Raw genomic sequence first — 55,667 nt, forward strand, 5'->3', positions numbered from 1 at the left:
GACCGCGACCGCGCCCACCAGCGCAGACCGCCCCAGGAACGACCGCCGCCCCACACCCGAGGACAACGACACCAACCCCGACCCCGCCTCGCAGCTGGGGCACTCGGGCTGGCGCGGGGAGGTCTGCATATCGTTCCGATGCTCGGTGGTGCTCATGGCGCGACTCCTTCGTCTGTGGACGAGCTCTGAGGGTTGAAGACTCCCGGACTATGGCATAGGCCCGACCACTGAGGCAAGCACTGCAGGTGCGGCGAGGTCTGATCGTTACCGGGCCGACCGTGCGCAGATCGTGGCCGACGGCCTCGTTGCCAGGTCAAAGCGCATTAGTCCCAGGATCTCGGGGGAGCTCCTTGCCTGGGTCTCCATCCTCCAGTACTGTCTGGAAACATCCGAGGTCTCCCGGCGACAGTGAGTTCGGCGCGGGAGACCATGACCCCTGCGAGGAAGCCTTCGATGCCCACGTTCACGTCCCTCGATGTCACCGATGTCCGCTTCCCGACCTCGCGGTCGCTCGACGGCTCCGATGCGATGAACAAGGACCCCGACTACTCGGCCGCCTATCTCGAGCTGAGGACCTCGGACGGCGAGAGCGGCGCGAGCCTCGTGTTCACGATCGGGCGCGGCAACGACGTGCAGGGGGAGGCGATCCGGGCGCTGTCCCACCATGTGATCGGCCGTGACGTCGAGGAGGTGCTCGCGGACATCGGCCGTGCCGGGGCCGCGATGATCGAGGACTCGCAGCTGCGCTGGCTCGGCCCGGAGAAGGGCGTCATGCAGATGGCGATCGGCGCCGTCGTCAACGCGCTGTGGGACCTGCGCTGCATGCGCGAGGGCAAGCCGCTGTGGCTGCTGCTGGCCGAGCTCAGCCCCGAGGAGCTCGTGGACCTCGTCGACTTCCGCTACCTCGAGGACGCGCTGACCCGGGAGGAGGCCCTCGAGATCCTCGAGCGCGCGCTGCCGGGCCGGGCGGCACGGATCGCACAGATCCAGGACCGGGGGTACCCCGCGTACACGACCACCCCGGGCTGGCTGGGCTACAGCGACGAGAAGATGGAGCGCCTGCTGCGCGAGGCTCGGGACCAGGGCTTCGAGATGGTCAAGCTCAAGGTGGGCGGCGACCTCGCGGATGATCTGCGCCGCTTCGAGATCACGCGTCGCATCCTGGGCGAGGACTTCCTCGTGGCGGCCGATGCCAACCAGCGCTGGGGCGTCGCGGAGGCGGTCGCCGCGATGGAGGCGCTCGCCCCCGCCCACCCGTACTGGATCGAGGAGCCCACCAGCCCGGACGACGTCCTTGCCCACGCCGAGATCCGCAGGCGCATCTCCCCGATCAAGGTGGCCACGGGCGAGCACGTCCACAACCGGATCATGTTCAAGCAGCTGCTGCAGGCCGGCGCCGTCGACGTGGTCCAGATCGATGCCACCCGGGTGGGCGGCGTCCACGAGAACCTCGCGATCCTCCTGCTCGCCGCGAAGTACGGCGTGCCGGTGTGCCCGCACGCCGGCGGCGTGGGACTGTGCGAGATGGTCCAGCACCTGTCCATGCTGGACTTCATCGCGATCAGCGGCACCATGGACGACCGCCGCATCGAGTACGTCGACCATCTGCACGAGCACTTCGTCGAACCCGCGATCATCCAGGAAGGCCACTACCTCGCCCCCCAGCTGCCGGGCGCCGGAGCCCGCATGCTCCCCGCCTCGATCGAGACCCATCGATTCCCTGACGGACCCGTCTGGAAGGAGCTCACCCGATGAGCACCACCGCCCCCGCCCCCACCACTGCGCAGGACGTCGCTGATCCGCAGGCCTGGTTCGACCTGGCCCGGTTCGGGATGTTCATCCACTTCGGCGCCTACGCCATCCCCGCGCGCCACGAATGGGTGATGTCCCGGGAGCTGATCGCCCCCGAGGACTACGAGAGGTACGCCGAGCTCTTCGACCCCGACCGCTTCGACGCCCGTCTCATCGCGCGCACCGCCCGCGAGGCCGGGATGCGCTATGCCGTGCTGACCACGAAGCACCACGAGGGCTTCTGCCTGTGGGACAGCGCCCTGACCGACTACACCTCCGTCACCTCGTGCGGACGGGACCTCGTCGCGGAGTTCGTCGAGGCGCTGCGCGAGGAGGGGCTGAAGGTCGGCTTCTACCATTCGCTCATCGACTGGCACCATCCCGACTTCACCATCGACCGGATCCATCCGCTGCGCGAGGCCCCGGACCGCGCCGAGCGCAACGCCGGCCGCGACATGGCCCGCTATCGCGAGTACCTGCACGGGCAGGTGCGCGAGCTGCTCACCGGCTACGGAGAGGTCTCCTACCTCTTCTTCGACTTCACCTACCCGGGCGAGGATGGCAAGGGACCCGAGGACTGGGACAGCGAGCGGCTGCTCGCGATGGTCCGCGAGCTCCAGCCCGGCATCATCGTCAACGACCGCCTCGGCCTGCCCGGCGACCTGCGGACCCCGGAGCAGTACCAGCCGGTCGCCCCGATGGTCGACGCGGACGGCCAGGAGGTGCGCTGGGAGTCCTGCCAGACGACCAACGGGTCGTGGGGATACGACCGCGACAACCTCGACTTCAAGAGCGCGGATCTGCTGCTGCGCATGGTCGTGGACTCCGTGGGCAAGAACGGGAACCTGCTGCTGAACGTCGGCCCCGACGGGCGGGGCGGTCTGCGCCGCGAGGACGTCGAGGTGCTCGCGGAGATCGGAGCGTGGATGGACCTGCACGGCGACTCCGTGCACGGCGCGGGGCCCGCCCGCGGGATCGCAGCCCCGCAGGGCACGATCCTCACCCAGCGCGGCGACCGCCTGTACGTGCACGTGACCGCGTGGCCGATGCAGAGCCTGCACCTCCAGGGCCTGCCCCGGGGGGTCCGCGCCGCGCGGATGCTCCACGACGGCTCCGAGGTCCGCTTCCGCGTGTCGGAGCAGCCGGAGTCGAACGTGCACTCGCACATGAGCATCAACGGGCTCGAGCCCGGCACGGTCACCTTCACCCTGCCGATCCGTCGGCCCGAGGTGCTGCTGCCCGTGCTGGAGATCCGTCTCGAGCCGGAGGAGGCCTCGCACGCATGACGCAGACGATCGCCCTGCACACCCGGATCGCCGAGGGCTGCGAGGAGGACTACGAGCGCGAGCATGCCGTCATCCCGGCGGACCTCGACGCCGCCCTGCGGCGCGCCGGGGTCTCCTCCTGGCGGATCTGGCGCGATGGCCGGGATCTCTTCCACCTCGTCGAGGTCGAGGACTACCGGGCCATGCGGCGCCGGCTCGCCGAGGACCCGGCGAACATCGCCTGGCAGGAGCACATCAACGCCTTCCTCGAGGTCGCCGACTCCTACGACGGGGACGACGAGGGCATCGGGCAGGTCTGGGAGCTGCCCGCGGAGCGCCCCGCATGAGCGCGGCGGGCGCGCTCGAGCTCCCGCGGCTCGGCTTCGGCGCGGCGCAGATGGGCTCGCTCTACCGGGAGACGACGCAGGAGGTCGCCCGGACGGCGCTCGAGGCCGCCTGGGAGGGCGGGCTGCGGTACTACGACACGGCCCCGCACTACGGGATGGGCCTGTCGGAGCGGCGTCTGGGCGCGATGCTCGCCGCCCGCCCGCGCGAGGAGTTCCTGCTGTCCTCCAAGGTGGGGCGGTTGATCCGGGACAACCCCGGCGGCGGTGGGGGCGACGACCTCGCCCACGGCTTCGCGGTGAGCGATGCGACCCGCCGCGTCTGGGACATGAGCGCAGGCGGGATCCGTCGCAGCATCGAGGAGTCCTTGGCGCGCATGGGCCTGGACCGGCTGGACATCGCCCTGCTCCATGATCCCGAGGAGGGACCCGAGGAGCAGGCCTTCGACGAGGCGCTGCCGGCTCTGGTCGCGCTGCGCGAGGAGGGCGTGGTGCGCGCCATCGGGGTGGGCTCGAAGTCCGACCGGGCGCTCGCGCGCTTCGCCGGGACCGGAGCCCTGGACCTGGTCATGATCTCGGGCCGCTACACGCTGCTCGAGCAGCCTGCCGCCCGCGAGCTGCTCCCGCTGTGCGCGCGGCACGGGACCCGTGCGATCGCCGTCAGCGTCTACAACTCGGGGATCCTCTCGACCGAGGCGCCGTCGAAGGACGCGACCTACGAGTACGGAGCGGCGCCCGGCGCGGTCCTCGAGCGCGCCGAGCTGCTCGCGCGGCTGTGCCGCGAGCACGGCACGAGCCTTCCCGTGGCGGCCACGCAGTTCCCGCTGCGCCATCCCGTGGTCGCGAACGTGACCCTGGGCATGCGCACCGCCGAACAGGTCGCCTCCAACATCGCCCGGATGCAGGAGCCGATCCCCGAGGAGCTGTGGGAGGCCGTCGAGGCGCTCCCGCCGCTGGAGCCGGCCGATGCGCACTGACGCGCACATCCACCTGTGGGATCCCGCCGCGAGCGGGTATGCCTGGCTCGAAGGCGCGCCGCAGCCGTTGCGGCGCGCCTTCGCGCCAGAGGAGCTGCTGTCGGCTCTGCGGGAGCGGGGAATCGAGCGGATCATCCTGGTGCAGGCCGATGACACGCGCGAGGACACCGCTCATATGCAGGACCTGGCGGTGCGCATCCCGCAGCTGGATCCGTCGATCCGGCAGGTGGGCGTCGTCGCCTGGCTGCCGCTCGCGCGGCCCGCGGAGGTCGCGCGGCTGCTGTCGGATCCGGCGGCGCGGGCGCACGTGGCCGGGGTCCGGCATCTCACGCACGATGACCCCGATCCGTTCCTCCTGCGCCGGGCCGAGGTGGGGGAGTCCCTCGCCCTGCTCGCCGACGCCGCTCTGCCGCTGGACGTGCCCGACGCCTTCCCCGCCCAGATGGCGTACCTCCCCGAGCTCGCCGCCGATCATCCGCGACTGCTCCTGGTCCTGGACCACCTGGGCAAGCCGCCCCTGGGCGGGCACGGCGGCGCATGGCGGACCTGGGAGCAGATGCTCGAGCGGATCGCCGCGCAGCCGAATGTCGTGGCGAAGGTCAGCGGTCTCGCCACCAGCGGGGACGGCAGGGGCGAGGGGATCGCGGCAGCCCTCGCGACGGCGCGGCGCGTCTTCGGGGCCGAACGGCTCCTGTTCGGCTCCGACTGGCCCATCGCCCCGCAGGTCGGGGACTACACCTCCGGGACCGATGCGGTCCTCCGAGAGCTGGAGTCCTGGTCCCGGGACGAGCAGGAACAGGTCCTGGGAGCGGTCGCCGAGCGCGTCTACCGCGCCTGACCCGCGATCGGACCGGGACGGCGTCCCGATCAGGGCATCGCCTCGGTGCTCGCGCGCAGCGGCACGTCCTCGTTGCCGGTGAGCGCTGCATGCGTCAGCCACATCTCCGCGCCCGAGACGTGCACCATCGCCCAGGACCGGGCGAGGTCCCGCCGCCGTGCCCGGAGCGCGTCGAGGATCGCCCGATGCTCGTCGAGGGTCTTGGCGACGGCGCCCGTCTCCGTGATGCCGCGCCAGACCCGGCCGCGGACGGTCGCATGCGCGATGCCGTCCAGCAGCGAGGACATGTAGGCGTTCCCGCAGGCCGCGTTGATGATGCGATGGAAGGCGATGTCCGCCGAGACGAGCGTCTCCACATCGGTGCTCTCGTCCAGCCCCGCCATGATGCGGTCCAGCTCGTCGAGGGTCGCCGCATCCAGCCGGTCGCAGGCGAGCTCGACCGCCTGCGGCTCGAGCACGCGGCGCACCGCGAACAGCTCGAGCACGGAGCTGTCCCGATGCAGCTCGACGACGAAGCCGAGCGCCTCGAGCAGCACCGAGGGCTCGAGGGAGGTCACGTAGGTCCCGTCGCCCTGGCGCACGTCCAGCACCCGGATCAGCTCGAGCGCCTTCACCGCCTCCCGCAGCGAGTTCCGGGACAGGCCCAGCGACTCGGAGAGCTCCTTCTCCGGGGGGAGCCGGTCCCCGGGGCCGATGCTCCCGTCGACGATCATCTGCTTGATCGCGGTGATCGCCTTGTCGGTGACTGCCATGGATCCTCCTCGCGGTGCGGTCACCGCATCGTACTCGGCGGGCACGCGCGGTCCGCGGACCTCCGCGGGGTCCCGGCGCCGGGCAGGGGCCGCTTTCACGCCAGGGGCGAACAGGGCGGACACCCGCCCCGCGGCCGCGTAGTCTCGATCCATCTACCACCACCGGATGGGGGAGGAACATGTTCGAGCGCTTCACCGATCGCGCCCGCCGCGTCGTCGTCCTGGCACAGGACGAGGCCCGGCTTCTCAATCACAACTACATCGGGACCGAGCACATCCTGCTGGGCCTGATCCATGAGGCCGAGGGCGTCGGCGCCAAGGCGCTCGAGGCCCTCGGGGTCACCCTCGACGCCGCGCGCGAGCAGGTGCGCGACATCATCGGCGAGGGCAACCAGGCCCCCACGGGCCACATCCCCTTCACCCCGCGCGCCAAGAAGGTGCTCGAGCTGAGCCTGCGCGAGGCCCTGCAGCTGGGCCACAACTACATCGGCACCGAGCACATCCTGCTGGGCCTGCTGCGCGAGGGCGAGGGCACGGCCGTCAAGGTCCTCTCGCGCCTGAAGGCGGAGCCCGCGGCGGTGCGCCAGGAGGTCATCGAGCGCCTGTCCGGCTACCAGGGCAAGGAGCCCGCGACCGCGGGCGGCCCCGCGGAGGGCCAGCCCGCCGGCTCCCTCGTCCTCGACCAGTTCGGCCGCAACCTCACCCAGGCCGCGCGCGACGGCAAGCTCGACCCGGTGATCGGGCGCGAGCACGAGGCCGAGCGCGTCATGCAGGTGCTCAGCCGCCGCACCAAGAACAACCCGGTGCTGATCGGCGAGCCCGGCGTCGGCAAGAGCGCGGTCGTCGAGGGCCTGGCCCAGTCGATCGTGCGCGGCGACGTGCCGGAGACCCTCAAGGACAAGCAGCTCTACACGCTGGATCTGGGGTCGCTCGTGGCCGGCTCCCGCTACCGCGGCGACTTCGAGGAGCGCCTGAAGAAGGTCCTCAAGGAGATCCGCACCCGCGGCGACATCATCCTGTTCATCGACGAGATCCACACCCTCGTCGGGGCGGGGGCCGCGGAGGGCGCGATCGACGCCGCCAGCATCCTCAAGCCGATGCTCGCCCGCGGCGAGCTGCAGACCATCGGCGCGACCACGCTCGAGGAGTACCGCAAGCACATCGAGAAGGACGCCGCCCTCGAGCGCCGCTTCCAGCCGATCCAGGTCGACGAGCCGAGCGTCACCCACACGATCGAGATCCTCAAGGGCCTGCGCGACCGCTACGAGGCGCACCACAAGGTGACCATCACCGACGGTGCCCTGGTGGCCGCCGCGAACCTCGCCGACCGCTACGTCAACGACCGGTTCCTCCCGGACAAGGCGATCGACCTGATCGACGAGGCCGGCGCGCGCCTGCGGATCCGCCGCCTCACCGCGCCGCCGGAGCTCAAGGAGTTCGACGCCCGCATCGAGGAGACGCGCAAGCGCAAGGAGGAGGCGATCGACGGCCAGGACTTCGAGAAGGCCGCCGCGCTCCGCGACGAGGAGCAGCGCCTCAAGGCCGAGCGGGACGAGAAGGACACCGCCTGGCGTCACGGCGAGAACGACGCGGTCACCACCGTGTCGGAGGAGGTCATCGCCGAGGTCCTCGCCGCCTCGACCGGCATCCCGATCGTGAAGCTCACGGAGGAGGAGTCCTCCCGCCTGCTGCACATGGAGGCGGAGCTGCACAAGCGCGTCATCGGCCAGAACGAGGCCATCAAGGCGCTCTCGCAGGCGATCCGCCGCACCCGCGCGGGGCTCAAGGACCCCAAGCGTCCCGGCGGCTCGTTCATCTTCGCCGGCTCCACGGGCGTGGGCAAGACGCTGCTCGCCAAGGCGCTCGCGGAGTTCCTCTTCGGCGACGAGGACTCCCTCATCCAGCTGGACATGTCGGAGTTCGGCGAGAAGCACACCGCTTCGCGCCTGTTCGGCTCGCCCCCCGGCTACGTCGGCTACGACGAGGGCGGCCAGCTGACCGAGAAGGTGCGCCGCAAGCCGTTCAGCGTCGTCCTGTTCGACGAGGTGGAGAAGGCCCATGTGGACATCTTCAACTCCCTGCTGCAGATCCTCGAGGACGGTCGCCTGACCGACTCGCAGGGCCGCGTCGTCGACTTCAAGAACACCGTGATCATCATGACCACCAACCTGGGCACCCGCGACATCGCCAAGGGCGTGTCCGTCGGCTTCCAGGCCGGCGGCGACCTGTCCACGGACTACGAGCGGATGAAGGCGAAGGTCCATGAGGAGCTCAAGCAGCACTTCCGACCCGAGTTCCTCAACCGCGTCGACGACGTGGTGGTGTTCCCGCAGCTCTCCCACGAGGAGATCGTGCAGATCGTGGACCTCGAGGTCGGCAAGCTCGACCGGCGCCTGCGCGACAAGGACATGGCGCTCGAGCTGACCGACGCCGCCAAGAACCTGCTCGCGGACAAGGGCTTCGACCCGGTCCTCGGCGCCCGGCCGCTGCGTCGCACGATCCAGCGCGACATCGAGGACTCCCTCAGCGAGAAGATCCTCTTCGGCCAGGTCCACGCCGGCGATGCGATCGTCGTCGATGCGGTCGGCGAGGGGCTGCTGGGCGAGTTCGTGTTCTCCCGCCGCGACGGGTCCGGGACCCTCACAGCGATCTCGGATACTGTCAACCTCGACGCGATCACCCCGGCCCGGGACGAGGACGTCGCGACCCCGGACGCCGGCTCCTCCCAGGAGACCGACGCCAGCGCGAGTCGTTCCGCCTGAGCCGTCACGAGCGCCGTGACCCCGCAGCGGGTCACGGCGCTCGCGCCGTTCCACCTGCACTTCCCGAGGAAGGGGAGCACCCGGAGTGAACATCATCGAGGACTGGATCCTCACCATCACCGACGCGTGGTGGCTGCACCTGGTGGTGTACCTTCTCGCGGCCTTCGACGGCTTCTTCCCCGCTGTGCCCAGCGAATCGGTGATCGTCACCCTGTCCTCGCTCTGGTCCTCCTCCGGCCGCCCCATGATCGTGCTGGTCGCCCTCGCCGCCTGGGCGGGGGCCTTCACCGGCGACAACGTCGGGTATCTGATCGGCCGCACCGTCGGTGCGCAGCGGTTCCGCTTCCTGCGCGAGGGCAAGGGGCGCACCGCTGTGGCAGCCGCGGAGAAGGGGCTCGAGAAGCGGGCGCTGCTGTTCCTCATGACCGCCCGCTACATCCCCTTCGGCCGCACCGCCGTGAACCTCGTCGCCGGGGCCGTGCGCTACCCGCATCGCAAGTTCTGGCACCGGTCCCTCGCCTCGACCTTCGTCTGGGCGGTCTACTCCTGCGCCATCGGGGCGGTCGCAGGCTCATGGTTCGAGCACAATCATCTGCTCGCGATCACCGTCGCCGTGGTCCTCGCGGTCGCGATCGCCCTGATCGTCGAGCGGCTCGTGACGGCTCTGCACCGCGTGCTGGACCGCCGCGCCGAGCGCCGCGGCGCCGTCCCGGCGGATCCGGCGAGCACCGACAGCCCCTCCGATCCTGCTTCCGTCGACGAGGAGATCGCCCCGTGAGCATCACCCTGCGCCCCGCGCGCCCCGCAGACGTCCGCGCCATCGACGCCCTGGTCCTGCCGCTCGCCGAACGGAAGATCCTGCTCGCCAAGGAGCTCGTGGTCTACTACGAGTCGATCCAGGAGTTCACCGTCGCCGTCGACGAGGACGGGACCGTGGTGGGCTGCGGCGCCCTGCACGTCATGTGGGAGGACCTCGCCGAGGTCCGCACCCTCGCTGTCTCCGATGCCGTGCGGGGCACGGGCGTGGGCCACCTGATCCTCGCCGAGCTGCTGCGCCGCGCCGCAGAGATGGGTCTGGCGCGCGTGTTCTGCCTGACCTTCGAGGTCGACTTCTTCGCGCGGCACGGATTCACGGCCATGGGCGACGGCGGCGTGGACCCCGAGGTCTACATGCAGCTGCTGCGCTCCCATGACGAGGGCATCGCCGAGTTCCTGGACCTCGCCCGGGTCAAGCCCAACACCCTCGGCAACACCCGCATGATCCTGCACCTTCCCGCCTGATCGGGCACGGCGCTCAGGAGGGGAGGCTGACCAGGTCGCCGTCGCGTTCGGCGAGGCCGTCGGCGAGGAGGGTCCCCAGGCACCGGCGCACCCGGGCCGGATCCGCGGGGTCGAGCTCGAGCAGCATCGTGATCGGGACCTGCGGGGCCGATCGCAGCCGCGCCATGATCCTGCCGCGCATCTGCCGGTCGGTCCCCTCGAAGCGCTGCACGCGGCGGGGGGTCTCCGCAGATGCGGCGGGACGGCCCGCCCGGTTCCAGGCACAGGCGGACGCGAGCGGGCAGCTCCCGCACTGCGGGGAGCGCGCCGTGCACACGAGCGCCCCGAGCTCCATCACCGCCTGGTTCCACAGCACGCTCCGGCTCGTGTCCTCGGGCAGGGTCGCGGCGACGACGGCGCGCTCGCGGGCGGTGTAGGAGGGCGCCGGTCGCTCCTGCCCGAGCACGGCCCGGACCAGCACCCGGCGGATGTTCGTGTCCGCGACGGCGGCGCGCCCGCCGAAGGCGAAGGCCGTCACCGCCGCGGCCGTGTACTCGCCGATCCCCGGCAGCGCCCGCAGCTCCTCGAGCGTCGCGGGCACCTCGCCGCCGTGCTCGTCCCGGATGACGCGGGCGCACTCCTGCAGCCGCAGCGCGCGGCGCGGGTAGCCCAGGCGGTCCCAGGCGCGCAGGACCTCGGCGGTGGGAGCGGCGGCGAGGTCGGCCGGTCGCGGCCAGCGGCGCATCCAGTCCTGCCAGCGGGGGAGCACCCGGACCACAGGGGTCTGCTGGAGCATGATCTCGGAGACCAGGATCCCCCAGGGGGTCGCCGTGTCCTCGCGCCACGGCAGCTCGCGGGCATGGACGGCGAACCAGTCGCAGACCCGCAGGACGGCGGCGGAGGTCAGGGACGGTGCGGGGGAGGAGAGGGACACCTGGTGACGGTAGCGCATGCAGGGGCGGGGCGAGACTTTCCGGTCCCGCCCCGCCCCTGTGGGATGCGCCCGCAGATCCGTCCGCGGTCAGTTCTGGGTCTTCTGCGCCTGCAGCAGGTCGCGGATCTCCGTGAGGAGGACGACGTCCTCCGGTGCGGAGGCCTCCTCCTCGACGGGCAGGCCGCGGCGCGCGCGGTCGAAGGCGCGGGCCTTCTGGATCGGCATGACGAAGACGAAGTAGACCACGGCCGCCGTGATGAGGAAGGCGATGATCGCGGAGAGGATCGCGTCCACTCCGATGGTCGTGGCTTCGTTGTCCTGGATGATCCGGAAGGACAGGCCGGAGACGTTGGTGCCGCCGGCGACGTTGATGACGGGCTGGATGAGGTTCTCGACGATCGCCGTGATGAGGGCGGTGAAGGCGGAGCCGATCACGACGCCGACCGCGAGGTCGATGACGCTGCCCTGCATGACGAAGTCCTTGAAACCCTTCATGGGTGGTGATCCTTACCTGGGGTGGGGATGCGACGGGCCGGGAGGCCGCCGTCACCGCGATCGCGGCACGTCCTGGGACATTAGCCGATGACCGCGGTGCTGGCCCAGCCCTCTCGCAGGGCCTGCGCCACATCCGGCGCCTGCGACGGATCGAGCACCACCACGACCGGGACGAGAGCCTGGTCCGGGCGAGCGGCGTCCTCCTGCGCGGAAGGCGCCGCGAGCACCTGGCCCTCGACGGCACGCGGACCCTCCGCCCCGGGGAGCGCGAAGATGATCTGCACCTGGGAGCCGCGGCGCAGCTGGGGCAGCAGCGCGGCATCCACCGGGAGCACGAGGCGGGCGCGGCCCGCCACGTCGACCGCCTCCCCGGGGCCGGCCAGATGCCCGGCGATGATGGCGGCGCCTGCGGGGACGTCGTATTCCAGGGTGCGGCCGTTCACGGACGCGGGCTCCACGAGGGCGTCCTCGGGGACGAGGGACGCGGCGACCCGCTGACGGCGGAGGTCGGCGGGCCCGAGCACCGTGCCGACCGGCAGGGCATGGGCGGCGACGAGCACGTCGACTCCGCGCGCCGAGGGCGGCAGCATCCCCGGGAGGACAGCGGCGAGGAGCGCGGCGACCGTCAGCGCGGTCAGGACGCGTCGACGGCGGCGCAGGGCGCGGCGCCAGATCGGGGCATGGGTGCGAAGTCGCTCGAGCATGCTCCGACGCTAGGCCGGGGGAGCGTTCCCCCGCTCGGTCCTGTGGACGAGGGGCGCATGGGGAGGAGCGGCGCCTCCCCGGATGTCAGGACGCGGCGGCCGCGGGCGCCGCGGTCGCCGGCGCCGGAGACGCCGGAGCAGCCGGGGCGGAGATCTTCCCGCCGGCATCGGGCGTCGAGGACGAGGCCCCCGCCTCGCTCGCGGCAGATGCCGTCGAGGATCCCGCGGAGGAGTCGGTCGAGTAGAAGCCGGATCCCTTGAACACGATCCCGACGCTGTTGAACACCTTGCGCAGGGCATCGGTGGAGCATTCGGGGCAGGTCACGAGGGAGTCCTCGCTGAAGCTCTGGTACTTCTCGAACTGATGGCCGCAGCTCTTGCAGGCATAGACGTAGGTGGGCACGATTCCTCCGGGTTCCGGCTCAGACACCGCCCGCCATCATATCGCCCAGCAGCGGATGCGGCCGCAGCAGCCGCAGACCGTGGGACGTGAGAACGGCATGGACGGGCACGTCGCCCGGTGCCACGGGCACCGCACCCGCAGGCAGCACCTCCTGCGGGTGCACGACGGCGACGACGAGCACCTCGCGTCCCGCGCGGGCGAGGGCCCGGTCGTAGTAGCCGGCGCCGTGCCCGATCCGGGCGCCGCCCTCGTCGACGGCCACCGCCGGTGCGAGCACGAACAGGGCGGAGGACAGCGCGCCGGGGCCCAGGGGCGGTCCGGGCGGCTCCGCGCCGAAGCCCGCCGCCGGAGAGGGGACCATCTCGCCCGCGCCGTCCCAGGCGGCCCAGTCCAGCTCCTGCGGATGCGCCGAGCCCGCGACCGGCATCACCACCTCCGCCCCCTCTGCGAGCAGGGCGCGGACCAGGGGGAGGGGATCCGCCTCCCGCGGCGTCGCCCGGTATGCGGCCACACGCGGGGAGCCGCTCGCCGCGACCGCCGCCCTCACGAGCGCGAGGAGACCGCGGCCGTGAGCGAGGATCCGGCCGCCTTCGGCAGGATCAGGAGGGCCGCTGCGACGACGCGCGCCCCGGACCCGGCGCCGCAGCGCCGCTTTGAGATCGACCCGCGAGGCATCCATGGGGCAAGCCTGCCACGGCCGCGGATACGATGTGCCGATGCCGCATGTCTGGCCTCTGCATCTGCGCGACGGCGCTCTCCTCCTGCGTCCTCTGCGCCGCCGTGACCGGCGTGAATACCTCGCTCTGCGGCTGCGCAACCAGGAATGGCTCGCCCCCTGGGATGCGACAGATCCCCTCCGGGGCGCCCAGCGGCCCAGCTTCCCGGTGCTGGTCCGCTGGAACGACCGGCAGAGCCGCCTGCTGCTGGGGCTGCATCTGGCGATCGAATGGGACGGGCAGCTGGCCGGTCAGATTTCCCTGGGCCCGATCCAGCAGGGCGCCCAGTCCACGGCGACGCTGGGGTACTGGGTCGACCGGGACCATGCGGGGCAGGGGATCGCGCCGCTGGCCTGCGCGCTGCTGATCGACCACGCCTTCGCGGAGCTCGGGCTGCACCGGGTCGATGCGGCGATCCGCCCGGAGAACGCGGCGAGCCGCCGGGTCGTGGAGAAGCTGCATCTGCGCGAGGAGGGCCTGCATCGGCGCTTCATCCACGTCGACGGGCAGTGGCGGGACCATCTGCTGTTCGCGCTCACGGCGGAGGAGGTCCCGGCGCATCTGCTCGACGACACCGGGCGCGGGGTCGTGCGACGGCTCCGTCTGGAGCATCGAATCCCTCCGCCTCGTGGGCGCGTCGCGACCAGCTGAAACACAGCCCTGTCATTAGGCTGAGCCGGTGGAGTCGTTCAACCTCGGGGCAGTCCTGCTCGCCCTTCTCATCGTGCTGTGGCTGGCGTACGTGGTGCCGCGCACCGCGCAGCGCCGCGCCGAGATGGGAAAGGCGATGACCGCGCGCACCCGCCGCGCGTCCAGTCCGGCCGCCCGGGACCTGTCCGATGCCGCGCACCGACACCGGACCCCTCCGGAGGAGACGATCGCCATGGCCCAGCCCCGCCCCCTGCTCCGCCCCGCCGACCCGACGCGCCGCCCGCGCTTCGAGGACGAGCCGGGCTCCCGCATCGACACCCGGCTCGAGCAGGACCGGCAGCGCGGGGCTCTGCGCGCCGCCCTGATCGTGCTCGGGCTCCTGACCGCGGCGGTCATCGCCCTGGTCGTCCTCGGCGCCATCCCGTGGTGGAGCATCGCCCTGGTCGGCCTCGCGGATGTGGCCTACGTGGGCGGCCTGCGCCGGGCCGAGCTGCAACGTCGTCAGCGTCGCGCCGCCCTGGCCCGCCGCATCGCCGGATCCGCGGGCGCCCCGGTCTCCGATCCCTCGCGCACCCTCGCCCCGGAGGCCCCGCTCAGCACGCCGCCGGCCCCGGCCCTCCCGCAGGAGCCCGATCTCGACGAGCGCATCGTCGAGGCCGCGGACGCCGTCTCCCGCGCCGGCGAGTGGACCCCGGTCCCGGTGCCGCGCCCCGCCTATGCCCTGCGCGGGGACGTCGAGGACCTCGCGACCCGGCATGCGGTGCACCGTGAGACCGTGATCGGCCGCTCCGTCCCCCTCGAGCGCGAGCAGGATGCACCGGACGAGGCGCTCACCGAGAACCCGGCCCGCCGCGAGCCGGCCGGCCTCGACCTGCGCCTGGACGAGATCCTCGAGCGCCGCCGCGCCTGACGGTCCCGCGTCCCGGGGGTGAACAGCGCGTGCTGCTGCGCGGTCCGGCATCCCGCACCGTCTACGCTGGTCATGATGAACACGACCATGCCCTCCTCCCGTACCCCCTCCGAGCTCCTGGAGGCCGCGATCGCTGCGGCCCATGAGGCCGCCGAGTACCTCCGCGCGATCGACCGCAGCGCGATCGGTCGCGAGTACAAGACCTCCAGCCAGGACATCGTCACGATCCACGACAAGGCGAGCGAGGACATCATCGTCCGCTCCCTGCTGCGGGCGGTTCCCGAGGCGCGCATCGTCGGCGAGGAGGGCGGGGAGCGTCCCGCGGGCGGCGGTGCGGCGGACGGCCCGCAGGTCACCTTCTTCGTCGACCCCATCGATGGGACCAGCAACTTCGCGGCGGGGCTGCCCCTGTTCTGCATCTCCATCGGCGTCGCGATCGGCGAGGAGCTGGTCGCCGGGGTGATCGACGCCCCCATCCTGGGCCAGGTCTTCGCGGCGGCGGACGGGCCCGCCACCCTGAACGGGGAGCCGATCCTCCCGCGATCCACGCGGCCCCAGGCCGATGCGCTGATCATCAGCGGCTTCCCCGGTCCGTGGATCCTGCGCGAGCGCCGCGACCTCGCGGCCGCGGCCGGGCCCCGGCTGGACCTCGGGGTCTCCGCGGTGCGGCACCTGGGCTCGGCGGCGCTCGAGCTGGCCTACGTCGCCGCCGGCTTCGCGGACGCGACGGGCCTCGGGAGCATCAACGCCTGGGACGTCGCGGCCGGATTCCATCTGGTCCGCCAGGCTGGTGGCAGCCTGCGCACCTGGCCCGGAGCCGGTCCTGCGGACGCCCCCGAGCATGAGCGGCCCTCCTACGTCGCGTGCACCGGTCCCGAGCGGATCGAGCTGTTCGACGAGCTCATGGAGGAGCTGCAGGCCGCCCGCGACGCCGGAGCCTGAACGGGGCCGGGCCTGTCGGTGTGATCCTCGTCAAGAGACGGCCGCGCGGGCCCGGAGCACCGGCACCACGGTGCTAATCTGTACAGGTACCTGGGGCTATGGCGCAGTTGGTAGCGCGTCTCGTTCGCAATGAGAAGGTCGGGGGTTCGAATCCCCCTAGCTCCACCCAGTGCTTCATGTTCAAACCCCTGCCCGCTTGATTGCGGGTGGGGGTTTGTGCTGTCTCCGGGTCGCGTAGTGACGGCCGTACGGTGTCGGGCGTTGTGCTGTGCGGCGGGGTCGAGGAGCGCAGCGAACGGGCGTTCGGGACCCTCCTGCCTGACGAACTGGATGCGCCAGGCCGATATCGAGGACGGTGCCCGACCTGGGAGGACTCGGCGGAGCTGCGCCGACGCAACCGGCTGCTCGAGCAGGAGAACGAGGTCCTGCGCCGCGCTGCCGCCTACCTCTCCCAGGCGAACCTGCCGGGAAAAGGCTCTACCCGCTCGTGAGCGAGCTCGCCGCCGACGGCATCCCCGTCGCGGTGTCCCTGCGGGGCCTGAAGCTCTCCCGCCAGCCCTACTACCGCTGGCGCAAGCAGCAGGTCACCCGCCCCGAGCTGGTCGAGGCCCATCGAGCCAATGCCGTGTTCGACGCCCACTGGGAGGATCCCGAGTTCGGATCGAGGCTCCTGCTGGACGAAGCCATCGCGGCAGGCGAACCGATGAGTGCACGGACTGCCTGGAAGATCTGCCGGGACAACCAGTGGTGGTCCATGTTCGGGACGACGCGAGGCAAGAACGGGAAGCGCCCGGACCCGCCCGTCCACGACGACCTGCTCCTGCGGGACTTCACCGCTGATGACGTGAACGACGTCTGGCTCACCGATATCACCGAGCACTGGACCGACGAGGGGAAGCTCTATCTCTGCACGGTCAAGGACGTGTTCTCCGGCCGGATCGTGGGCTATTCCATGGACTCCCGGATGAAGGCCCGCCTGACCGTGAAGGCACTGGCCAGCGCGGCCTCTCGGCGCGGTGACGTGGCCGGGTGCATCGTCCACTCCGACCGCGGATCCCAGTTCCGGTCCCGCTCGTTCCTGCGGACGCTGGCGGAGCACCACCTGATCGGATCGATGGGCCAGGTCGGCGCCGCCGGGGACAACGCGGCCATGGAATCGTTCTTCGCCCTGCTGCAGAAGAACGTCCTGGACCGCCGCCGATGGACGACACGAAGCGAGCTCCGGATCGCGATCATCACCTGGATCGAGAAGACCTACCACCGGCGCCGCCGACAAGACCGCCTGGGCCGCTTGACCCCCATCGAATACGGGACCATCATGAACCCCACCGTGGACCTCGCGGCCTGACACCTATCCGTGCAGCAGTCCCCTGGTCTTCAACGACCGAACCGCCGCCGCAACGAGGAGCCACGAGTCATGACGCAGAACGAAACCCATGAAGCGCGCGCAGACGCCGCGCCAGAGTCGCCCAACGCGCTCGATGACCAGGGCCGCAAGACCGGTCAGTGGAGTGAGTCAGACCCCCACGGTGGCGTGATTGTCGGCGATTACCTCGAGGGCGAGCGTCACGGAATCTGGCGGCACTACTCCCTCGACGGGCGGCTCCGTTCCGAAGGCCCCTACGAACACGGCGTCCTGCACGGGACGTGGACCTGGTACCGCGCAAATGGTGCGCTCATGCAGCGTGGCGAGATCGACCACGACGTCAAGCACGGGCGATGGGAGCGATGGGATGCCCAGGGACGCCCGCTCGACGCCGGAGACTACGACCAGGGCCGCAGGGCGGGCGAATGAACCACATTCAACCCCGACGGAACCGTCAAGGCGGTGAAACGGCACAGAGCCAAGTAATGAGGCTGCCCGGCGGCCAGCGAGCCCCAGGGATCAACGTTGCAACTTTTGTCCGACGGGAAGCGTCGCGGGCTGACACTGAGCCCAAGCTACTCGCGTGCCGCTGCTGTTCCTCACCGCGCCTTCGCCCACACCGTGCCCCGGTGAACCCCGAACCGACGCGCCAGCGCGTTCACGCCCGCCCCGTGCGCGCGGGCTGTTCGCATAGCGTCCACTTCCTCGTCCGTGAGCCGTGTTCGAGGTCGTTTCTTTGGTTCCGCCGACGCACCGATCAACGGGTCATCCGGCTCCCCGGTGAGGTCGGTGTCCCCACGAATGACTTGATTCCACGCGGAAGCCGGCCGCTCAATCCGTGGTCGCCTGTTCCCGCAACGCTCCATTGCTTCCACCGATGAAAGGACCCCGGCCGTGGCCGGGGTCCTTCTGCATGGTCGGGAGTACGGGTCAGCGGGCGTCGGTGGGGCGGGAGGCGCCGGCACCGCTGCTGCGAGGCTCGGCAGCCCCGGCATCATCCAATCGGCTGCCGCCGCCCGGAAGGCCGATGCGCCGAGCCCCGTCGAGCCGCTTTTCGTGGAAGGCCTTCGGAGCCCGAGCCCGCCGGCGCCGTGTCTGTGGTCCGCGGCGCGTCATCGGTGCGGGCCGCGGCCCATCGGGCCTCAGATCCCGAGCACGGCGCGAGCGATGACGAAGTAGACCACCAGCCCGGTCGCATCCACGAAGGTCGAGATGAACGGGTTGGAGAACACCGCCGGGTCGACCCTCACCGCTCGGGCCACCAGCGGCATCACCCCGCCGATCGTCGCTGCGACCGCGCAGATGCCCACGAGGGTCAGCCCGATCACGAGGCCGATGCCGGGCGAGTACAGGAGACCGGCGATCACGGCGCCGAGGACTCCGAGCAGGAGCCCCATCAGCAGGCCCACCCGCAGCTCCCGGGCGAGGACACGCAGCACGTCGCGCGGACCCACGTCGCCGAGGGCGAGAGCACGGGTGACGGTGGTCGCGGCCTGGTTCCCGGTGTTCCCGCCGGTGCCGATCAGCAACGGCACGAACAGCGCGAGCACGGTCACCTGCTCGAGGGTCGCCTCGAAGGCGTCGAGCACCTGCACGGTGAGCGTCGCCCCGACGGCGAGGACCAGCAGCCAGACGATCCGGGAACGGACCAGGGAGCGCACCGGGGTGGCGAGATAGGGGCGGCGCAGGGGCTCGACGCCGCCCTGGCGGGCGGAGTCCTCGTCCTCCTCGCGCTCGAGGATCCGCACCGCATCGTCGAGGGTGAGGATGCCGACCAGACGCTGCTCCGCGTCGACCACTGGGAGGGCGGGCATGCGCAGCTCGGCGCAGCGTCGGGCCGCGAGCTCGGCGTCCTCGGTCGCCAGGGCGCTGTGCGGATCGACCATGAGCTGCTCGAGCGCGGTCGAGGACTCGGCCCGCAGCACATCCCGCAGGCTGATGATGCCCACCAGGTGCCGTGTCGCATCCAGCACCGGGATGGTGTAGATCGTCTCCGCGTCGTCGATGCGCGCCCGGACCCGCTCGAGCGTCTGCCCTGCGGTGTGCTCGGGCCTGGCGGAGACGTAGGCGGGGCTCATGCGCCGGCCCACCGAGTGCTGGGGGTAGCCGAGCACCGAGGCCGTCAGCGCCCGCTCATGGTCGGGGAGACCGCGCAGCAGGCGGGTGGCCAGGGCTGCCGGGAGCTCGTCCAGCAGCCAGACCCGGTCATCGGGCTCGAGCGCTGCGAAGAGCTCGGCGACCTCGCCGCCCTGCAGGTCGTGCACCAGCTCGCGCTGGAGGGCCGGGTCGAGGCGCTCGAACACCTCGAGTGCCCGGTCCTTGGGCAGGAGGCGGAACATGACGGCGCGCTGGCGGTCCTCGAGCCGCCCGCCGATGTCGAGGATCTGGGAGAGATCGAGGGTGCCGAGCTGGCGGGCGAGGCCGGTGAGATCGCGCTCGGCGATCGCGCGGCTGATGGTCTGGGCGGTGACGTCGAGGTCGACGGCGGGGTCCTGGAAGGTCATCGGAGGCTCTTTTCCTGAGCAGCGCGCGGCCGGGCCGCGGCGCGAGGGGATCCGCGCCCACCGCGAGTCGTCACGGCTCAGCTGCGAGGTGAGCCGTCAGGACCGGTGCGCGGTGCGTGAGGATCTGCGGGGCGCCGGGCGGGGCCGGGCAGGGGCGGGGCTGTCGACGCCGGATGCCGCGCTGGAGCACGGGCCGCCGAGCCAGGGTGCCGATCAGGCGCGGGGCGCGGCGGAGCACCGCGAGGCGGCGTCCGGCGGGGGAGTGCAACTGTCACTGTCCATGGATCGCTCACCTCGCTCTCGCTGCGCTGGGGCGCTGGCCGCGCCGTGGCCACCGTAGACCGGGGCGGAGGCGGAGGCAAGGAGCGCAGAGGCGGGTTGTGGCATGTGCCGCGCCCCGTCGACGTTCTGGTAGCGTTGTCCTCCGGCTCCCCGCCGCAGGACGGTGGAGGGTCACCCGCCCGGGGCTATGGCGCAGTTGGTAGCGCGTCTCGTTCGCAATGAGAAGGTCGGGGGTTCGAATCCCCCTAGCTCCACGTAAAGGTGAACGTTCGAACCTTGCCCCGTGTGATCGCGGGGCAAGGTTCTTTCGTTGTGTGACCTGGGGTTGGTGGCGAGGATCGTTTGGATGACCTCGCATGGTTCGAGGGTGGCTTGGTCCTCGTCATCGATGGTGATGCGGTCGAACAGTGCCCGGTTGAGCATCCGCCGCTCGGCGGGTTCGGCCTTGGCGTAGACGTCGCTGATGTCGGTGAGGAGCCCGAGGATCGCGTCGAGACCGACCTTGGCCTTGTCGTAGGTCGTCTCCAACGTGTCGAGCCGGCCGGTGATCGCTTGCAGGCTCGCGCGGATGGGATCCTGTTCGGTCTTGAGCAGGTCGAGCGGGATCGCGTCGGCGGGTGTGCGGCCCGGGGGAACGCATAGGGTACGAAGCGAGTGGCTCTCGCTCTCCGGTGCCGACGACCGGGCTGAATCGTCGGCAGGGTGCGGCATCCCTGACCCAAGCCGCCCGATCGGCGCGGAGAAGGGGCCAGGCGATGCACCGTCCGCCGTCCCACGCCGAGGGTATGCAGCCACCCCGAGTGCGAGGGCTGCCGGGGACACGGGCCATAGCCGGGCCCGCCCCGTCATGGTGATGTGGCCGAAGGGCGAGGCACCGGCCTGCAAAGTCGGTCATGCGGGTTCGAGTCCCGTCGTCACCTCGATGCCATCCCCCTCCGGGGCGGGTGGCCGTTGGATCCCGGGTCGTACCCCTTCCCGATCGCCGGTGGCACGCCCGTCGGTGCAGGTAGGCAGGACAGGATCATCGCGTGCAGGCATGCCCGCCTGGCGGAATCTGGGAGACGCGCACGGTTGAGGGCCGTGTTGCCCGCGAGGGTCGTGCCGGTTCGATCCCGACGGCGGGCACAGGGGCGAGGAGCAGCCCCGAGCAGGACGGCGACCGGTGTTCAGGCCGGGGACCGAAGAGCTCGAATCGCCCTCGGTACGACTCATCCGAGGGCCCGGCGGAGAACCGGAGCCACGGAGACCATCGCGCCCAGCGGCGCGACCCCGTTCGAGGATCCTGAACGGGGTCGCGCCGGTCACGCTTCGGTGGCGCAGTGGTAGCGCACCGTCCTGGTACGACGGAGGCCGCGGGTTCGAGCCCCGCTCGAAGCTCTCAGAGCCCGATCCCAGGCCCCCTGGGGGCGGGTCCTGTCGAGGGGCCGATGGGTGGCATCGCCATGGCCGGCCCATGATCGCGCTTCCACCGTGCGAGAGCGGCTTCCAGCTGGCCCCGGGTGAAGGTTCCCGGGAACGTGCTGCAAATCCATCTGGCGGCCCATCCGGAGCCCTTTCCGGTGACGGCCATGACGCGACGGACCGCCTCCTCGGCGGTGAACTTCTCTCCCATGTTGAGCGCCTCCCGTGTCCGTGTCTCCAGCGAACACGACGAGCCCGTGAGCAAGCAAGGCCTCAGGCGGAGGGGAGGATCCATGGAGAAGGTTGGCAGAGCGGTAATGCAGCGGCTTGCTAGGCCGTCGTCCTCCGGGGCGCGTGGGTTCGACCCCCACACCTTCCGCGAGCGGCCGTCGGTGGGTCGCGCCGCCGGGCAGTCCGATCGACGCTCCCGGGCCAAGACCAGTCGATCAACGCGGGGCCCGAGGTGGTGCTCGGGCTTCGTCCGCCCCGTCGTAGCGCATGCCGCGACGGGTGCCGGGATGTGGCGCAGGTGGTAGCGCGCACGGCTGGGGGCCGTGAGGTCGCGGGTTCGAGCCCCGCCATCCCGACTTCCTCCCGACGGGAGGATCATTCCCCTGTAGCTCAGCGGCACGAGCAGGCGCCTGTTAAGCGCAAGGCCGGAGGTTCGATCCCTCCCAGGGGAGCTCAACGCGTTCGGGTCACGTCCCTCGGGCTGAGCCCGCAGAGCCCAACACGTCTCGTAGTTCAGCGGCAGTGCGCCCGCCCGTTAGGCGGGTGGCCCCTGGTTCGATCCCGCACAGGGGCCAATTTACTGCCGGCACGATGCCGCTAGCCCGCCTGAGGACGACATGGCTAAATTGATTTATCTCGGAAGCTCCTGCGTCGATCGAATTGCTTCACACGGGAGAAAACAGCCGCAATTCGAAGCAAAGCACCAAAAGGGCCAATACTGCCAACCCAAGCCTCACGTCAGAGGCACTGGGGATCGCCGACGGAGACTTTGCCGTCGATGCTGGACGGAAGCTTCAGCTCAAGGGAGGCTCCATCTTGATCGAGGAGCTCAATCACGCCATCACCCTGTAGCGGATTCTCGATCGCAATGATGTTGTTCGCGGCGACACAATCAACACCTCCGACACTCGCAAAAACATAGGCGTCCGAGACTACAATGTAGGCAACATCGCCAGTTCCGTCAGGAGTTTCGCTCACCATCGATAGTGGCGTCGATACCGACAGTTGACTGCAGGCCTGGGTTCCAACTTCAGACTTAATGACCAGCAGACAGTACGTGGCGGAGGTAGCGCCGACGAACACCTCCAAGTTCTGACCTGTCTTCGCGAGGCGCCAAGACTCATCCTCGATCCCCAATTGCGGATCCGCATATTCAGCCGGTGGCGTATCGATCACCTACTTATGGCGAGCAAGGACTTCCATTGTCACATTTGTCTGACTAGAAGGCTCCATCGGTCCTGCTGTCGGAGTGGTGCATCCGGAGAGCACGACCCCGATCGCCAGAGTCACGAAAACGATTGCCGCGCTACGTGCAGTGCGATTCACGAAGACCGGGCCCAGCAGTAGAGCAACCCTCCGGTGCTCTGCTTGCAGTAAGCAAAGCCGCGGGCAGAAGTGGGTGCGGCCGTGCTGACAGCATAGCCACTCGTCGAATTCGTGGCGACCACCTTGGCTTTATCGTACGTGTCGTTCCCCTGCCGAATGGTGATGCTCTTGATTGTAGTATTGTTCGTCGTCACGATTCCGGCGCGCTTTATCCCGTAGATGGCCCCGGACTCATAGGACACCATCGAGCCGCATATCAGCTTTCCCGCGTACTGCGGATTACTCGCCGTATGTGCGCACCAGTCAGCCTGAACCGCATAGTTCTCCGAATCGACATTCTCCCCTTCCGCGTTTGCCGCCCCCGAGATGCCAAGGGTGAGGCAAAATGTGGCCGCGATCAGGACGGTCCGAATCTTACGAAGGGCTCTTATTTTTCTCTCCGGTCTACTGTGCGCGCAAGGCGTCGAACGAGTCGGAGGTCGATCATGGCCATCCGCACCGTGGAGGCCCCCCTGGATGTGACTCGCATCATACATGCAGACGAGCCGAGTTCGCCAGGGTGTCTCGAGTCCTTGGCGACGTTGACTGCGACCTCGCAGACCCGGCGGAGCGGCATAGAGGGCTCCGGTCTGAGTTGGCCGTGCGGTACTCCAGGCGCCGTCGAGGTACTGGCGCCTCGGATCGAGCCCGCGGTGCCCACCACGTCGCGTAGCTCAGCGGTAGAGCGCTCCCCCGACACGGGAGAGGCCGGTGGTTCGAGGCCACCCGCGACGACGCACCCACTCGGCGACTCCGTCGAGGCGGGAGGGAACCGAGCGCGGCCGTGCCCGAGGGGCTCGCGCACCGGGGCTGGGGCCCCATCGGAATCCCGAGCCGATCCGGACGGTGGAACCTCGGGCGGAGGGCCCATGGCGCAGTCGGAAGCGCGTCTCGAGGGCATCGAGGAGGTCGCAGGGCTGGGACCAGGTCCCGGCACCGCGTGCGCTCGCTCCCTCACCGGGCCTGCGAGGATACGGGCTGAGGCGCTCGTCGAGCGGCTAGCGCTCCCGACGGGCTCCGGCTGCCGACCGGCTGTCCGCGGATAGCCGATCGGTTGATGCGTCGCGGAGGCACGGAATCCTACGGCGATGAGCATGAACATCACCTCTGCACCGTCCCGCCGCTCCGTGCTCGGAGCCTCGGCCCTTGCCTTCGCCGCCGTCGTCGCGGCGCCCGCCGCATCGCCGGCCGCCCCCGTCCGCACGACGTCCGTGCGGACTCCTTCCGACGTCCTCGCCTCCACTCCCTGGAAGACGACCTTCGCCCTCGACCAGGACGGGCGCCGCGCCGCCCTCGACGACGCCGCGGTCGCGAGCTTCGTCGGCTGGGCCTACTTCGACGCCGACGGCACGCACACGATGTACAACCTCGACGACAGCCCCACGCTGCAGGGGCGAGTGGACCGTCACCCCCGACGGCTCCGAGCGGTGGATCAACGCCCGCGACGCCGCCGGCAATGTGCTGTTCCAGCGCACCGTGCCGATCGTCCGACTGGACAAGCACGTGTTCACCTACCGCGTCTTCCCCGTCGCCGGCGACACCGCGGTGTTCTTCGACATCGTCCACACGCCCACGAACCATGTCGAGCCCGGCAGCGGCCAGAACGGCCCCGGCGCCCACGGCGGCAAGAACCGCGGCAAGGGCGACTATCACGTCAACAACGGCAACGCTCGCTGAGCTCGTCAGCCGACTGATCCGAACCCCGGCTCCGTCCTCCGACGGGCCGGGGCCCTCCGCATCTGAGGGGTCGGAGCTGTCGGCCGGGCCGCCGAGCCCGCGAGCCTCAGCGGCGATCCGCCCGCGCCTGCCACCGCCCGTCGTGGTGCTCGATCCGGATGGGGTGGTCGAAGCATGTCGTCACCAGCTCGGTGGTGAGCACCTCCGCGACGTCCCCGGAGGCGATGATGCGCCCGTTCCGGACGAGGGCGGCGTGGGTCGTGCTCTCCGGAAGCTCCTCGAGGTGATGGGTCACCAGCACGGTCGCGAGCTCCGGATGGGTGCGGTGCAGCTCGTCGACCGTCTCCAGCAGCAGCTCGCGGGCGGCGACGTCGAGGCCGGTCGAGGGCTCGTCCAGCAGCAGCAGGCGGGGATCGGACACGAGGGCCCGTGCGATGAGGGCACGGCCTCGCTCGCCCTGGGACATGGTCGGCCAGCGGGCGTCGTGGAGGTCGCCCAGCCCCAGCAGCCGGATCAGGTGATCGGCGCGGGCGGTGAGCTCGGGGCTCGGCTTCCAGCGCCGCATGAGCTCCTCGGTGCCGGTCGCCCCCGTCAGCACCACCTCGCGGACCGTGAGCGCTGCGCGCAGGGGGTGGCGCGGGTTCACGTGGCCGATCGACTCCCGCAGCGCCCGGATCTCGACCCGGCCCAGCTGCTCCCCGAGCACGTGCACGGTGCCGCGGCTGGGATGCTCGAGGGCCCCGCACATGCTGAGGATCGTGCTCTTGCCGGCACCGTTGGGGCCGATGAGGGCCCAGTGCTCCCCAGGCCGGACGGTGAGGGACGCCTCGGCGAGGATCCGACGGCCCTGGCGGATCACGTCGACCTGCTCGAGACGGAGGACCTCCTCGAAGGGGGCGGGGGCGAGCGCGCCGTCCTCCCCGGTCCTCGCGGTGCGCAGGTCTCGGGGCGGCGACGCGGGGGTCATGCTCATGGGAATCCTCTCGTGCTGCTGCTCGCTCCACGGACGCGGAGCGGGCCGATCTGCGGCGACCCTATCTAACTCCGCAGACAAGCAGACAATCCGTCCCCATGGTGGGCGCTCGCCTCAGCGGCTGCGAGCGACCCGGGCCTCGTCCCACACCGGTTCCGGAGCCTCGTAGACCCCGCCGTCGGCGCCGAAGATCAGGAAGCGGTCGAAGTCGCGGGCGAACCAGCGATCGTGCGTGACCGCGAGGACCGTCCCCTCGAAGAGGCCCAGCGCATGCTGGAGCGCCTCCGCGGAGACGAGGTCCAGGTTGTCGGTCGGCTCGTCCAGGAGCAGCATCGTCGCCCCGCCCAGCTCGAGCAGCAGGATCTGCAGGCGCGCCTGCTGCCCGCCCGAGAGCGAGTCGAATCGCTGCTCCGCCGCTCCCGCGAGGTCGTAGCGGGCCAGCGCCCGGGACGCCTCCTCGCGGGGCATGCCTCGCCGGTGCTCATCGCCGCGATGCAGGATCTCCAGGAGCGTCCGCTCCGCCAGCTCCGGGCGGGCCCGGTTCTGGGCGAACCATCCCGGACGGACGCGCGCGCCCAGACGAGCGCTGCCGGAATGGGGGACCGGGGCGATCTCCAGGTCGCCGACGGGCTCGTGCTCCGCCTCCGGATCGGTGCCGCCCCCGGCCAGCAGGCGCAGGAAGTGCGACTTGCCGGAGCCGTTCGAGCCGAGCACCGCGACCCGGTCCCCGAAGCGGACCTCCGCATCGAAGGGATGCATCAGCCCGGTCAGCTCGAGCTCCGCGCACACCAGCGCTCGCTTGCCCGTCCGACCGCCCTGCAGACGCATCTGCACGTGCTGCTCGAGGGGCTGCTCCTGCGGAGGACCGATCTCCTCGAAACGGGCCAGCCGCGTCTGCGCCGCACGATACCGGGAGGCCATGTCGGAGTTGTAGGCCGCCTTGATCTTGTACATCTGCACCAGGTCGCGGAGCTTGGCGTGCTCCTCGTCCCACCGGCGACGCAGCTCCTCGAAGCGCTCGAACCGCTGCTCCCGCGCCGCATGGTAGGTCCGGAAGCCGCCCGCGTGCGTCCACGAGGTGCTCCCCGCCCCGCCCAGCTCGAGCGTCACGATCGAGGTCGCGGCCCGGGCCAGCAGCTCGCGATCATGGCTCACGAACAGGATGCCCTTGTCGCTGGACCGCATCTGCTCCTCGAGCCAGCGCTTGCCCGGCACGTCCAGGGAGTTGTCCGGCTCGTCCAGGAGCAGCAGGTCGTCGGGTCCGCGCAGCAGCGCCTCGAGGGCCAGGCGCTTCTGCTCGCCGCCGGACAGCGTGGTGAGCAGGCGGTCCCGGCAGCGGTCGTAGGGCACGCCGAGCGCCGCCGTCGTGCAGATGTCCCACAGCACCTCGGCGTCGTAGCCTCCCGCGTCGCCCCAGGCGACGACGGCATCGGCGTAGGCCATCTGCGCCTTCTCGGTGCCGGTGCGCTCCATCGCGGCCTCGGTGCGGGCGAGCACCTGCGCCGCCTCCCGCAGAGGATCCGGTGAGACCGACAGCAGCAGCTGCTGCACCGTCGCCTGCGCGCCGCCTGCGATGAACTGCCGCATGACCCCCAGCGTCCCGGCCCGGGTGACGGCTCCGGCATGCGCTGCCAGGTCCTCGGTGATGATCCGCAGGAGCGTCGACTTCCCGGCTCCGTTCGCACCGATCAGCGCGACGCGCTCGCCGTCCCCGACCCGCAGCGACACCTCGTGCAGGAGGGGGCGTCCGTCGGGGAGGACGTAGTCGATGCCGGATGCGTCGAGATGGGACATGCTCGCAGGCTAGGGACGACCTCGGCGCCGGAGCAAGCGATTTCTCAGTCCGCGGAGCCGTACGCCTCGAGCAGCCGCAGCCACAGCTCGCTCATGGTCGGGTAGGCGGGCACCGCATGCCACAGACGCGTCAGCGGGACCTCGCCGACGACCGCGATCGTCGCCGCGTGCAGCAGCTCGGCGACATCGGCGCCCGCGAAGGTGGCTCCCACGAGGATCCCGCGATCCTCGTCGACCACGACCCGGGCCCGGCCCGTGTACCCGTCGGCGTGCAGGGAGGCGCCGGCGATCGCACCGATCTCCTGATCGACCGTGCGGATCCGCAGCCCGGCCCGGACGGCTTCCCGCTCGGTCAGGCCGACCCGGGCGACCTCCGGATGCGTGAACACCACCTGCGGGACCGCGGCATGATCGGCGGTCGCGGCGTGGCGACCCCAGGGCTCGTCCCGCACGGGACCGCCGCGCAGACGCGCGGCGATCGCCTCTCCCGCCACGCGCGCCTGGTACTTGCCCTGGTGGGTCAGCAGGGCCCTGCCGTTCACGTCGCCGGCCGCGTACAGCCAGTCCGTGCCCGCGACGAGCATCGTCTCGTCGACCTCGATCCGCTCCTGCGGATCCAATCCCACCGTCTCGAGCCCCAGATCAGCGGTCGCGGGTCGGCGACCGGTCGCGGCCAGAACCTCCTGCGCCTCGAGCAGCTCGCCGTCCGGCAGCGCGATCCGCACCGTCCCGCCGGACTCGCGGTCCACCCGGTGCGGTGTCGTGCCCAGGCGCACGTCCACCCCGTCCGCCCGCAGCGCGGAGGCGACCAGCTCTCCGGCGAAGGGCTCCTCCCGGCTGAGCAGCCCGCCGCGGGCCAGGACCACGACGCGCGTCCCGAACGACGCGAAGACGGTCGCGGCCTCGACCGCGGCGACGCCTCCGCCGATGATCGCGAGGCTCTGCGGCACCTGCCGCACCGACGTCATCTCCCGGGTCCCCCACGGGGCGGCGTCGGCGAGCCCGGGGATGTCCGGCAGGACCGGGACCGAGCCGGTGGCGAGCGCCACCGCACGGGCCGAGTACGGGACCCCGTCGAGCTCGATCCTGCCCGGGCCCGTGAGCCGCGCCCGGCCCCGGAGCAGCGGGATGCCGGCGCTCTCGAGCCAGGAGACCTGCCCGTCGTCGTGCCAGTTCGCCGCGAACGCGTCCCGACGGCGCAGCACCGCGGCGACATCGAGCTCGCCGGAGGCGGCCTCCCGCGCTCCCGCGACGGCGCGCGCGGCCCGCAGCGCGCTCCCGCTGCGCAGCAGCGCCTTCGAGGGCATGCACGCCCAGTAGGAGCACTCCCCGCCGACGAGCTCCTCCTCGACGATCGCGGCTCGGAGGCCGCGCCGGGTCGCGTAGTCGGCGACGTTCTCGCCGACGGGGCCTGCGCCGATCACGATCAGGTCGTAGTCCGGGCGATCCCCGGCAGGGCCGCCCGCGTTCACGCGATCCCGTCCTGACGGGGGCCGCGTCGGCCCGTGTCGAGGACTCCGCGCAGCGTCGCCGCGAACGCCGCCGGGTCGTTGCGCGGCGTCCAGTCCGAGCGTGCGAATCCCCCGTGGTCGCCGGGGAAGACGACCGGCTCGGTCCCCAGCAGGGCTGCGAGGGCCTCGCCTCCGCGACGGGCGACCGTGCCCTCGCCCTCGGCGCCGACGGCGGGGACCAGGCGGACTCCGCTTCCGCGCAGCTGCTCGGCATCGGGCAGGTAGTGGGGCATCGCCACGTTGTAGGCCAGCAGCGGATCATCGCGCGAGCCGTCGTCCTGCACGGGGAGCCCGAAGGCCGCGGGGTCCGGAGCGGGCGCGGTCAGATGGTCCGGCGTCAGCTCCCCCCGTACCGTCACCAGGCGGATGAACCGGGCCATCGCGGGACCGAAGCCCTCCCGCTGGTAGGAAGCGGCGATGTCCGCCATCGCCTGCACCACGACCTCGGCGTCCGGGAGCAGCAGGGCCAGAGGCGGTTCGTGCAGCACCGCCACGCCGAGGTCCCCGGGATGCGCGAGGGCCCACGGCAGGACGACCATCGCGCCGCCGCTGCTGGCGAAGACGTCCACGGGTCCCAGGGCGGCATCGGCGACGATCGCGTGCAGGTCCTCGGCATGGATCTCGACGCTCACGGGAGCCGGCGCGGTCAGGCGGCTGCGCTCGGCCATCCGCGGGTCGTAGGTGAGGACGATCCGGTCCGTGAGGTGCTCGAGCAGCTGTGCGAACCCGGAAGCCGCCATCGGCGAGCCGAGCACGAACAGCGGTCGATGCGACGACGGGGTCGAGGGGGTGCGGACGTCGTAGGCCAGCACCGCCCCGGGAACCTCGAGAGCGCGGGTGGACAGGTCGATGGTCATGGCGCCTCCAGGCATGAGGGGACGTGCCCCACGGTACGCCCGAGCGGTGCGGATGTCAGGGCCGGGCGCGACCCCGTGCCGGGACGCCTAGGGTGGTGGGACGACCGGGCCCGTCCGCGCCCGAACCGCTCCACGGAAGAGGGACCATGCTCATCGACCTGTCCGGGCGGACTGCCCTGGTGACCGGATCCACCCAGGGGATCGGACGCGCCATCGCGGCCGCCCTCGCCGATGCCGGCGCCCGCGTCGCGATCAACGGCCGCAGACCGGAGGCGGTCGAGTCCGCCTGCGCACAGATGCGGGCCCAGGATCCGGGGCGGCAGCTGATCGCCGCCCCCGGGGACGTCACCGATCCGGCCGGGGCCGATGCCGTGCTCGCAGCGGCCGGTGACGTCGACATCCTCGTGAACAATCTCGGGATCTTCGGTGCCGCGGACGCGCTCGAGATCCAGGACGACGAATGGCGGCGCTACTTCGAGGTCAACGTCCTCGCTGCGGTGCGTCTCATCCGCCTGACGCTCCCCGGGATGATCGCCCGGGGCTGGGGACGCGTCCTGGACATCGCGAGCGATTCCGCGATCGTCATCCCCGCGGAGATGATCCACTACGGCATGTCGAAGACGGCGCTGCTCGCCGTCTCCCGGGGCTTCGCGAAGGAGGCGGCGGGCACCGGCGTGACCGTGAACTCCGTGATCGCCGGGCCGACGCACACCGGCGGGGTCGAGGACTTCGTCTACCAGCTGGTCGATCGCGCGCTCCCGTGGGAGCAGGCCCAGCGGGAGTTCATGCGCCTGCACCGGCCGCAGTCGCTGCTGCAGCGGCTCATCGAGCCGGAGGAGATCGCGAACATGGTCGCCTACCTCAGCTCTCCTCTCGCGTCTGCGACGACGGGAGCCGCGGTCCGCGTCGACGGCGGGTATGTCGACGCGATCCTGCCCTGACTCCGCCCCGGCCCTGATCCTGCGGGCCGGTCAGGGCAGGGGAGCCTGGCCGAGCAGCGGAGGGAGGATCCGGCGAGCGGATATCGGCGAGGCGCAGACGGCCGGAGCCGGATCGATGCCGCCCGGGCCGACTAGGATCGGATCATGCTCGCCTCCCGGGCTCCGGTCCGATGACCCGCAGCGTCGTCCTCGTGCACGCCGTCCGCTCCTCCCGCACCATGTGGAAGGGCCAGATCCGTCGTCTGCGCGAGAAGGGCTTCCACGTCCAGGCCCCGGATCTCCCCGGCCACGGCCGCCGCGCCGCGGAGCGCTTCACCCGGGACACGAGCCTGCGAACGATCACGGACGCCGTCGCCGCCTGCCCCGAGCCGCCCGTGCTCGTGGGGCTCTCTCTGGGCGGCTATCTCGCGATCCGCTGGGCGGCGCAGAACCCGGGGCGCCTGGCCGCGCTCGTCGCCGCGGACTGCACGGTGGTCCCGGGCCCGCAGCTCGCCCGGATGTACGGGATATGGCTGAGGATGAAGGACTGGATGCCGGGCGACAGCGACGCCCGGGTGCATCGGGCCTTCGCCCGGGCGAACTCGCCGAAGGCGGCGCGGCGCTACTACGGCGGCGGACGCGCCCACGGCGTCGTCCCCGGCGTGGTGGAGGTCGTCGGCGGCATGGATCTGCTCGGCGACCTGCGCGTGATCGACGTGCCCATCACGTTCGTCAACGGCGCCTCGGACCCGTTCCGCCGACACGAGCGGCAGTGCCGGGAGGCCGCGCGCGACGGCACCCTGCGGATCCTCGACCGCGCAGGGCACATCGCGAACCTCAACCGGCCGCGCCGCTTCACCCGGATCATCCGCGAGGCGGCCCGGACCCGGCGATCCGCATGAGCCTCCATCCTCCGCCGGCGGCACCCCTGCCCCTCGTCCTCGTCCACGGCACCCGGACGTCCCGCACCCAGTGGGATCCGCAGAGGCCGGCCCTGGTCGCGGCCGGGCACACCGTCCTCACCCCGGATCTGCCGGGGCACGGCGAGCGCCGGCGGGAGCCGTTCGCCCTGGACGCGGCCATGCGGGTGCTCCACAGGGCCGTCCAGCGGGCGGCGGCCGACGACCCTCGCGGGCGGGCCCATCTCGCGGGCCACTCCCTCGGCGCCATGCTCGCCATCCACGCGGCAGCGACGCTCCCGGATCCCGGCGTGCTCTCCTCGCTCACCGTGATCGGCGGATCCGCGCAGGCGGGAGAGCGGAGCGCCCGCCTGTACGGCGCGGTGATGCGGTCCGCCGCGGCCGCCGGCCGTCACGGGAGCGCGGGCCTGCTGCCGCGGCTGCTCCTTCATGCGGAGGGCCACCGCGCCTACGTCGCCGGCGGACTCACCGCGTCCGCGGTGATCGGCCCGGCCTTCGCCGCGCTCGCCGGTCTGGATCTGCGCGCCGACCTCGCCCGGATCACCTGCCCGGTCACGATCCTGAACCCCCGCTTCGACCAGATGCGGGTGCACGAGCGATCCTTCGCGGCCGCCGCTCCCCGCGGCCGCTTGGTCGTGCTGCCCTACGGCGGGCACCTCGTGAACCTCACCGCCCCCGACCGCTTCACGGCGGACCTGCTGCGCGTCCTGCGGGAGGGCTGAGCTCCGGCGCCGCGTACGCTTGCGCTCATGACGGACCAGATCCTGCGAGTGGGCTACGTCCCCGGCGTCGAACCCGACCGCTTCGCCCGGCGCTGGCGGGACGGCCGACGCCCGGCTCGGCTCGAGCTCGTGCAGATCCCCTGGAGCAGGCAGCGCGCCGCCCTCGCCGAGGAGGAGGTGGACCTGTGCTTCGTCCGCCTTCCGCTCGAGGACGACGGCGATCTCCACGTGGTGCCGCTGTGGGAGGAGCGTCCCGTCGCCGTGGTCGGCGTGGACGACGTGCTGAGCCTGTACGAGGACCTCGGAGCGCAGGAGCTCGCGGAATCGATCGCGATCGCGCCGCAGAACCTCGACGATGCCGCCGAGCGGGTCGCCGTCGCGGCGACCGGCGTCGGTCACGCCCTCATGCCCATGTCCCTGGCCCGCCTCCACCACCGCAGGGACGCCGTGCACCGGGTCGTGCGGGATGCCGAGCCGACCCGTGTGGCCCTCGCCTGGCCCGCTGCCGCCGATGACGCCCTGCGTCAGGAGTTCGTGGCCGTCGTCCGCGGCCGGACCACCCGCTCGAGCCGCGGGGAGGAGACCCCGTCGCGCGGTCGAGGAGGGCAGCAGGCAGGCGCCGGGACGACACGGTCCGCGCGAGGGAGCGCCGCCCAGCGCTCCGCCCGCTCCGGCTCCTCGGGACGGCGCAGCGCACGGACAGGGCGTGGGGGACGGCGGGGCTGAGACTCAGGACCCGAGTGACCGCGGCAGCAGCGTCACCAGCACCGCGGCCAGCAGCGAGGCCGCGGCGAGGACCGCGAAGGCGGCAGGGGCGCCGGGTCCGGCCAGGAGCAGGCCGCTCAGGGTGGGACCGAGCGGGCTCGCCACGGCCATGAGCACGCCGCGCCCGGACTGCAGACGACCGCGCTCCTCCCGCGCCACCCGATCGGCGATCCACAGCTCGAGGGCGACCCGCGAGGCCGGCACGAGCAGCCACATGAGCGCGAGCACCGGGACCATGAGCGCGAGCAGCGACCAGGTCGCGACGGGCGCCCACAGCGCGAGCAGACCCATGCATCCCGTCCAGACGAGCGCCTGCACGAGGACAGCGTGCGTCACCGACCAGCGGCCGCCGACGCGTCCGGCCAGCACGCTGCCCAGGAGCAGGCCCGCCCCCATCGCCGCGGTCACCGCTCCGGAACCGATCACGACGCCGCGCTGGGAGAGCACGGCGATCACGGTGAAGAACGATCCGGTCAGCACCAGGCTGAGCAGGACCTGCGCCGCCACGACCCCGCGCAGGACCGGCTGCGCGAGGATCAGCGAGAAGCCGCGCACGGCCCGTCCCCGCCGGGAGCCCGGACCCGTGCCCGGCGCGGCGTCCTGGCCGTCGGGGGAGGGGCGCGGGTGCAGCGGCTGCGAGATGCCGGCGAGCAGCAGCACCGCCGTCCCGAAGGTCGCGGCGGCGACCACGAAGGGCAGCCATGGGGCGACGGCGACGAGAGCGGCTCCGATCACGGGACCGATGACGCTGATCACGGCGTCGCGTCCCTGCATCGCGCTGAGCGCCCCGGTCAGCTCCGAGCGGTCGACCAGGTCGGGCACGGCGCTCGAGGACGCGGCCCCGAACACCGCGAACATGGCGCCGTTGACGAAGGACAGCGCGCACACGAGCGCGAGGGGCGGGGAGGCGGAGGCGAAGCACCCGGCGAGACCCAGCATGGCGATCAGCTGCACCGCCTCCGCCCCGGCCATGACGCGCCGCCGGGACGTGTGATCGGCCAGCAGCCCCGCGGGAACCCCGACCAGGAGCGTCGACAGGTAGGACGCCGCGGTGACGAGCGCCGCCTGGGCGGGGGAGAAGGTCAGCAGCGCCACGAGCGGGGTCGCGACGTAGGTCCCCTGGGAGCCGAGCCCGGCGGACAGCCGTGCCGCGAAGTGGAGGCGGAAGTCCCGCGGCCACGATCCGGTCGGCGGGAGCAGGCGCATCCGTCCAGGTTACCGGGGATGTCCGCGGCTCCGCGCGGAGATGCTGCCGACCCGGGGAGGGCGGTACCGTCTTCGGGTACCGCGAACCCGATCCCGAGGAGGCCCCATGTCCGAGACCCCTGCGCCCGAGCGCACCGCCGAGGACGCCCGCGCGCGCATGAACGTCGAGAGCTTCAACCTCGACCATCGCGCGGTCCGCGCCCCGTACATCCGCATCGCCGATCGCAAGGTCCTCCCGGCCGGGGACGTGCTCACGAAGTTCGACATCCGCTTCACCCAGCCCAACGTCGCCCACCTCGACTCCGATGCGGTGCACTCCCTCGAGCACCTCATGGCCGAGCACATGCGCGAGCACACCTCCGACGTCATCGACGTCTCGCCGATGGGCTGCCGCACCGGCTTCTACGCGCTGCTGTCCGGGGAGCACACCGCCGCCGACTTCGCGCCCGTGCTCGAGGCGACCCTGCAGGATCTCCTGGCGGCGACCGAGGTCCCGGCGGCGAACGAGGTCCAGTGCGGCTGGGGCGCCCACCACACGCTCGAGGGCGCCCAGGCCGCGGCCCGCGCCTTCCTCGATCGTCGCGAGGAGTGGGAGGACGTCTTCCCCGCCTGATCAGGTCCCGGCGGCCTGCCGCACCGCGGCCAGCAGGCGGGCCGTGCGGGCATCGGTCGCGACGTCCTCGACGGTGACGACGCGGCCTGCGGCATCGGCCAGCGGGATCCGCCAGTTCGGGTACTCCTCGTCCGTCCCCGGCTGGTTCTGGATACGGCGCTCGCCCACGCAGTCCACGAGGGAGACGCCCAGCAGCAGCGACGGCGAGGACGCGAGGTAGCGGTGCAGGGCGAGGACCAGCTCCTCGTCGTCCCGCTCGCCCTCGCGCAGCAGTCCCTGGGCCGCGATCGCGTCGAGGAACCGGGCCCGGGCGGCGGCATCGGCCTCGAGCTCCTCCTCGAGCGAGCCGTCCAGCAGCCCCAGCTCGTGGCGCAGCCGCACATGGTCGCCGGCCAGGTACCCGGCGGTCGGCGGCAGGTCGTGCGTGTTCACGGAGGCCAGGCACTGGCTCCGGTACTGCGAGGGCGGGATCGGTCCGCCGTCGCCCTGCGTCTCGAACCAGAGGATCGAGGTGCCCAGGATCCCGCGGGAGTCGAGGTAGCCGCGCACCCACGGCTCGAAGGTGCCGAGATCCTCGCCGATCACGATCGTGCCCGAACGCCGCGCCTCGAGCGCGAGGATGCCGATCATCGCGTCGTGGTCGTAGTGCACGTACGCACCGTCGGAGGCGAGGTTGCCCTCGGGGATCCACCACAGGCGGAACAGCCCCAGCACATGGTCGATCCGCAGCGCGCCCGCATGGCGCATGAGGGAGCGCAGCATGTCCCGCCAGGGACGGTAGGACTCCGCCGCGAGAGCGTCGGGGCGCCACGGCGGCTGATGCCAGTTCTGGCCGTGCTGGTTGTACTGGTCCGCCGGAGCACCGACCCCGACCCCTCGCGCGAGCACCGGGCCCAGGCGCCAGGCATCGGCGCCCTCGGTCGTGACGCCCACGGCGAGGTCGTGCATGATCCCGACCCGCATCCCGGCGTCGAGGGCAGCGCTCTGAGCCCTGCCCAGCTGCTCGTCCAGGACGAACTGGATCCACTCGTGCAGCTCGATCCGGTCGGCGAGGTCGAGGCGCGCCTGCTGGACGACATCGGAACCGGGCTCCGGGAACGCGGCATGGGTGCGGCGGGCCCGCTCGACGAGCGCGGACCACAGGGCGAAATCGGCGAGGCCCTGCCCCTCGCGCGCCCGGAAGGCGTCGAACAGGGCCTGCCGACCTGCGGTGCGGGGTGCCGCGAACAGCTCCTTGAGAGCCTGCATCTTCGCGCCCAGCACCTCATCGCGCTCAAGGCGGTCGGCTCTCTCGTTCCACGACGCGACACCCGTGCGGAGCAGGCCGATGCGCTGCCGCGCGAACTCAGGCAGGGACGCATACTCGGGTACGTCCTCGATGCGCAGGTAGAGCGCGGAGGTGAAGCGCCGCGTGACCGGGAGATAGGGGCTCGGCTCCATCGGCGGCTGGGGATCGGAGGCGTGCAGCGGGTTGACGAGCAGGAAGTCCGCGCCATGCCGAGCTCCCAGGATCGCGGAGAGGTCCCGCAGGTCCCCGAGGTCGCCGATCCCCCAGGAGCCCTGCGAGCGGATCGAGTACAGCTGCGCCTGCACACCGACGGCCTGCCGGGCACCGAGATCGTCCTGGGCATCCAGCCGCACGGGCGTGACGACCAGATCAGCCTCCACGGTCCCGCCGTCGACATGGGCCACGAGCACATGCCAGCCCAGCGGCAGCCCGGAGGGGACGGCGAAGCGGGCCCGGCCCCGGAGCATCCCGTCCACCTCGAGGGGAGGGGTGTTGTCCTCGATCTGGGGGAGGTCCTGCGCGGTGCCCTCCTCGAGGCGGAGCGAGAGCCGCACGGGGCTCCCATGGGCGACGTGCACGGGCACGGAGCCCTGCTCGTCCTCGCGCAGCACCGTCACCGGCGGCAGCGTGCGCCGCCATTGCGCGGCCTCGCGCTCGGCACGCGCCCGGGCGATGTCCTCGCCCGTGGAGATCTCGTGCCCCAGAGCGCGCATCACCTTCAGGAGAGTGGCGTCCGGGACCTGCTTCAGCGTCCCGTCGAAGCCCCAGTGATCGGTGCCGATGCCGAGGTCACGGGCGAACTCCCGGAGGTCCGAGGAGCTCGGTGCGGACCGCTGAGCGGGGAGATCCGGTTCCATGGCGTCATCATAGGTGCCCATGGCCCGTGCCTCCGACCGTTCCGCCCCGCGGTCCGTCCTACGGCCAGCTGGGCAGCCACATGCGCCAGCGCCACTGCTCGAGATCGATCACCTGACCGGTCCAGATCGGCCAGAAGAAGGCGGAGACGAGCACGATCAGCGCGAGCACGGAGCCGATGAACAGGGTCCCGGCCAGACGCCGTTCGGGATCCGCCCGCAGCGGCCCGATCACCAGCCCCATCACGTAGACGAGGCACAGGATCAGCCACGGCTCGAACACCACCGCATAGAAGGTGAAGATCGTCCGGTCCAGGTACATTAACCACGGCAGGTACCCGCCGATGATCCCGCTCAGCGCGGCCCAGGCGCGCCCGTCGCGCCAGATGATCCCCACCAGGAGCGTCACGAGCACCGCGAGCGTCCCCAGCCACCAGATCAGCGGATTGCCGACGGACAGGATCTGCGCGCCGCACTTCTCCGCCTGGCACCCCATCTCGCCGAAGTCGTAGGAGCGGTAGTAGAAGTTCGTGGGGCGGATCTGCAGCAGCCAGCCCACGGGGCTCGCCTGATACGGATGCTCCGAGTCCAGGCCCACGTGGAACTCGTAGGCCTGGGCGTGGTAGTGCCACAGGGACCGCAGCGCGTTCAGGACCGGATTGCCGCCCTCATGCCCGTTCTCCTCCGCCCAGTGCCGGTAGTAGCCCTTGTCGCTCGCGAACCAGCCGGTCCAAGACGCGAGGTACGTGAGCGCGGCGGTGCCGACCATCGCGAAGAAGGCGGGGACCGCGTCGCGGAAGAACCCGTTCGCGAGCCACCGATCCTCCCGGATCCTGCGGCGCGCCCACCAGTCCCACAGCACCGTCATGATGCCGAAGACCGCGAGGAAGTACAGGCCCGACCACTTCACCCCGCAGGCGAGGCCCAGCAGGACCCCGGCGGCCAGCCGCCAGGGTCGCAGCCCCCCGGAGATGCCGAGCACCGAGAGGGACTCCCCGGTGTCGATCGCGCGGGCGGTCACCGCCGCGAGGCGTCGCCGGAAGGCGTCCCGGTCGATCAGGAGCGCCCCGAAGGCCGCGAGCACGAAGAACATCAGCACGAGGTCCAGCAGGCTCGTCCGCGACTGGGCGAGGTGCAGGCCGTCGATCGCGAGCAGCCCGCCGGCGATGAGCCCCAGCCCGGTCGAGCGCAGCAGGCGACGGGTGATCCGGGCGAGCATGAGCACCGACAGGGCGCCCAGCACGGCCACCGAGATCCGCCAGCCCCAGGGGTCGTCGGCCCCGAGCGCGAGCATGCCCAGGCCGATCACCCACTTGCCCACGCTGGGGTGGACCACGTAAGCGCCGCGGTCCTCGTAGCTGTCGACCTGTCCGGCCTCGAAGGCCTCGTCGGGCTCATCGGGCCAGTTCATCTCGACGCCGTGGTGGACGAGGGTGTAGCCGTCCTTCACGTAGTAGGTCTCGTCGAAGATCAGCTCGTGGATGCCGCCCAGCCCCCAGAGCCGCAGCGCGAGGGCCAGAGCGAAGACGGCCAGCGCCCCGGCCCAGGCCAGGCGGCTCGCAGGCAGCGGCTCGGCATGCAGGAGACGTTCGAGGGCGCTGCGCGTGGAGGCCGGATCCGCCTCGGGGTCGGCGTCGCGGGGTCGGGTCATCTCCTGCGTGGGCACCCGGTCATGCTAGGTCATCGCTCCGGAGCGTCCCCGGAGGCCGCGGCCCTACGATGGGCGGATGCTCGCATGTGGAACCCTGACCCTCGCCGCGACCCCGATCGGCAACCCGCTGGACGCCTCCATACGGCTCGTGCGCGCCCTCGAGCAGGCCGATCTGATCGCCGCCGAGGACACCCGCCGGCTCGCCCGGCTCGCCGCGGACCTGGAGGTCACGATCACCGCCCGGGTCATCGCCTATCACGAGCACACCGAGCAGGAGCGGACGCCCGTCCTGATCGAGGCCCTGCGCGAGGGCCGGAGGGTGCTGCTGGTCACCGACGCGGGCATGCCGGTCGTCTCCGACCCCGGCTACCGCGCCGTGCGCTCCGCGATCGAGGCGGGCCACCCGGTCACGGTCATCCCCGGGCCCTCCGCAGTGCTCACCGCCCTCGCGGCCTCCGGCCTGGCCCCGGACCGCTTCGCGTTCGAGGGCTTCCCGCCGCGGCGGGACGGGCAGCGGGCCCGGGTGTTCGCACAGCTCGCCGCCGAGGATCGGACGCTCGTGTTCTTCGAGTCCCCGCGCCGCACCGCCGCGACCCTCGCGGTGATGCGCGAGGAGTTCGGGGCGCAGCGCCCGGCGGCGGTCGCGCGCGAGCTGACGAAGACCTACGAGGAGGTGCGCCGCGGGACCCTCGCGGAGCTCGCGGCCTGGGCGGAGGAGACCGAGGTGCTGGGGGAGATCGTGATCCTCGTCGGCGGATCCTCGACCGTGCCGGCCTCGCCGGAGGAGCTCCTCGCCGCGGTCCTCGCCCGCGCCGAGGCAGGGGAGCGGCTCAAGGACGCCGCGAAGGCCGTGGCCCTCGGTGCCGAGGGCGTGTCCAGCCGGGAGCTCTACGACCGCGCGCTCGCGGCCCGCACGGCGTGAGGGCCCGCGCAGCGTCGAACCGATCTCGGTGATACGCCTCGGGGATGCGCGAAGGGCCCCGGTTCTCACCGGGGCCCTTCGTCGATCGCTCGCTGCTGCGGCAACGGCAGGATCAGTCGTCGATCTGGATGAGACCGCGCTGGTACGCCTTCGCGAGACGGCGCGGGACGGCGGCGCTGCGGCCGCGGACCGTCACCTGCACGAGGTCGGCGTTGTTCGCCTTCCACTGCGAACGGCGGCTCCGGGTGCGAGCCCGGGACATCTTGAACTTGGGCACTGCCATGGGACGCTCCTTGGGACGGTCCGAAAGAATGATCGGATGTGCGTCCTCGAGGTGGCAGCCCCGCGCTCCGAGGGGAGCGCTTCCGGTGCGCAGCGAGGACACGCAACGAGGAATCATCCTGCCACATCGGCGGGGGTCGCGCTCGCGGAGCAGCCGTGATATCGCCCACCGGAGCTGTGATGCTCATCGCCACGCCCCGGTGCTCCTACGATGGGCGCATGCCTTCGACAACGCCCGACAGCGCGCCCGCGGCGCCTGCCCCGGTGCATCGGCGCGAGGACCTCGATCCCCGCCGCACCTCCCGCGACCGCTCCTGGCCGCCCGCACCGCAGCCGCTGCCGTCCCCGGTGATCGACAACCACTGCCATCTGGACTTCGCCGACGGCGAGGACCACCTCAGCGTGGAGGAGCACGTCGCGCGCGCTCGGCAGGTCGGCGTCGATGCGATGATCACCATCGGCTCGGACCTGGAGTCCGTGCGCTGGACCGCGGACCTGCTCGCCTCCTCGGCCCGCCCGGACAGCCTGCGCGGCGGGGTCGCGATCCACCCCAACGAGGCGGCGCTGCACGCCCGCGGCCACGGGCACGACGGCGAGCCGATGATCCCGCTGGAGGAGGCGCTCGCCGAGGTCGACGTCCTGGTCCGTGGGCCCGGGATGGTCGTGGTCGGGGAGAGCGGCCTGGACTGGTTCCGCACCTCCCGGAAGGACGAGCAGGCCCGGCAGGCCCAGATCGACGCCTTCCGCTTCCACATCGCGCTCGCGAAGGAGACGGGGCTGCCGCTGCAGATCCATGATCGCGACGCCCATGCCGACGTGCTCGAGATCCTCGATGCCGACGGCGCCCCGGAGCGGACCGTCCTGCACTGCTTCTCCGGGGACGTGGAGTTCGCGCGCGCCTGCGTCGAGCGCGGCTTCTTCCTGTCCTTCGCGGGGACGGTCACCTTCAAGAACGCGCAGAACCTGCGCGACGCCCTCGCCGACGTGGGGCTGGACCGGGTGATGGTGGAGACCGATGCTCCGTTCCTCACCCCGGTGCCCTATCGGGGGCGCCCCAACTCCTCGTACCTGGTCCCCCTCACCATGGCGACGATCGCCGAGGTGACGGGAACCGACCTCGAGCGGGCCTGCCGCGCGGTGCGGGAGCGGACCCTCGAGGTGTACGGATGGCCCGAGGCATGAGCGCCGAGCCGGAGGGATCGCAGCTGCTGAGCGCCCGCGACATCCGCGAGCTGGCCGACGCCGCGGGGATCCGTCCGTCCAAGCAGCGCGGGCAGAACTTCGTCATCGATCCCAACACGGTGCGCACCATCGTCCGTGCCGCGGGCGTCGCGGCCGGCGATGCGGTCCTCGAGGTCGGGCCGGGCCTCGGCTCCCTGACCCTGGGGCTGCTCGAGGCGGGGGCCGATGTCGCGGCCATCGAGCTGGACCGCGGGCTCGCCGAGCTGCTGCCGCTCACGCTCGCCGCGCGGGGGATCGCGCCGGCGAGGTTCCGGCTCGTCCATGCCGATGCGCTCCAGGTGACCGAGCTGCCCGAGCTGCCCGGAGGGCGGGTCCCGACGACGCTCGTGGCGAACCTCCCCTACAACGTCGCGACCCCGATCCTGCTGACCCTTCTCGAGCGCTTCCCGACCCTGCAGGAGGCGGTGGTGATGGTGCAGTCGGAGGTCGTGGATCGCCTCGCCGCCGGGCCGGGTTCCCGGATCTACGGCGCCCCCAGCGTCAAGGCGGCCTGGTACGGCCGGACCGAGCGCGCCGGCCAGATCTCCCGCCAGGTGTTCTGGCCCGTGCCGAACGTCGACTCCTCGCTGCTCCGGCTCGTGCGCCATGCGCGGCCCCGGGGGAGCGAGACGGAGCGGGAGGCCGTCTTCGCCGTGGTCGAGGCGGCGTTCGCCCAGCGGCGCAAGACCCTGCGGGCGGCGCTCGGCTCATGGGCGGGTTCCTCGGCGCGCGCGGAGGAGATCCTGCGGGCGGCGGGCATCGACCCGGGCGCCCGCGGCGAGACCCTCGAGGTCGATGCCTTCCACGCCATCGCCCGCGCCGCCGCGGATCTCCCCGCCTCCTGAAGGCCGCCATGCCGCCTGCCCGCGCCAGCGACTGTCGATGGGTCGGTGTGTGCAGGACGAGCGACGACTGCCCGTGGATGTGTCAGACGTGGGCCGTTCTGCCTCGGACACGGGCAGCGGTGCTCGTGGGGTGATGGGGCTGCCCGTGGTTGTATCAGATGTGGGCTGTTCTGCCTCAGCGCGGGGCAGCCGGGGGCGTCGGGTCGGCTCTGCCTCGTCCTCGGGCAGGCGTGGCCGTGGGGATGCTCGGGGGCTGCAGGCGGATCAGCCCCAGAGGGCATGGAAGTGGTGGACGGGGCCGTGGCCGCCGCCGACCTCGAGCTCCCCGGCGTGGGCGAGCGCCCCGGTGAGGTACTCCTTCGCCTCCAGCACCGCCTCCTCCATGCCCCTGCGGGGAAGCAGCGCGGTGATCGCGGCGGAGAGCGTGCAGCCGGTGCCGTGATCGCTCGTCGTCGCGATCCGAGGGGCGACCAGCTCGCGCACCGAGTCCGGGGACGCGGCTCCGACGAGCAGGTCGACGCTCCGGTCCCCGGCCAGATGGCCACCCTTGAGCAGGACCCAGGCCGAGCCGAGGTCGAGCAGCGACGGAAGCTGCTCCCGCATCTGCGCGAGCGAGGTCGCCTCGCCCCGCATCCCCTCGCCGGGACCGGCCGCCCGTCCTGTGCCGCCCGGCGCCGCGGCCCTCCAGGCGCCGAGCTCGGGAGGGGCGCCCAGCAGCACCGCGGCCTCCGGCAGGTTCGGCGTGATGAGCGCGGCCCGCGGCACGAGCCTCTCGCGGACCAAGTCGACGGTCTCGTCGCTGATCAGGCGGTCGCCGCTCTTGGCGACCATCACGGGGTCGATCACAAGCGGCAGGTCGGGACGCGCCGCGAGCTCATCGGCCACGACCTCGGCGATCTGCGGCGTCGCGAGCATGCCCAGCTTGACCGCGTCCACCCGCACGTCCTCGAGCACGGAGCGGATCTGCGTGCGGACGAAGCCCGGCTCCAGGACCACGACCTCCTGCACGCCGCGGGTGTTCTGGGCGACGACGGCGGTGATGACGCTCATGCCGTATGCGCCGAGCGCCGAGAAGGTCTTCAGGTCCGCCTGGATGCCTGCGCCGCCGCTGGGGTCCGTCCCGGCGACGGTGAGGACGTTCGGGATCCGGTCCGGGACGATGCCGTCGAGGGGACCGGGGGCGGGCAGGCTGGTGCGCATGGATGACATCCCTCCGCGAGTACGAGCTCGATCAGGTGCGACGGGTCTCTTCTCAGCTCGCGCCTCGGTCCGGGCGAGCACCCCGTGTCACCGACGAACCTAGCATCGGAGGACGCCTCGGGCGGACCGTGCACGGGCCCGAGCTCTCCCGGGCCCTGGGCAGCGGCGCCGACGGGTGCTAGGGTGACCCACGATCGACATCGATCACAGGATTGTCACTCCCCGAGGACCGGACCGTCATCGTCCCCACGCGATGCCAGGGCCGGGACCGTCTGAGGGGAGGCAAGGCCTGGGCAGCGCCGAGCGCGCGGCCCGGGCCTTTTTTGATGCCCGGAATCGGGCCGGCGGAGTCGCCGGTCCGGGCCGGGCCAGGAGAGAATGCGAGGACGCATCATGAACACGCCAGAACCGGGGCAGGGCGCGCTCGCGGAGGAGATCCTCCGCGGCGTCGGCGGTCCGGAGAACGTCGAGAGCCTCACGCATTGCGCGACGCGGCTGCGCTTCCAGCTCCACGACGGAGACAAGGTCGACCAGGCCGCCCTGGACGCCCTGGACGGCGTCATGGGCACGGTGCCCCAGTCCGGCGACCGCTTCCAGGTCGTGATCGGCGGCGCTGTCGCGACCGTGTACTCCCGGATCATGAACCTGCCCGCGATGGCGGGGCCCGCCGCCCCGCGCCCGCAGTCCGATGCCGAGGTCAAGGCCGCGATCCGCGCGAAGAGCCGCGGGAAGTTCGCCTGGCTCGACAGCTTCTTCGAATACCTCTCCGACTCGTTCCGCCCGCTGATGGGCGTGCTGCTGGGCGCCTCGCTCATCATCGCGGTCGCCTCCGTGCTGGACGCCCTCGGCGTGGTCGACTTCCGGGCTGCGGACAAGTCCGCGACCTGGGTCTTCGTCGACGCGATGTGGCGCTCGGTGCTGTACTTCCTGCCGATCATGGTCGCCTACAACGCGGCGAAGAAGCTGCAGATCGACCCGTGGGTCGGCGCGGCCGTGATGGCCGCGGTCATGACCCCGAACTTCACCGGGATGCTGAACCCCGAGGGCGGCACGCCGGGCATCACCTGCACCACCAACGCCACCCTCGGCACCCAGGAGTGCGTGGCCACCGTGTTCGGCCTGCCCATGCAGCTGAACGACTACGGCGGCCAGGTCTTCGTGCCGCTGCTCATGGTGGCCCTGCTCGCGCTCGTGTACCGCGGCCTGCAGCGCATCTTCCCCGAGAACGTGCAGCTCGTGTTCGTGCCGTTCTTCTCGATGCTCATCATGATCCCGGTGACCGCCTTCCTCATCGGCCCCCTCGGCATCTGGGCCGGCAACGGCATCGGTGCGGGCTTGGCCTGGCTGAACGGCAACGCCCCCATCGTCTTCGCGATCTTCATCCCGCTGCTGTACCCGTTCCTCGTCCCGCTGGGCCTGCACTGGCCGCTGAACGCCCTCATGCTGCAGAACATCAACGCCCTGGGCTACGACTTCATCCAGGGCCCGATGGGCGCCTGGAACTTCGCCTGCTTCGGCGCGACGGCCGGCGTGCTGCTGCTGTCGATCCGGCACCGCGAGCAGATCATGCGCCAGACCGCGACCGGCGCCCTGCTGGCAGGCCTCTTCGGCGGCATCTCCGAGCCGTCCCTGTACGGGATCCACCTGCGCTTCAAGCGCATCTACCCGCGCATGCTGGTCGGCTGCCTCGTCGGCGGCGTGATCGTCGGCTTCCTGGGCGGCGTGGACACCGGGGCCTTCGCCTTCACCTCGCTGCTGACGATCCCGGTGTTCTCGCCGATGGGCGTGTACACCATCGCGATCACCGCGGCCTTCTTCGTGGCCATGGCGCTGGTCTACTTCTCCGACTACATGACGCCGGAGCAGCGCGCCGAGGCGACCGCGCGCCGCGATGCGGCGGCGACTCCCGAGGCTCCGGTGCCGACGCCCGTGGGCGCCCCGGCGGGAGAGGCCACCTCCGCGGATGCGTCCCCTGCACCGAGCGGCACGGCTCTGCCGCTGTCCTCGGGCGCAGGCCCCGAGACCGTGGTCCTCGCCCCGGTGCCCGGAACGGTCCTCGGCCTCGACGTCGTACCCGATCCGGTGTTCGCCTCGCGTGCGCTCGGAGAGGGCGTCGGCATCGAGCCCTCCGAGGGCAGCATCGTCTCCCCGGTCGCGGGAGAGCTCATCACCGTCGCAGGCACCGGGCACGCCTTCGGGATCCGCACCGACGACGGGGTCGAGGTGCTGATCCACATCGGCATCGACACCGTGTCGATGAAGGGAGAGGGCTTCGACGTGAAGGTCGAGGCCGGTCGCCGGGTCACCGCCGGTGAGCTGCTGGTCGAGGTCGACCTCGACGCCGTCCGCGCCGCAGATCACCCGACCATCACCCTCATGACGATCACCAACTCGGCGCAGCTGGCGGAGGTCGCCCCGCGCACGGGCGTGGACGTGTCCGCGGGCGATCCCGTGATCGTCGTCCGGCGCTGAGCGGCCGCGGCGAGGCGGGTCCGGGCGACAATGGAGCCGGAAGCGGGACACGACGCGAGGGAGGGGCATCGATGAAGGCGCTGCGGGTGCTGAACAACAACGTCGTGCTCGCCCGTGACGATCGAGGGCAGGAGGTCATCCTCACCGGGCGCGGCATCGGCTTCCGCTCGAAGCAGGGCTGCGCCGTCGACCCCTCCCTCATCGTCCGCGTCTTCGTCCCCGCGGACGGCCGCGACCCGGACCACCTCGCCGAGGTGCTGTCCCTGCTGGACGAGGAGGTGCTGCGGGCCGTCGTCCTCGCGCTGTCCGAGGCGGGGATCGAGGGGCGCGAGTCGACCCGGCCGACCCTCGCGATCGCCGTCGCCGATCACGTCGCGAGCGCCCTGGACCGCACCCGCCGAGGGATCGTGCTCGAGTACCCGCTGCGGGCCGAGGTGCAGACCCTGTACGCGGACGAGTACCGGCAGGCGCAGCAGCTGCTCGCGGCGATCAACGCCCGCGTGGATCCGCAGCTGTCCGAGGTCGAGGCCACCGCGCTGACCATGCACCTGGTGGGGGCCGGGTTCGCCTCGGGCGACCTGTCGTTCACGTACACCATGACCGGGGTGATCCAGCAGATGCTGGCCGTGGTGGGCGAGCGCTTCGGGATGGACGTCGCCCAGGACACGATGAGCGCGGCCCGGTTCATCACCCATGTGCGCTACCTGTTCGTGCGGATCCATCAGCATCGGCAGCTCACGGGGCAGGAGAGCACCATCGGCCGCGGGATCCGCGAGAACTTCCCGGAGGCCACGCGCACCGCGCAGCAGCTCGCGACGATCGTCGAGCTGCGGCTGGGACAGGGTCTGAGCGAGGACGAGGTGTCCTACCTGGCGCTGCACGTCGCGCGGATGACGATGGAGAAGGGCGGGGACCGTCCCTGACGCGTGTCCGCGGCGAGCGAGATCACGCGCGCCGCGAGCGGTGCGACCTGTACCGTGGTCCAGTCGCCCTCCGCGTCGAGGACGGGCACCGGAATCGGATGGAGCGAAGCGAGACCCCATGTGCGGAATCGTCGGAATGGTCGGCAGCGGGCCGGTCAACCAGGACATCTACAACGCACTCCTGCTGCTGCAGCACCGCGGGCAGGACGCGACCGGCATCGCCACCGCCGAGGCCGGCGGGATCATGCACGTGAGCAAGTCCAGCGGCATGGTCCGCGAGGGCTTCCGCACCCGCGACATGCGCAACCTGCTGGGCCGCGTGGGTCTGGGGCACGTGCGCTACGCGACCAAGGGCGTGGCCTCCCGTGAGGAGGAGGCCCAGCCCTTCTACGTCAACTCGCCCTACGGGATCATCCTGGTCCACAACGGCAACCTCACCAACACCCGGGAGCTCACCGCGGACATGGCGCTGCGGGACCGCCGGCACCTGAACTCCAGCTCCGACACGGAGCTCCTCCTGAACGTGCTCGCCGGGGAGCTGCAGTCGACGACCTCGGCGATCGATCTCGATCCCGAGCGGATCTTCGAGGCCGTCGCCCGCACCCACGCCCGCATCGAGGGCGCCTATGCGGTGATCGCGGTGATCGCGGGCCACGGCCTGCTCGCCTTCCGCGACCCCCATGGCATCCGTCCGCTGATCCTGGGGCGGCGCACGACGGCGGAGGGGCGTGACGAATGGGTGGTCGCGAGCGAGTCGCTGGTCCTGGAGAACGGGGACTACGAGGTCGTCCGTGACGTCGCCCCCGGGGAGGCTCTGTTCATCACCGACGAGGGCGAGCTGTTCAGCCGCCAGTGCGCACCGGAGTCCGACCTGTTCCCCTGCGCCTTCGAGTACGTGTATCTGGCCCGCCCGGACTCCGTCATGAACGGCATCAGCGTCTACGAGTCGCGGCTGCGGATGGGGGAGCGCCTCGCGGCGACGATCGCGAAGCACGTGCCGCTCGAGAAGATCGATGTGGTCATGCCGATCCCCGATTCCTCGCGTCCCGCGGCCATGCAGGTCGCGCGGGTGCTGGGCATCGAGTATCGCGAGGGCTTCTACAAGAACCACTACGTGGGCCGCACTTTCATCATGCCCGGGCAGGCGGTGCGCAAGCGCAGCGTCCGCCAGAAGCTCAACGCGATGTCCTCGGAGTTCCAGGGCAAGAACGTGCTGCTGATCGACGACTCGATCGTGCGGGGCACCACGAGCCAGCAGATCATCCAGATGGCCCGGGACGCCGGCGCCAGCTCCGTCACCTTCGCCTCCGCCGCCCCGCCGATCCGCTTCCCGCACGTGTACGGCATCAACATGCCCTCGCGTCATGAGCTGGTCGCCTTCGGTCGCACGATCCCCGAGGTGGCCGAGGTGCTGGGCTGCGACCACCTCGTCTATCAGGAGGTGGAGGACCTCAAGTCCTCGATCATCGAGGGCTCGGAGGTCGAGGACCTCGACATGAGCTGCTTCGACGGGCGCTATGTGACGGGCACGGTCTCCGAGGAGTACCTCGCCTGGGTCGAGGGCGCGCAGGTGTCCTGAGACCTGCGCCCCCGGTCACCAGCTGCGGGCCACGTCGACGACGAGGCGGGCCCCGCCGTCCGGGTCCTCGAGCAGGAGCGTCCGCATGGGCAGGCGTGCCCGCACGCCGAGGCCGACGGTGGTGGCTCCTTCGTAGTCCCAGGCCAGGGCGGCCTGGCGGAAGACGCCCTCGTCGCTGACGTCGATGATCTCGTCGGGCTGGGCGGGATCGTAAGGCGGGTGCTCCGCGGTGCCGTCGATCGTGGCGCGCACCGTGATCTTCAGGTCCGCAGCGCCGCGGAGCTCTGTGACCTCCCCGGAGACGGGATCGGTGATCTCGTCGACGTAGCGGACGTCGTAGCCGACGTCCGCGGCATCGCCCAGGTCGATCACGAGCCGGTCGAAGCAGGTGTGCTCCCCTGAACGGACGTCCGTGAGCGCCGCCGGGATCTCCGGCATGGGCGAGGTCTCGGGGAGGGATCCCCAGTCCGCCGAGCAGGCGGTGAAGGGCTCCTCGGCTCCGGCGGGCGGGGCGAGGGCCAGGCCGCCCAGCAGGGCGAGCGCGGCGATGGATCGGGTTGTGCGTGTCATGGCGACCCCCTTGTGCCATAGGCGGCGCCGCTCGGCGCCGACGTCAGGGGAGTATGTCGCAGCCTGGCGGGGATGTCCAGGAACCCGACCGGACGGTCCGACCGGTCCTGGAGGAGGCCGACGTGCGGCGGCGGGGCCGAGAGGCGTCCGCCCTCGGCCCCGCCGGATGGGTCGGTCCGCCCGCGGCGGGCGACGCCGACGCGTCACCAGCGATGGGCGACGTCGATGACGACCCGGGAGCCTCCGTCCGGGTCGTTCAGGGTCAGGACCCGCATCGGCAGCCGGGCGCGGACGCCGAGGCCGATGGTCGTGCGTCCTTCGTAGCTCCCGGCGAGGGCGACCTGCCGGAAGGTGGCGTAGCCGCTCACGTCGACGGCGGCGGAGGGGGCCCGCGGGGCGTAGGTGGGGCGACCGCTGCTGTCATAGGCGGCGGCGGTGACGACGATCTCGAGGTCCGCGGCTCCGGCGAGCGGGACTGCGGAGCCCGAACCGGGGCGTGTCACCTGGTTCACGTAGCGGACGGTGTAGCCGGCCGCGCGATGATCCAGGTCGATGACGAGCCGGTCGAAGCAGTCGTGCTCCCCGGCGCGCAGGTTGGTGAGATGGGACGTGACGGTGCCGGTCCTCGCCTCGGCCCGCGAGCCCCAGGTGATGCCGCAGTACGGCGCGGCGTCCGCGGTGGCCGGGGCGATGAGGCCCAGGCTTCCCGCCAGCAGCAGGGAGGCTGTCCCTGCGATGACTCGTCTCATGATGCACTCCTTCGTGCCGGGGCCGATCCCTGCGGATGCGGCCGTGCGTGCAGTATGCCGGGACGATCCGTGCGGCGGAATCCGAGCGGGGAGCGGAGTACGGGGGTGCATCGGGGTGGCTGCACGGACCTGCCGGGAGCGGGCGGCCACGCTCCAGAACCGGGCATGCCTCGGACCTGCGCAGGGTGCGGGAAGCGGGGGCGGCGCGCAGTTCGCGGGGGATGCGCGTGAGTCTCGTCACGAGCGCAGGACGCTGTCGCAGGTCATACCGACCAGCGGTCAATAACTGCGTCCACGGGTGCCGCGCGTCGCTGGACGTATTAGTTGCGGAGAACTAATAATCGTCCTACACCGCCAGCGGCGGTCCCGCACCGCCGCGGACGCGGCACAGACGAAGGAGTCCCTCCCCGTGACATCCACGCAGCAGGGGTCCGGCTTCGCGCCGGATCCGACCATCGACCTCCAGGGAAGCCCGAACCTCATCGGGCCGAAGCTGCCGATCCCGCACCTCGGCATCCAGCCGGATGCTCATAAGCCCTGGTGGTACATCGCCGGCGTGATGCTCGGGCAGATCGGCATCTTCATCGCGCTGATGGGACCGGCGACCGTCTCGCTCCAGCTCAAGGCGGGTGTGCTCGCCTCGACCCCGGCCGAGCAGGCGTCGATCACCGCGATCGCCGTGGCCCCCGGTGCCATCGCAGCGCTCATCTTCAACGCTCTCGGCGGACGAATCTCCGATCGCACGACGGGCGGCCTGGGCCGTCGCCGTCCGTGGATCATCGCGGGTGTCGTCATGATGAGCCTCGGTCTGCTCATCATCGCGATCGCGCCGAGCGCCGTCGTCATGGCGATCGGCTGGTTCCTCGCGCAGGCCACGGCGAACATGGCCTTCGCGTCCTTCACGGCTTCGCTCGCGGACCAGCTGCCGGCCAATCAGTACGGGAAGGTCTCCGGCCTCGTGGGGATCGCCCAGAACCTGGCAGTGCTCGGAGCGACCTGGCTCGCCACGGCCTTCACCGCCAACATGCTCGCTCTGTTCATGGTTCCGGCCGCGATCGCGATCGTCCTCGTCACCGTCTACGCGCTCATGATCCCCGAGCCGGTGCTGGTGAAGAACAAGCATCCCTTCAACCTCGTCGAGCTCGTCACCACGTTCTGGCGCAACCCGATCAAGTTCCCCGATTTCGGCCTGGCCTGGGGCGGCCGGTTCATGATCATCCTCGCGTCATACCTGTTCACGACCTTCCGCATCCTCTACATGGAGAATCACCTGGGGCTGGACACGCAGTCCGCGACGCTCGCGGTCGCGACCGGCGTGACCATCTACACCGCGACCTCGATGGTCGCCAGCCTCGTCGCCGGCTGGGTCTCCGACGTCCTCGGGCGCCGGAAGATCCTCGTCGCGGTGTCGATCCTGATCTTCGGCATCGCCACGTACCTGCTCCTGCACGCCGACACCGTCTCCGCGTTCTACATGGTGGAAGCCGTCATGGGACTCGCCTACGGCATGTATATCGCCGTGGACCTGGCTCTCGTGCTCGAGGTCCTGCCGAACCGCGAGGAAGCGGGCAAGGACCTGGGAGTGTTCAACATGGCCAATGCCCTGCCGCAGTCGTTCGCGCCGGCTCTGGGCGGCTTCCTGCTGGCGAATCTCGGCGGAGGAACGGACTTCACCGCTCTGCTCGTGACGGCGCTCATCGCCGCCGTGATCGGCGCCGTCCTGACGATGTTCATCCGCGGCGTGAAGTAGTCCCGCGACGCCGCGATGCACGACCCCGGGGCCGGGGCAGGCGAACCGCCTGCCCCGGCCCCGCCGGTTCCGTACGATCGGCGGTGATCCGCCTGAGCCGGAAGGACGCCATGACCACCATCGACGCACATGCCGCCCCCGAGCGCCGGCGCCGGGGCCGCCCGCGCGGCCAGGACTCCGCGGTCGTGCGCGACGCCGCCCTGCGGGCCGCCGTGGACCTGATCGCCCGACAGGGCTACTCCGCGACATCCATGACGCAGGTCGCGGAGGCCGCGGGGATCTCGCCCTCGGGCCTCGTCCATCACTTCCCGAGCAAGGCGGCGCTCCTCGGCGCGGTCCTCGCTCACCGGGACGAGATCGACTCCGATCCGACCGAGCCCGACGGGCGTCCCTGGGCGGCCTACGACCACCTCGTCCGGGTTGCCGGGCTGAACATGCGCCGCCGCGGCCTGGTCATGCTCTACACGAGCATGATCGGGGAGGCCTTCGGGCCGGAGCATCCCGCGCACGAGTGGATGATGCGCCACTACAGCTCCGTCCTCGAGGTGCTCATCGAGGGGATGCGCGCCGACCAGGAGCGGGGTGTCGTCCGGGCCGATGCCCCGCGCGAGATGATCGCGCGATCCGTGGTCGCGCTCATGGACGGCCTGCAGGTGCAATGGCTCATCGACGAGTCCCTCGACATGGAGGCGATGATGCGCATCCACGTCGACGCCCTCAAGACCATCTGGGGCGTCCCGCGGAGCTGAGCGCCTCCGGCCGGGGTCTCGCCGCTCACCGGGCGTCGCGGCGCAGCACCTCCGGGTGATGCCGGGCGAGGCTCGCGACGCCGAGCGTCGAGATCGTCCCGAGCGCGGCCATCGCGGCGATCGTCAGCACGTGCAGATGCACGCCCTCGCCCAGCACCATGAGGCCGAAGACCACCGCGACGATCGGGTCGACCGTGGTCATCGCGCCGACCACGACCTCCGGATGACCGAGCGCATAGGCCTGCTGGATCATCCAGGCGCCCAGGACGGCGGTGGCGAGCACTCCGGCGCCGGTGAGCACCATGACCGGTACGGCGCCCCGCTCCGCGCCCCCGAGCTGGACGAGCAGCGCCTTCAGCAGCGCCGAGGTCAGGCCGAACAGCACAGCCCCTCCGGACGCCATCACGAGGGAGCGGAAGGCGGGGGCCACGCGCGAGTGCAGCAGGAGCAGCGCCCCCGCGATCGTCGCGCAGACGCCGACGTAGAGGCCGAGCATCAGCTCGTCGACCTCGGCGGCATGCCCGCTGGACACATGCGTGGAGACCGCGGTGAAGCCCGCGACCCCGGCGATCGTCACCGCGACGGACAGCCACACCGCTCGCGAGGTCGCATAGCCGTGGATCCTCGAGGCCAGCAGCACCGACCAGGGGACCGCGAGGATGCCGATCGGCTGCACGACGCTCACCGGCGCCTGGGACAGGGCGATCATGTGCAGCACGGATCCGCCGCCCAGCATCCCCAGGCCCAGCAGCCAGCTCGGCTCGCGCAGCTGCAGCAGCAGCTGGCGCGGCGACAGCGCGCGGTGCTCGCCGCCGTCCTGCTCGGCACGGATCGAGCGGTGCTGGAAGATCGCTCCGCCCGCGAAGCCGAAGGACGCTGCCGTCATGAGGACCAGGGCGAGGATCAGCGAGGCCATGGCGGGGGCGCGGCCTCAGCCGACCATCTCGGACAGCTCCAGCCAGCGCTGCTCGGCCTGGTCGATCTCGTCCTGCACCGCGGAGAGCTCCTCGGTCAGCGCCTGCAGGCCCGCGTAGTCCCCCGGGTCGTGGGCCGCCATGCTCCCGTGCAGGGCGTCGGTCCGCGCCCCGAGCTTCTCGATGCGCCGCTCGAGCGCGGAGATCTCCTTCTGCGCCTCGCGCAGCTCGCGTCCCGCGAGCGCCGACGCTGCCGGGGGAGCGTCCGTCTCCGACGCGCCCGGCGTCGTCGGCGCGGCCGAGGCGCCGCCGGGGCTCCGGGCCTCCGCCTGGGCGCGCAGCGCGAGGTACTGGTCGATCCCTCCCGGCAGATGCCGCACCCGGCCGTCGAGGACGGCGTACTGCGTCTCGGTGACGCGCTCGAGCAGGTACCGGTCGTGGGAGACGACCACGAGCGGCCCCGGCCAGGTGTCCAGGAGATCCTCCATCGCCGCGAGCATGTCGGTGTCCATGTCGTTGGTCGGCTCGTCCAGGACCAGGACGTTCGGCTCGTCCAGCAGGGTCAGCAGCAGGTCCAGGCGCCGCTTCTGCCCGCCGGAGAGCTCCTTCACCGTGACCTTCTGATGCGCCGCGGTGAAGCCGAGGCGTTCGAGGAGCTGCCCGGGGGAGACCTCGTCCTTCCCGGCCCGGAAGGTGGTCCGGTACCGGCCCACGACGTCGGAGACCCGCTCCTCGAAGAACTGCGCGAGCCCCTCGAGCCGCTGCGAGACCTGCTGGACCGTCACGGTCCTCCCGCGCTTGACGCGGCCCCGCAGGGGTGCCAGGTCGCCGGTCACGAGGCCCAGCAGGGTCGACTTGCCCGCGCCGTTGGGGCCCAGCACGCCGATCCGGTCCGCGGGGCCGATGTGCAGCGTCACCTCGCGCAGGATCACGGTCAGGTCCTCGCCGTCGCCGTAGCCGGCGTCGACGTCCTCGAGATCGATCACGTCACGCCCCAGCCGCGCGGTCGCGAGCTGCGTGAGAGAGACGGTGTCGCGCACCGGCGGCTCGTCCGCGATCAGCGTGTTCGCCGCGTCGATGCGGAACTTCGGCTTGGAGGTCCGGGCCGGGGCACCGCGACGCAGCCACGCGAGCTCCTTGCGCATGAGGTTCTGCCGCTTCTGCTCGATCGCCGCGGCCTGCCGGTCCCGCTCGACCCGCTGCAGCACGTAGGCGGCGTATCCGCCCTCGAAAGGATCCACGACCGCGTCGTGCACCTCCCACATGCGCGTGCACACCGCGTCGAGGAACCAGCGGTCGTGGGTGATGACCACGAGGCCTCCGCTGCGGCCCGACCAGCGCCGTCTCAGATGCTCGGCGAGCCAGGCGATCCCCTCGACGTCGAGGTGGTTCGTCGGCTCGTCCAGCAGCAGCACGTCGTGGTCGCCCACGAGCAGCTCGGCGAGATGGACACGTCGCACCTGGCCGCCGGAGAGGTCGGTGAGGTGGGCCGCGAGGTCGATGCCGTCCAGCAGCCCCGCGAGCACGTCGCGGATCCTCGGGTCCGAGGCCCATTCGTGCTCGGGCCGCTCGCCCACGACGCGCTCGCGCACCGTGACACCGGGTGTGATCGCGTCCTGCTGGTCGAGGACGCCCACCCGCACCCCGCCGCGCACGGTCACCCGCCCCGCATCGGGCTTCTGCTGTCGGGCCAGCAGCCGCAGCAGGGTCGACTTCCCGTCCCCGTTGCGGCCGACCACCCCGATCCGATCGCCCTCCTCGATGCCGAGCGTCACCGCGTCCAGCAGGACGCGGTCGGGGAGGGCGACATGGAGGTTCTCGGCGCCGAGCAGATGGGCCATGGTCAGGCAGACTCCTGGGTGGTGGGGCGGAGGGCCGGCGCCTCGCGGGAGGCGCCCGGCTCGAAGGGGAGGAGCAGGTCGCGCAGGACGGCCGCGAGGGCGTCCCGCTGCGCCGGGGGCAGGGCGGCCAGCAGCTCGCGCTCCGCGGCGAGCAGGCGCTCCATGGCCGCGTCGACGAGCTCGACGCCGGCGGGCTCGAGGGTGATGAGCACGCTGCGCCGGTCCTGGGGATCACGGGAGCGGTGCACGAGCCCGCGCGCCACGAGCTTGTCGATCCGAGTGGTCATGGTGCCCGAGGTCACGAGGGTCTGATGCATGAGCGCGCTGGGGCTCGCCGACTGCTCCCCGTCGCGGCGCAGCGCGGACAGGACGTCGAACTCCCAGCCCTCGAGACCGCTCGCCGTGAACGCGGCGCGACGCGCGGTCTCCAGGTGCCGCGCCAGGCGCGAGATGCGCGAGAGCACGGCGAGCGGGGAGGTGTCCAGATCGGGCCGGGCGCGGGCCCACCCGTCGACGATGCGGTCGACCTCATCGGCCGGGGAGTTCGAGGACATGGGGCGAGTCTACGGACTCCGCGCCTCGGGACCGGACGGCGTCTGAGACCCTGGGGCCCGCTATACGCCGCGGATCGTCGGCTTCTTCTCCATCGCCCCCAGACCGAACCAGGACAGGTTCACCATGCGGGCGGCCACCGCCTCCTTCGAGGGCTTGCGCGTCTCGAGCCACCACTGGCCCGTGTAGGCGACCATGCCGACGAGCATCTGCGCGTACAGCTCGGCATCGCGCGGCGGATACTTGCGCAGCCGCAGCTGGGCGGCGAGGATCGACTCGACCTTCGCGGCGACGTCGCCCAGCAGGCTGGAGAAGCTGCCGCCGGTCTGGGCGACGGGGGAGTCCCGCACGAGGATGCGGAAGCCGTCCTCGGACTCGTCGATGTAGGTCAGGAACGCCAGGGCCGCCTTCTCCATGAGCACCCGGGGATGGGCCCGCCCCTCGGACAGGGCGC

Annotated in this window: 49 protein-coding genes, 8 tRNA genes, 2 pseudogenes and 1 riboswitch (1 of these 60 running past the window's edge); of the genes and pseudogenes, 36 read left to right on the forward strand and 23 right to left on the reverse strand. The window is 71.5% G+C overall.

The features are described 5' to 3' along the window. Positions 1–453: 453 nt before the first annotated feature. Genes ACFFF6_RS15835 through ACFFF6_RS15855 form a run of 5 tightly spaced genes read left to right on the forward strand, consistent with a single transcriptional unit; the run spans position 454 to position 5,215 of the window. Entirely contained in the window at positions 454–1,755 is a 1,302-nt protein-coding gene (locus ACFFF6_RS15835; protein WP_376982460.1) for an enolase C-terminal domain-like protein, read from the forward strand. Next, entirely contained in the window at positions 1,752–3,077 is a 1,326-nt protein-coding gene (locus ACFFF6_RS15840; RefSeq protein ID WP_376982461.1) for an alpha-L-fucosidase, read from the forward strand. Before ACFFF6_RS15835 ends, ACFFF6_RS15840 begins: the two co-directional genes overlap by 4 nt. Beyond that, the gene (locus ACFFF6_RS15845; protein WP_376982462.1) at positions 3,074–3,403 is read left to right on the forward strand and encodes an L-rhamnose mutarotase; all 330 of its coding nucleotides are present in this window, start codon (positions 3,074–3,076) and stop codon (positions 3,401–3,403) included. The genes ACFFF6_RS15840 and ACFFF6_RS15845 overlap by 4 nt, the downstream gene beginning before the upstream one ends. Then, positions 3,400–4,377, forward strand: a complete 978-nt coding sequence (locus ACFFF6_RS15850; protein ID WP_376982463.1) for an aldo/keto reductase — start codon at positions 3,400–3,402, stop codon at positions 4,375–4,377. Before ACFFF6_RS15845 ends, ACFFF6_RS15850 begins: the two co-directional genes overlap by 4 nt. Next, positions 4,367–5,215, forward strand: a complete 849-nt coding sequence (locus tag ACFFF6_RS15855) for an amidohydrolase family protein (RefSeq protein ID WP_376982464.1) — start codon at positions 4,367–4,369, stop codon at positions 5,213–5,215. The genes ACFFF6_RS15850 and ACFFF6_RS15855 overlap by 11 nt, the downstream gene beginning before the upstream one ends. Before the next feature lie 29 nt (positions 5,216–5,244). Here ACFFF6_RS15855 and ACFFF6_RS15860 read toward each other — a convergent pair whose 3' ends face one another. Further along, a complete protein-coding gene (locus ACFFF6_RS15860; RefSeq protein WP_376982465.1) occupies positions 5,245–5,967 on the reverse strand; it encodes a FadR/GntR family transcriptional regulator in 723 nt (240 codons plus the stop codon). 179 nt (positions 5,968–6,146) lie between these two features. Here ACFFF6_RS15860 and ACFFF6_RS15865 point away from each other — a divergent pair, with 179 nt between their 5' ends. The 3 genes from ACFFF6_RS15865 (at position 6,147) to ACFFF6_RS15875 (ending at position 10,010) form a co-directional block, all read left to right on the forward strand. Continuing rightward, complete coding sequence (locus ACFFF6_RS15865) at positions 6,147–8,729, forward strand: ATP-dependent Clp protease ATP-binding subunit (protein WP_376982466.1); 2,583 nt, start codon at positions 6,147–6,149, stop codon at positions 8,727–8,729. An 85-nt stretch (positions 8,730–8,814) separates the two neighbouring features. Further along, positions 8,815–9,507, forward strand: a complete 693-nt coding sequence (locus ACFFF6_RS15870) for a DedA family protein (RefSeq protein ID WP_376982467.1) — start codon at positions 8,815–8,817, stop codon at positions 9,505–9,507. Beyond that, the gene (locus tag ACFFF6_RS15875) at positions 9,504–10,010 is read left to right on the forward strand and encodes an amino-acid N-acetyltransferase (RefSeq protein WP_376982468.1); all 507 of its coding nucleotides are present in this window, start codon (positions 9,504–9,506) and stop codon (positions 10,008–10,010) included. Before ACFFF6_RS15870 ends, ACFFF6_RS15875 begins: the two co-directional genes overlap by 4 nt. A 13-nt stretch (positions 10,011–10,023) precedes the next feature. Here the strand turns inward: ACFFF6_RS15875 and ACFFF6_RS15880 are convergent, their stop codons facing one another. The 5 genes from ACFFF6_RS15880 to ACFFF6_RS15900 form a co-directional block, all read right to left on the reverse strand. Beyond that, positions 10,024–10,941, reverse strand: a complete 918-nt coding sequence (locus tag ACFFF6_RS15880) for an iron-sulfur binding domain-containing protein (protein WP_376982469.1) — start codon at positions 10,939–10,941, stop codon at positions 10,024–10,026. Positions 10,942–11,010: 69 nt separating this feature from the next. Next, positions 11,011–11,418 (reverse strand): large conductance mechanosensitive channel protein MscL, encoded by a 408-nt coding sequence (mscL, locus tag ACFFF6_RS15885; RefSeq protein WP_376982470.1) that lies wholly within the window; start codon positions 11,416–11,418, stop codon positions 11,011–11,013. Between the two features lie 80 nt (positions 11,419–11,498). Continuing rightward, the gene (locus tag ACFFF6_RS15890) at positions 11,499–12,122 is read right to left on the reverse strand and encodes an SAF domain-containing protein (RefSeq protein WP_376982471.1); all 624 of its coding nucleotides are present in this window, start codon (positions 12,120–12,122) and stop codon (positions 11,499–11,501) included. 85 nt (positions 12,123–12,207) lie between these two features. Then, positions 12,208–12,525: an FmdB family zinc ribbon protein gene (locus ACFFF6_RS15895; protein ID WP_376982472.1), complete on the reverse strand. Its 318-nt coding sequence runs from the start codon at positions 12,523–12,525 to the stop codon at positions 12,208–12,210. A 19-nt stretch (positions 12,526–12,544) separates the two neighbouring features. Continuing rightward, positions 12,545–13,204, reverse strand: coding sequence for a 5-formyltetrahydrofolate cyclo-ligase (locus tag ACFFF6_RS15900; RefSeq protein ID WP_376982473.1), 660 nt, complete (start codon positions 13,202–13,204; stop codon positions 12,545–12,547). Positions 13,205–13,241: 37 nt separating this feature from the next. Here ACFFF6_RS15900 and ACFFF6_RS15905 point away from each other — a divergent pair, with 37 nt between their 5' ends. From ACFFF6_RS15905 to ACFFF6_RS15930, 6 genes and pseudogenes are all read left to right on the forward strand, one after another. Continuing rightward, positions 13,242–13,892 carry a GNAT family N-acetyltransferase gene (locus ACFFF6_RS15905; RefSeq protein ID WP_376982474.1) on the forward strand — a complete coding sequence of 217 codons (651 nt, stop codon included), beginning with the start codon at positions 13,242–13,244 and terminating at the stop codon, positions 13,890–13,892. Positions 13,893–13,920: 28 nt separating this feature from the next. After that, entirely contained in the window at positions 13,921–14,802 is an 882-nt protein-coding gene (locus ACFFF6_RS15910) for a hypothetical protein (RefSeq protein WP_376982475.1), read from the forward strand. 72 nt (positions 14,803–14,874) lie between these two features. Next, on the forward strand, positions 14,875–15,744 hold the full coding sequence (locus ACFFF6_RS15915) for an inositol monophosphatase family protein (protein WP_376982476.1): 870 nt from the start codon (positions 14,875–14,877) through the stop codon (positions 15,742–15,744). Between the two features lie 92 nt (positions 15,745–15,836). Continuing rightward, a tRNA-Ala gene (locus ACFFF6_RS15920) sits at positions 15,837–15,909 on the forward strand. 185 nt (positions 15,910–16,094) lie between these two features. After that, positions 16,095–17,092: pseudogene (locus ACFFF6_RS15925) on the forward strand (IS3 family transposase); the annotation flags it as partial. Between the two features lie 69 nt (positions 17,093–17,161). Then, complete coding sequence (locus ACFFF6_RS15930; RefSeq protein ID WP_376982477.1) at positions 17,162–17,539, forward strand: toxin-antitoxin system YwqK family antitoxin; 378 nt, start codon at positions 17,162–17,164, stop codon at positions 17,537–17,539. 713 nt (positions 17,540–18,252) lie between these two features. Here ACFFF6_RS15930 and mgtE read toward each other — a convergent pair. Beyond that, positions 18,253–19,614, reverse strand: coding sequence for a magnesium transporter (gene mgtE, locus ACFFF6_RS15935; RefSeq protein WP_376982478.1), 1,362 nt, complete (start codon positions 19,612–19,614; stop codon positions 18,253–18,255). Between the two features lie 463 nt (positions 19,615–20,077). Here mgtE and ACFFF6_RS15940 point away from each other — a divergent pair. The 7 genes from ACFFF6_RS15940 to ACFFF6_RS15970 all read left to right on the forward strand — a co-directional run bounded on the left by ACFFF6_RS15940 (position 20,078) and on the right by ACFFF6_RS15970 (position 21,980). Beyond that, positions 20,078–20,150: transfer RNA gene (locus ACFFF6_RS15940), tRNA-Ala, on the forward strand. A gap of 88 nt (positions 20,151–20,238) precedes the next feature. Next, positions 20,239–20,538 carry a hypothetical protein gene (locus ACFFF6_RS15945; RefSeq protein WP_376982479.1) on the forward strand — a complete coding sequence of 100 codons (300 nt, stop codon included), beginning with the start codon at positions 20,239–20,241 and terminating at the stop codon, positions 20,536–20,538. A gap of 207 nt (positions 20,539–20,745) precedes the next feature. After that, positions 20,746–20,816: transfer RNA gene (locus ACFFF6_RS15950), tRNA-Cys, on the forward strand. Between the two features lie 385 nt (positions 20,817–21,201). Next, positions 21,202–21,273, forward strand: a tRNA-Thr gene (locus tag ACFFF6_RS15955). Positions 21,274–21,595: 322 nt separating this feature from the next. Beyond that, positions 21,596–21,676: transfer RNA gene (locus tag ACFFF6_RS15960), tRNA-Ser, on the forward strand. 135 nt (positions 21,677–21,811) lie between these two features. After that, positions 21,812–21,884: transfer RNA gene (locus tag ACFFF6_RS15965), tRNA-Pro, on the forward strand. A gap of 23 nt (positions 21,885–21,907) precedes the next feature. Then, positions 21,908–21,980 (forward strand) — tRNA-Asn (locus tag ACFFF6_RS15970). Between the two features lie 286 nt (positions 21,981–22,266). Here the strand turns inward: ACFFF6_RS15970 and ACFFF6_RS15975 are convergent. Continuing rightward, positions 22,267–22,704 carry a hypothetical protein gene (locus tag ACFFF6_RS15975; protein WP_376982480.1) on the reverse strand — a complete coding sequence of 146 codons (438 nt, stop codon included), beginning with the start codon at positions 22,702–22,704 and terminating at the stop codon, positions 22,267–22,269. 852 nt (positions 22,705–23,556) lie between these two features. On the opposite strand from ACFFF6_RS15975, the gene ACFFF6_RS15980 reads away from it, so the two are divergent. Both ACFFF6_RS15980 and ACFFF6_RS15985 read left to right on the forward strand, forming a co-directional pair. Then, positions 23,557–23,628: transfer RNA gene (locus ACFFF6_RS15980), tRNA-Val, on the forward strand. Between the two features lie 359 nt (positions 23,629–23,987). Continuing rightward, positions 23,988–24,570, forward strand: a pseudogene (locus ACFFF6_RS15985) (DUF4822 domain-containing protein). 106 nt (positions 24,571–24,676) lie between these two features. Here the strand turns inward: ACFFF6_RS15985 and ACFFF6_RS15990 are convergent. The 4 genes from ACFFF6_RS15990 to ACFFF6_RS16005 all read right to left on the reverse strand — a co-directional run bounded on the left by ACFFF6_RS15990 (position 24,677) and on the right by ACFFF6_RS16005 (position 29,705). Continuing rightward, positions 24,677–25,543, reverse strand: coding sequence for an ABC transporter ATP-binding protein (locus tag ACFFF6_RS15990; RefSeq protein WP_376982481.1), 867 nt, complete (start codon positions 25,541–25,543; stop codon positions 24,677–24,679). Positions 25,544–25,657: 114 nt separating this feature from the next. Beyond that, positions 25,658–27,337, reverse strand: a complete 1,680-nt coding sequence (locus tag ACFFF6_RS15995; RefSeq protein WP_376982482.1) for an ATP-binding cassette domain-containing protein — start codon at positions 27,335–27,337, stop codon at positions 25,658–25,660. A gap of 44 nt (positions 27,338–27,381) precedes the next feature. After that, positions 27,382–28,809, reverse strand: a complete 1,428-nt coding sequence (locus ACFFF6_RS16000; RefSeq protein ID WP_376982483.1) for a dihydrolipoyl dehydrogenase family protein — start codon at positions 28,807–28,809, stop codon at positions 27,382–27,384. Beyond that, positions 28,806–29,705 (reverse strand): alpha/beta fold hydrolase, encoded by a 900-nt coding sequence (locus ACFFF6_RS16005; RefSeq protein ID WP_376982484.1) that lies wholly within the window; start codon positions 29,703–29,705, stop codon positions 28,806–28,808. The genes ACFFF6_RS16000 and ACFFF6_RS16005 overlap by 4 nt, the downstream gene beginning before the upstream one ends. Positions 29,706–29,851: 146 nt before the next feature. Between ACFFF6_RS16005 and ACFFF6_RS16010 the strand changes: the two genes are divergently transcribed. The 4 genes from ACFFF6_RS16010 to ACFFF6_RS16025 all read left to right on the forward strand — a co-directional run bounded on the left by ACFFF6_RS16010 (position 29,852) and on the right by ACFFF6_RS16025 (position 32,993). Beyond that, complete coding sequence (locus ACFFF6_RS16010) at positions 29,852–30,646, forward strand: SDR family NAD(P)-dependent oxidoreductase (protein WP_376982485.1); 795 nt, start codon at positions 29,852–29,854, stop codon at positions 30,644–30,646. A gap of 170 nt (positions 30,647–30,816) precedes the next feature. Further along, positions 30,817–31,527 (forward strand): alpha/beta fold hydrolase, encoded by a 711-nt coding sequence (locus ACFFF6_RS16015; protein WP_376982486.1) that lies wholly within the window; start codon positions 30,817–30,819, stop codon positions 31,525–31,527. Continuing rightward, positions 31,524–32,267, forward strand: a complete 744-nt coding sequence (locus ACFFF6_RS16020) for an alpha/beta fold hydrolase (RefSeq protein WP_376982487.1) — start codon at positions 31,524–31,526, stop codon at positions 32,265–32,267. Before ACFFF6_RS16015 ends, ACFFF6_RS16020 begins: the two co-directional genes overlap by 4 nt. Positions 32,268–32,294: 27 nt before the next feature. Further along, positions 32,295–32,993 carry a LysR substrate-binding domain-containing protein gene (locus ACFFF6_RS16025; RefSeq protein WP_376982488.1) on the forward strand — a complete coding sequence of 233 codons (699 nt, stop codon included), beginning with the start codon at positions 32,295–32,297 and terminating at the stop codon, positions 32,991–32,993. 3 nt (positions 32,994–32,996) lie between these two features. On the opposite strand, the gene ACFFF6_RS16030 is transcribed toward ACFFF6_RS16025, so the two are convergent. Next, positions 32,997–34,238, reverse strand: coding sequence for an MFS transporter (locus tag ACFFF6_RS16030; protein WP_376982489.1), 1,242 nt, complete (start codon positions 34,236–34,238; stop codon positions 32,997–32,999). Positions 34,239–34,344: 106 nt separating this feature from the next. Here ACFFF6_RS16030 and ACFFF6_RS16035 point away from each other — a divergent pair, with 106 nt between their 5' ends. Beyond that, on the forward strand, positions 34,345–34,851 hold the full coding sequence (locus ACFFF6_RS16035; protein WP_376982490.1) for an S-ribosylhomocysteine lyase: 507 nt from the start codon (positions 34,345–34,347) through the stop codon (positions 34,849–34,851). Here ACFFF6_RS16035 and malQ read toward each other — a convergent pair whose 3' ends face one another. Both malQ and ACFFF6_RS16045 read right to left on the reverse strand, forming a co-directional pair. Further along, on the reverse strand, positions 34,852–36,996 hold the full coding sequence (malQ, locus tag ACFFF6_RS16040; protein ID WP_376982491.1) for a 4-alpha-glucanotransferase: 2,145 nt from the start codon (positions 36,994–36,996) through the stop codon (positions 34,852–34,854). A gap of 58 nt (positions 36,997–37,054) precedes the next feature. After that, complete coding sequence (locus tag ACFFF6_RS16045) at positions 37,055–38,659, reverse strand: dolichyl-phosphate-mannose--protein mannosyltransferase (protein WP_376982492.1); 1,605 nt, start codon at positions 38,657–38,659, stop codon at positions 37,055–37,057. A gap of 61 nt (positions 38,660–38,720) precedes the next feature. Here ACFFF6_RS16045 and rsmI point away from each other — a divergent pair, with 61 nt between their 5' ends. Then, a complete protein-coding gene (gene rsmI, locus ACFFF6_RS16050) occupies positions 38,721–39,566 on the forward strand; it encodes a 16S rRNA (cytidine(1402)-2'-O)-methyltransferase (protein ID WP_376982493.1) in 846 nt (281 codons plus the stop codon). 112 nt (positions 39,567–39,678) lie between these two features. On the opposite strand, the gene rpmF is transcribed toward rsmI, so the two are convergent. Beyond that, positions 39,679–39,849 carry a 50S ribosomal protein L32 gene (rpmF, locus tag ACFFF6_RS16055; protein ID WP_376982494.1) on the reverse strand — a complete coding sequence of 57 codons (171 nt, stop codon included), beginning with the start codon at positions 39,847–39,849 and terminating at the stop codon, positions 39,679–39,681. A 218-nt stretch (positions 39,850–40,067) separates the two neighbouring features. Between rpmF and ACFFF6_RS16060 the strand changes: the two genes are divergently transcribed. Next, positions 40,068–41,030 (forward strand): TatD family hydrolase, encoded by a 963-nt coding sequence (locus ACFFF6_RS16060; RefSeq protein WP_376982495.1) that lies wholly within the window; start codon positions 40,068–40,070, stop codon positions 41,028–41,030. Next, the gene (gene rsmA / locus ACFFF6_RS16065) at positions 41,027–41,914 is read left to right on the forward strand and encodes a 16S rRNA (adenine(1518)-N(6)/adenine(1519)-N(6))-dimethyltransferase RsmA (protein WP_376982496.1); all 888 of its coding nucleotides are present in this window, start codon (positions 41,027–41,029) and stop codon (positions 41,912–41,914) included. Before ACFFF6_RS16060 ends, rsmA begins: the two co-directional genes overlap by 4 nt. Positions 41,915–42,178: 264 nt before the next feature. Here rsmA and thiD read toward each other — a convergent pair whose 3' ends face one another. Then, positions 42,179–43,114, reverse strand: a complete 936-nt coding sequence (gene thiD, locus ACFFF6_RS16070; protein WP_376982497.1) for a bifunctional hydroxymethylpyrimidine kinase/phosphomethylpyrimidine kinase — start codon at positions 43,112–43,114, stop codon at positions 42,179–42,181. Continuing rightward, positions 43,106–43,209, reverse strand: a riboswitch (TPP riboswitch). It overlaps the preceding gene by 9 nt. Before the next feature lie 298 nt (positions 43,210–43,507). Here thiD and ACFFF6_RS16075 point away from each other — a divergent pair. The 3 genes from ACFFF6_RS16075 to purF all read left to right on the forward strand — a co-directional run bounded on the left by ACFFF6_RS16075 (position 43,508) and on the right by purF (position 48,088). Next, positions 43,508–45,586 carry a glucose PTS transporter subunit IIA gene (locus ACFFF6_RS16075; protein ID WP_376982498.1) on the forward strand — a complete coding sequence of 693 codons (2,079 nt, stop codon included), beginning with the start codon at positions 43,508–43,510 and terminating at the stop codon, positions 45,584–45,586. Positions 45,587–45,657: 71 nt separating this feature from the next. After that, positions 45,658–46,509 carry a PRD domain-containing protein gene (locus ACFFF6_RS16080; protein WP_376982499.1) on the forward strand — a complete coding sequence of 284 codons (852 nt, stop codon included), beginning with the start codon at positions 45,658–45,660 and terminating at the stop codon, positions 46,507–46,509. A 118-nt stretch (positions 46,510–46,627) separates the two neighbouring features. Continuing rightward, positions 46,628–48,088 carry an amidophosphoribosyltransferase gene (gene purF / locus ACFFF6_RS16085; RefSeq protein ID WP_376982500.1) on the forward strand — a complete coding sequence of 487 codons (1,461 nt, stop codon included), beginning with the start codon at positions 46,628–46,630 and terminating at the stop codon, positions 48,086–48,088. A gap of 15 nt (positions 48,089–48,103) precedes the next feature. Here the strand turns inward: purF and ACFFF6_RS16090 are convergent, their stop codons facing one another. Next, on the reverse strand, positions 48,104–48,658 hold the full coding sequence (locus tag ACFFF6_RS16090) for an AMIN-like domain-containing (lipo)protein (RefSeq protein ID WP_376982501.1): 555 nt from the start codon (positions 48,656–48,658) through the stop codon (positions 48,104–48,106). A 203-nt stretch (positions 48,659–48,861) separates the two neighbouring features. Beyond that, entirely contained in the window at positions 48,862–49,407 is a 546-nt protein-coding gene (locus ACFFF6_RS16095; RefSeq protein WP_376982502.1) for an AMIN-like domain-containing (lipo)protein, read from the reverse strand. Positions 49,408–49,816: 409 nt separating this feature from the next. Between ACFFF6_RS16095 and ACFFF6_RS16100 the strand changes: the two genes are divergently transcribed. Together ACFFF6_RS16100 and ACFFF6_RS16105 are read left to right on the forward strand one after the other, a co-directional pair. Continuing rightward, the gene (locus ACFFF6_RS16100; protein ID WP_376982503.1) at positions 49,817–51,157 is read left to right on the forward strand and encodes an MFS transporter; all 1,341 of its coding nucleotides are present in this window, start codon (positions 49,817–49,819) and stop codon (positions 51,155–51,157) included. Positions 51,158–51,267: 110 nt separating this feature from the next. Further along, positions 51,268–51,906, forward strand: a complete 639-nt coding sequence (locus ACFFF6_RS16105; RefSeq protein ID WP_376982504.1) for a TetR/AcrR family transcriptional regulator — start codon at positions 51,268–51,270, stop codon at positions 51,904–51,906. Positions 51,907–51,931: 25 nt separating this feature from the next. Here ACFFF6_RS16105 and ACFFF6_RS16110 read toward each other — a convergent pair whose 3' ends face one another. The 4 genes in view from ACFFF6_RS16110 to ACFFF6_RS16125 are tightly spaced (at most 60 nt apart) and all read right to left on the reverse strand, a layout consistent with a single transcriptional unit that may run on beyond the window. Then, positions 51,932–52,822 (reverse strand): DMT family transporter, encoded by an 891-nt coding sequence (locus ACFFF6_RS16110; protein ID WP_376982505.1) that lies wholly within the window; start codon positions 52,820–52,822, stop codon positions 51,932–51,934. Positions 52,823–52,837: 15 nt separating this feature from the next. Continuing rightward, entirely contained in the window at positions 52,838–54,661 is a 1,824-nt protein-coding gene (locus ACFFF6_RS16115; protein ID WP_376982506.1) for an ABC-F family ATP-binding cassette domain-containing protein, read from the reverse strand. Positions 54,662–54,663: 2 nt separating this feature from the next. Then, positions 54,664–55,215 carry a MarR family winged helix-turn-helix transcriptional regulator gene (locus ACFFF6_RS16120; protein ID WP_376982507.1) on the reverse strand — a complete coding sequence of 184 codons (552 nt, stop codon included), beginning with the start codon at positions 55,213–55,215 and terminating at the stop codon, positions 54,664–54,666. A gap of 60 nt (positions 55,216–55,275) precedes the next feature. Beyond that, positions 55,276–55,667: the 3' portion of a TetR family transcriptional regulator gene (locus ACFFF6_RS16125; RefSeq protein WP_376982509.1), read on the reverse strand. Its footprint extends 247 nt past the window's final position; 392 of the gene's 639 nt are visible here — the last part of the coding sequence; its start codon lies beyond the right edge, outside the window; it ends in the stop codon at positions 55,276–55,278.

It is taken from the genome of Brachybacterium hainanense (assembly GCF_042434575.1).
Lineage (GTDB): Bacteria > Actinomycetota > Actinomycetes > Actinomycetales > Dermabacteraceae > Brachybacterium > Brachybacterium hainanense.

Coding starts and splice junctions, on each gene's coding strand:
- ACFFF6_RS15835 (WP_376982460.1), top strand. CDS start 454: ATGCCCACGTTCACGTCCCTCGATGTCACCGATGTCCGCTTCCCGACC.
- ACFFF6_RS15840 (WP_376982461.1), top strand. CDS start 1,752: ATGAGCACCACCGCCCCCGCCCCCACCACTGCGCAGGACGTCGCTGAT.
- ACFFF6_RS15845 (WP_376982462.1), top strand. CDS start 3,074: ATGACGCAGACGATCGCCCTGCACACCCGGATCGCCGAGGGCTGCGAG.
- ACFFF6_RS15850 (WP_376982463.1), top strand. CDS start 3,400: ATGAGCGCGGCGGGCGCGCTCGAGCTCCCGCGGCTCGGCTTCGGCGCG.
- ACFFF6_RS15855 (WP_376982464.1), top strand. CDS start 4,367: ATGCGCACTGACGCGCACATCCACCTGTGGGATCCCGCCGCGAGCGGG.
- ACFFF6_RS15860 (WP_376982465.1), bottom strand. CDS start 5,967: ATGGCAGTCACCGACAAGGCGATCACCGCGATCAAGCAGATGATCGTC.
- ACFFF6_RS15865 (WP_376982466.1), top strand. CDS start 6,147: ATGTTCGAGCGCTTCACCGATCGCGCCCGCCGCGTCGTCGTCCTGGCA.
- ACFFF6_RS15880 (WP_376982469.1), bottom strand. CDS start 10,941: ATGCGCTACCGTCACCAGGTGTCCCTCTCCTCCCCCGCACCGTCCCTG.
- mscL (WP_376982470.1), bottom strand. CDS start 11,418: ATGAAGGGTTTCAAGGACTTCGTCATGCAGGGCAGCGTCATCGACCTC.
- ACFFF6_RS15890 (WP_376982471.1), bottom strand. CDS start 12,122: ATGCTCGAGCGACTTCGCACCCATGCCCCGATCTGGCGCCGCGCCCTG.
- ACFFF6_RS15900 (WP_376982473.1), bottom strand. CDS start 13,204: ATGGATGCCTCGCGGGTCGATCTCAAAGCGGCGCTGCGGCGCCGGGTC.
- ACFFF6_RS15905 (WP_376982474.1), top strand. CDS start 13,242: ATGCCGCATGTCTGGCCTCTGCATCTGCGCGACGGCGCTCTCCTCCTG.
- ACFFF6_RS15915 (WP_376982476.1), top strand. CDS start 14,875: ATGATGAACACGACCATGCCCTCCTCCCGTACCCCCTCCGAGCTCCTG.
- ACFFF6_RS15930 (WP_376982477.1), top strand. CDS start 17,162: ATGACGCAGAACGAAACCCATGAAGCGCGCGCAGACGCCGCGCCAGAG.
- mgtE (WP_376982478.1), bottom strand. CDS start 19,614: ATGACCTTCCAGGACCCCGCCGTCGACCTCGACGTCACCGCCCAGACC.
- ACFFF6_RS15990 (WP_376982481.1), bottom strand. CDS start 25,543: ATGAGCATGACCCCCGCGTCGCCGCCCCGAGACCTGCGCACCGCGAGG.
- ACFFF6_RS15995 (WP_376982482.1), bottom strand. CDS start 27,337: ATGTCCCATCTCGACGCATCCGGCATCGACTACGTCCTCCCCGACGGA.
- ACFFF6_RS16005 (WP_376982484.1), bottom strand. CDS start 29,705: ATGACCATCGACCTGTCCACCCGCGCTCTCGAGGTTCCCGGGGCGGTG.
- ACFFF6_RS16010 (WP_376982485.1), top strand. CDS start 29,852: ATGCTCATCGACCTGTCCGGGCGGACTGCCCTGGTGACCGGATCCACC.
- ACFFF6_RS16015 (WP_376982486.1), top strand. CDS start 30,817: ATGACCCGCAGCGTCGTCCTCGTGCACGCCGTCCGCTCCTCCCGCACC.
- ACFFF6_RS16020 (WP_376982487.1), top strand. CDS start 31,524: ATGAGCCTCCATCCTCCGCCGGCGGCACCCCTGCCCCTCGTCCTCGTC.
- ACFFF6_RS16025 (WP_376982488.1), top strand. CDS start 32,295: ATGACGGACCAGATCCTGCGAGTGGGCTACGTCCCCGGCGTCGAACCC.
- ACFFF6_RS16030 (WP_376982489.1), bottom strand. CDS start 34,238: ATGCGCCTGCTCCCGCCGACCGGATCGTGGCCGCGGGACTTCCGCCTC.
- ACFFF6_RS16035 (WP_376982490.1), top strand. CDS start 34,345: ATGTCCGAGACCCCTGCGCCCGAGCGCACCGCCGAGGACGCCCGCGCG.
- malQ (WP_376982491.1), bottom strand. CDS start 36,996: ATGGAACCGGATCTCCCCGCTCAGCGGTCCGCACCGAGCTCCTCGGAC.
- rsmI (WP_376982493.1), top strand. CDS start 38,721: ATGCTCGCATGTGGAACCCTGACCCTCGCCGCGACCCCGATCGGCAAC.
- rpmF (WP_376982494.1), bottom strand. CDS start 39,849: ATGGCAGTGCCCAAGTTCAAGATGTCCCGGGCTCGCACCCGGAGCCGC.
- ACFFF6_RS16060 (WP_376982495.1), top strand. CDS start 40,068: ATGCCTTCGACAACGCCCGACAGCGCGCCCGCGGCGCCTGCCCCGGTG.
- rsmA (WP_376982496.1), top strand. CDS start 41,027: ATGAGCGCCGAGCCGGAGGGATCGCAGCTGCTGAGCGCCCGCGACATC.
- thiD (WP_376982497.1), bottom strand. CDS start 43,114: ATGCGCACCAGCCTGCCCGCCCCCGGTCCCCTCGACGGCATCGTCCCG.
- ACFFF6_RS16075 (WP_376982498.1), top strand. CDS start 43,508: ATGAACACGCCAGAACCGGGGCAGGGCGCGCTCGCGGAGGAGATCCTC.
- ACFFF6_RS16080 (WP_376982499.1), top strand. CDS start 45,658: ATGAAGGCGCTGCGGGTGCTGAACAACAACGTCGTGCTCGCCCGTGAC.
- purF (WP_376982500.1), top strand. CDS start 46,628: ATGTGCGGAATCGTCGGAATGGTCGGCAGCGGGCCGGTCAACCAGGAC.
- ACFFF6_RS16090 (WP_376982501.1), bottom strand. CDS start 48,658: ATGACACGCACAACCCGATCCATCGCCGCGCTCGCCCTGCTGGGCGGC.
- ACFFF6_RS16095 (WP_376982502.1), bottom strand. CDS start 49,407: ATGAGACGAGTCATCGCAGGGACAGCCTCCCTGCTGCTGGCGGGAAGC.
- ACFFF6_RS16105 (WP_376982504.1), top strand. CDS start 51,268: ATGACCACCATCGACGCACATGCCGCCCCCGAGCGCCGGCGCCGGGGC.
- ACFFF6_RS16110 (WP_376982505.1), bottom strand. CDS start 52,822: ATGGCCTCGCTGATCCTCGCCCTGGTCCTCATGACGGCAGCGTCCTTC.
- ACFFF6_RS16115 (WP_376982506.1), bottom strand. CDS start 54,661: ATGGCCCATCTGCTCGGCGCCGAGAACCTCCATGTCGCCCTCCCCGAC.
- ACFFF6_RS16120 (WP_376982507.1), bottom strand. CDS start 55,215: ATGTCCTCGAACTCCCCGGCCGATGAGGTCGACCGCATCGTCGACGGG.